The organism is Xanthomonas sp. WHRI 10204, from assembly GCF_040202875.1.
Lineage (GTDB): Bacteria > Pseudomonadota > Gammaproteobacteria > Xanthomonadales > Xanthomonadaceae > Xanthomonas.
In genome coordinates, this window is record NZ_JBEGDW010000001.1 from 1,501,982 (window position 1) to 1,554,067 (window position 52,086).

Annotated in this window: 40 protein-coding genes and 1 tRNA gene (1 of these 41 running past the window's edge); 36 read left to right on the top strand and 5 right to left on the bottom strand. The window is 62.5% G+C overall.

The features are described from left to right. From ABQZ00_RS06640 to ABQZ00_RS06655, 4 genes are all read left to right on the top strand, one after another. A protein-coding gene (locus ABQZ00_RS06640) for a TrbC/VirB2 family protein (protein ID WP_115513305.1) crosses the window boundary here: on the top strand, positions 1-221 show its 3' portion. The gene continues 187 nt to the left of window position 1, outside the view; the window shows 221 of its 408 coding nt (coding positions 188-408); its start codon lies beyond the left edge, outside the window; the stop codon is at positions 219-221. Further along, a complete protein-coding gene (locus tag ABQZ00_RS06645; protein ID WP_115513304.1) occupies positions 214-522 on the top strand; it encodes a VirB3 family type IV secretion system protein in 309 nt (102 codons plus the stop codon). Before ABQZ00_RS06640 ends, ABQZ00_RS06645 begins: the two co-directional genes overlap by 8 nt. Before the next feature lie 99 nt (positions 523-621). Then, positions 622-3,072 carry a VirB4 family type IV secretion/conjugal transfer ATPase gene (locus tag ABQZ00_RS06650; RefSeq protein WP_115514558.1) on the top strand — a complete coding sequence of 817 codons (2,451 nt, stop codon included), beginning with the start codon at positions 622-624 and terminating at the stop codon, positions 3,070-3,072. Between the two features lie 473 nt (positions 3,073-3,545). Continuing rightward, positions 3,546-5,162 (top strand): alpha-glucosidase, encoded by a 1,617-nt coding sequence (locus ABQZ00_RS06655; RefSeq protein ID WP_323537286.1) that lies wholly within the window; start codon positions 3,546-3,548, stop codon positions 5,160-5,162. Between the two features lie 799 nt (positions 5,163-5,961). On the opposite strand, the gene ABQZ00_RS06660 is transcribed toward ABQZ00_RS06655, so the two are convergent. Beyond that, on the bottom strand, positions 5,962-8,736 hold the full coding sequence (locus ABQZ00_RS06660) for a TonB-dependent receptor (RefSeq protein ID WP_323521164.1): 2,775 nt from the start codon (positions 8,734-8,736) through the stop codon (positions 5,962-5,964). Between the two features lie 314 nt (positions 8,737-9,050). Continuing rightward, positions 9,051-11,132, bottom strand: a complete 2,082-nt coding sequence (locus ABQZ00_RS06665; RefSeq protein WP_323537285.1) for a glycoside hydrolase family 97 protein — start codon at positions 11,130-11,132, stop codon at positions 9,051-9,053. A 241-nt stretch (positions 11,133-11,373) separates the two neighbouring features. Here ABQZ00_RS06665 and ABQZ00_RS06670 point away from each other — a divergent pair, with 241 nt between their 5' ends. Genes ABQZ00_RS06670 through ABQZ00_RS06680 form a run of 3 tightly spaced genes read left to right on the top strand, consistent with a single transcriptional unit; the run spans position 11,374 to position 16,708 of the window. Beyond that, positions 11,374-13,560 carry a glucosidase family protein gene (locus ABQZ00_RS06670; protein WP_323537284.1) on the top strand — a complete coding sequence of 729 codons (2,187 nt, stop codon included), beginning with the start codon at positions 11,374-11,376 and terminating at the stop codon, positions 13,558-13,560. Next, entirely contained in the window at positions 13,557-15,035 is a 1,479-nt protein-coding gene (locus ABQZ00_RS06675; protein WP_323537283.1) for an MFS transporter, read from the top strand. Before ABQZ00_RS06670 ends, ABQZ00_RS06675 begins: the two co-directional genes overlap by 4 nt. Continuing rightward, the gene (locus tag ABQZ00_RS06680; protein ID WP_323537282.1) at positions 15,035-16,708 is read left to right on the top strand and encodes an alpha-amylase family glycosyl hydrolase; all 1,674 of its coding nucleotides are present in this window, start codon (positions 15,035-15,037) and stop codon (positions 16,706-16,708) included. Before ABQZ00_RS06675 ends, ABQZ00_RS06680 begins: the two co-directional genes overlap by 1 nt. 171 nt (positions 16,709-16,879) lie before the next feature. Here ABQZ00_RS06680 and ABQZ00_RS06685 read toward each other — a convergent pair whose 3' ends face one another. Next, entirely contained in the window at positions 16,880-18,004 is a 1,125-nt protein-coding gene (locus ABQZ00_RS06685) for a LacI family DNA-binding transcriptional regulator (protein WP_323537281.1), read from the bottom strand. Positions 18,005-18,330: 326 nt separating this feature from the next. On the opposite strand from ABQZ00_RS06685, the gene thrS reads away from it, so the two are divergent. The 29 genes from thrS (at position 18,331) to ABQZ00_RS06830 (ending at position 48,405) form a co-directional block, all read left to right on the top strand. Beyond that, positions 18,331-20,235, top strand: coding sequence for a threonine--tRNA ligase (gene thrS / locus ABQZ00_RS06690; RefSeq protein WP_055851497.1), 1,905 nt, complete (start codon positions 18,331-18,333; stop codon positions 20,233-20,235). Between the two features lie 48 nt (positions 20,236-20,283). After that, entirely contained in the window at positions 20,284-20,826 is a 543-nt protein-coding gene (gene infC / locus ABQZ00_RS06695) for a translation initiation factor IF-3 (protein WP_070690874.1), read from the top strand. Between the two features lie 239 nt (positions 20,827-21,065). Continuing rightward, complete coding sequence (rpmI, locus tag ABQZ00_RS06700) at positions 21,066-21,263, top strand: 50S ribosomal protein L35 (protein WP_006449141.1); 198 nt, start codon at positions 21,066-21,068, stop codon at positions 21,261-21,263. 10 nt (positions 21,264-21,273) lie between these two features. Beyond that, positions 21,274-21,633, top strand: coding sequence for a 50S ribosomal protein L20 (gene rplT, locus ABQZ00_RS06705; protein WP_006449140.1), 360 nt, complete (start codon positions 21,274-21,276; stop codon positions 21,631-21,633). A 289-nt stretch (positions 21,634-21,922) separates the two neighbouring features. Beyond that, complete coding sequence (gene pheS, locus ABQZ00_RS06710; protein ID WP_055851500.1) at positions 21,923-22,918, top strand: phenylalanine--tRNA ligase subunit alpha; 996 nt, start codon at positions 21,923-21,925, stop codon at positions 22,916-22,918. A gap of 129 nt (positions 22,919-23,047) precedes the next feature. Continuing rightward, a complete protein-coding gene (gene pheT / locus ABQZ00_RS06715; RefSeq protein ID WP_323537280.1) occupies positions 23,048-25,426 on the top strand; it encodes a phenylalanine--tRNA ligase subunit beta in 2,379 nt (792 codons plus the stop codon). Positions 25,427-25,447: 21 nt separating this feature from the next. Then, positions 25,448-25,747: an integration host factor subunit alpha gene (locus ABQZ00_RS06720; RefSeq protein ID WP_002811076.1), complete on the top strand. Its 300-nt coding sequence runs from the start codon at positions 25,448-25,450 to the stop codon at positions 25,745-25,747. Next, complete coding sequence (locus tag ABQZ00_RS06725; RefSeq protein WP_005995911.1) at positions 25,728-26,084, top strand: MerR family transcriptional regulator; 357 nt, start codon at positions 25,728-25,730, stop codon at positions 26,082-26,084. The genes ABQZ00_RS06720 and ABQZ00_RS06725 overlap by 20 nt, the downstream gene beginning before the upstream one ends. Positions 26,085-26,145: 61 nt before the next feature. Continuing rightward, a tRNA-Pro gene (locus tag ABQZ00_RS06730) sits at positions 26,146-26,222 on the top strand. Between the two features lie 472 nt (positions 26,223-26,694). Further along, positions 26,695-27,393 carry a polysaccharide biosynthesis/export family protein gene (locus ABQZ00_RS06735; protein ID WP_055851503.1) on the top strand — a complete coding sequence of 233 codons (699 nt, stop codon included), beginning with the start codon at positions 26,695-26,697 and terminating at the stop codon, positions 27,391-27,393. Then, on the top strand, positions 27,375-28,814 hold the full coding sequence (locus ABQZ00_RS06740; protein ID WP_082473561.1) for a GumC family protein: 1,440 nt from the start codon (positions 27,375-27,377) through the stop codon (positions 28,812-28,814). The genes ABQZ00_RS06735 and ABQZ00_RS06740 overlap by 19 nt, the downstream gene beginning before the upstream one ends. A gap of 244 nt (positions 28,815-29,058) precedes the next feature. Then, entirely contained in the window at positions 29,059-30,513 is a 1,455-nt protein-coding gene (locus ABQZ00_RS06745) for an undecaprenyl-phosphate glucose phosphotransferase (protein WP_055851505.1), read from the top strand. A gap of 94 nt (positions 30,514-30,607) precedes the next feature. Continuing rightward, positions 30,608-31,897, top strand: a complete 1,290-nt coding sequence (locus ABQZ00_RS06750) for a polysaccharide biosynthesis protein GumE (RefSeq protein ID WP_161961643.1) — start codon at positions 30,608-30,610, stop codon at positions 31,895-31,897. Next, positions 31,894-32,982, top strand: a complete 1,089-nt coding sequence (locus tag ABQZ00_RS06755; RefSeq protein ID WP_323537279.1) for an acyltransferase family protein — start codon at positions 31,894-31,896, stop codon at positions 32,980-32,982. Before ABQZ00_RS06750 ends, ABQZ00_RS06755 begins: the two co-directional genes overlap by 4 nt. Positions 32,983-33,046: 64 nt before the next feature. Further along, positions 33,047-34,084, top strand: coding sequence for an acyltransferase family protein (locus ABQZ00_RS06760; protein ID WP_323537441.1), 1,038 nt, complete (start codon positions 33,047-33,049; stop codon positions 34,082-34,084). Between the two features lie 67 nt (positions 34,085-34,151). Further along, on the top strand, positions 34,152-35,294 hold the full coding sequence (locus tag ABQZ00_RS06765) for a glycosyltransferase family 4 protein (protein ID WP_323537278.1): 1,143 nt from the start codon (positions 34,152-34,154) through the stop codon (positions 35,292-35,294). Next, positions 35,291-36,340, top strand: a complete 1,050-nt coding sequence (locus ABQZ00_RS06770; RefSeq protein WP_323537277.1) for a glycosyltransferase — start codon at positions 35,291-35,293, stop codon at positions 36,338-36,340. Before ABQZ00_RS06765 ends, ABQZ00_RS06770 begins: the two co-directional genes overlap by 4 nt. After that, positions 36,337-37,842, top strand: a complete 1,506-nt coding sequence (locus ABQZ00_RS06775) for a lipopolysaccharide biosynthesis protein (protein WP_323537276.1) — start codon at positions 36,337-36,339, stop codon at positions 37,840-37,842. The genes ABQZ00_RS06770 and ABQZ00_RS06775 overlap by 4 nt, the downstream gene beginning before the upstream one ends. 64 nt (positions 37,843-37,906) lie before the next feature. Continuing rightward, complete coding sequence (locus ABQZ00_RS06780) at positions 37,907-39,112, top strand: GumK N-terminal domain-containing glycosyltransferase (RefSeq protein ID WP_115528103.1); 1,206 nt, start codon at positions 37,907-37,909, stop codon at positions 39,110-39,112. 41 nt (positions 39,113-39,153) lie between these two features. Next, positions 39,154-39,948 (top strand): polysaccharide pyruvyl transferase family protein, encoded by a 795-nt coding sequence (locus ABQZ00_RS06785; protein ID WP_323537275.1) that lies wholly within the window; start codon positions 39,154-39,156, stop codon positions 39,946-39,948. A 4-nt stretch (positions 39,949-39,952) separates the two neighbouring features. Further along, entirely contained in the window at positions 39,953-40,747 is a 795-nt protein-coding gene (locus tag ABQZ00_RS06790) for a WecB/TagA/CpsF family glycosyltransferase (protein WP_323537274.1), read from the top strand. A 35-nt stretch (positions 40,748-40,782) separates the two neighbouring features. Then, the gene (locus tag ABQZ00_RS06795) at positions 40,783-41,244 is read left to right on the top strand and encodes a cupin domain-containing protein (RefSeq protein ID WP_323537273.1); all 462 of its coding nucleotides are present in this window, start codon (positions 40,783-40,785) and stop codon (positions 41,242-41,244) included. A gap of 91 nt (positions 41,245-41,335) precedes the next feature. Continuing rightward, entirely contained in the window at positions 41,336-42,349 is a 1,014-nt protein-coding gene (locus tag ABQZ00_RS06800) for a TraB/GumN family protein (RefSeq protein WP_323537440.1), read from the top strand. Between the two features lie 210 nt (positions 42,350-42,559). Further along, on the top strand, positions 42,560-43,591 hold the full coding sequence (locus ABQZ00_RS06805) for a 3-oxoacyl-[acyl-carrier-protein] synthase III C-terminal domain-containing protein (protein WP_311240513.1): 1,032 nt from the start codon (positions 42,560-42,562) through the stop codon (positions 43,589-43,591). After that, the gene (locus ABQZ00_RS06810; RefSeq protein WP_323537272.1) at positions 43,591-44,439 is read left to right on the top strand and encodes an MBL fold metallo-hydrolase; all 849 of its coding nucleotides are present in this window, start codon (positions 43,591-43,593) and stop codon (positions 44,437-44,439) included. Before ABQZ00_RS06805 ends, ABQZ00_RS06810 begins: the two co-directional genes overlap by 1 nt. After that, a complete protein-coding gene (locus tag ABQZ00_RS06815; RefSeq protein ID WP_323537271.1) occupies positions 44,436-45,395 on the top strand; it encodes an NAD-dependent epimerase/dehydratase family protein in 960 nt (319 codons plus the stop codon). The genes ABQZ00_RS06810 and ABQZ00_RS06815 overlap by 4 nt, the downstream gene beginning before the upstream one ends. Further along, a complete protein-coding gene (locus ABQZ00_RS06820) occupies positions 45,386-46,540 on the top strand; it encodes a glycosyltransferase (RefSeq protein ID WP_323537270.1) in 1,155 nt (384 codons plus the stop codon). The genes ABQZ00_RS06815 and ABQZ00_RS06820 overlap by 10 nt, the downstream gene beginning before the upstream one ends. Beyond that, positions 46,461-47,129 carry a hypothetical protein gene (locus tag ABQZ00_RS06825; protein WP_323537269.1) on the top strand — a complete coding sequence of 223 codons (669 nt, stop codon included), beginning with the start codon at positions 46,461-46,463 and terminating at the stop codon, positions 47,127-47,129. The genes ABQZ00_RS06820 and ABQZ00_RS06825 overlap by 80 nt, the downstream gene beginning before the upstream one ends. Then, positions 47,119-48,405, top strand: a complete 1,287-nt coding sequence (locus tag ABQZ00_RS06830) for a glycosyltransferase (RefSeq protein ID WP_323537268.1) — start codon at positions 47,119-47,121, stop codon at positions 48,403-48,405. The genes ABQZ00_RS06825 and ABQZ00_RS06830 overlap by 11 nt, the downstream gene beginning before the upstream one ends. A 393-nt stretch (positions 48,406-48,798) precedes the next feature. On the opposite strand, the gene dxs is transcribed toward ABQZ00_RS06830, so the two are convergent. Both dxs and ABQZ00_RS06840 read right to left on the bottom strand, forming a co-directional pair. Beyond that, positions 48,799-50,715, bottom strand: coding sequence for a 1-deoxy-D-xylulose-5-phosphate synthase (gene dxs / locus ABQZ00_RS06835; RefSeq protein ID WP_115528095.1), 1,917 nt, complete (start codon positions 50,713-50,715; stop codon positions 48,799-48,801). A 504-nt stretch (positions 50,716-51,219) separates the two neighbouring features. After that, entirely contained in the window at positions 51,220-51,876 is a 657-nt protein-coding gene (locus ABQZ00_RS06840) for an HNH endonuclease (RefSeq protein WP_115513283.1), read from the bottom strand. Positions 51,877-52,086: the final 210 nt, after the last annotated feature.

A 52,086-nucleotide genomic window follows, 5' to 3' on the forward strand; every position in this document is an offset into this window, starting at 1 on the left:
CGATGGGCTCTGTCGCTGTCGTCACAATTGCGGTCATCGTCGCGGGCTACCAGATCGCATTTGCGCACAAGCGCATTTCTGAAGTTTCGCCGATTCTTATTGGTGGCGTGCTGATCGGCGCTGCCGGACAGATCGCGAACATGGTCATTGGCGACCGTAACCAGAAATGCGATGGCGACACAGCGATGGCGTTGGTTCAGATGCTTCAGCACTATGCATAAAGACGTGCTTTTCCGTGGGTGCACCAGGCCAGCGATGTTTCTGGGTGTGCCTTATATTCCCTTTTTCATCGGTGCCGGTAGTGGGCTATTGATGGGAATGTACTTCGACCTTTGGTACCTGCTCAGCATTCCCGTCATCATTTTCGGCATGCAGCAGATGGCGAAGCGGGACGAGATGATTTTCAGGTTATTGGGCTTGCGCTGGATGTTCAGGATGCGTGCTCGTAATCTTCAGCGCTATGCCGGGATGTGGGTGTTTACGCCAAACGAGTATCGGAAATCTCCTCCGGGTAAGCGTTAATAGTGTGTAGCGATACTCCACGCCTACCCCATGCACCCGTGCATGGGGTAGGTGCTTATTACGATCACCGGGGCACAGCCCTTCTACCTTGGTAAGACCATGTTTAACCCAGATACGCCGATTAGCGAGTTCGTTTCCGTTTCGAGCCATGTGGCTCCGTCGGTTCTCAAGACCACGGGGGGCGATTACCTGTTGATTTGGCATCTGGCTGGGTTGCCGTTTGTTGGCCGGGACGAGTTCGAACTTTCCCAACGCCACAACACCTTCAATCGTCTGCTGCAGACCTTGCGTGCGCCAGACTTTGCCAATGTCGCTTTTTGGGTCCACGACGTCCGGCGTCGTCGCAAGATCCGTACGGACACTCGTTTCAAGCAGGCATTTAATCAAGGTCTGTCTGACGATTACTATGCCGCGCTGTCGGCACAGAAGATCATGCAAAACGAGTTGTACTTCTCCATGCTATATCGCCCGGTTGTCACAGGGCGACGTTTGGTAGAGAAGTCTTCCGACCCAGATAAGATTCGTGCCGAAGAAGAACAGTCGGTCGCAAAGGTGATCGAGCTCGCTACGAATGTCGAAGCTGTGTTGAAAGATTACTCGCCTTACAGGCTGGGGATGTACGAAGCCAAAAATGGCATTATCTTCTCGGAAACGCTTGAATTCTTGGGTTATCTACTCAATCGGATCGATGAGCCGGTGCCGGTTCTGCAGGCGCCGGCACACGCTTACCTTCCGGTTAGCAAACACATGTTTGCCAATAAAACCGGTGACTTTATCATTCGTACACCGGACGGTATTAATCACTTTGGTGCGATCCTTAATATTAAGGAGTACGCGGACGGAACCTATCCGGGCATCCTTAATGGATTGAAGTATCTGGATTTCGAGTATGTTGTTACTCACTCATTCAGTCCGGTCGGTCGTCATGACGCGTTGAAGGTGCTGGAGCGGACCAAGGGCATGATGGTGTCATCAGGCGACAAGTCTTCTAGCCAGATTCGCGATCTGGATGTCGCCATGGACGATGTAGCGTCGGGCAACTTCGTGTTGGGTGAGTATCATTTCACCATGGCTGTCTACGCTGACAGTCAGGAAAAACTAGCTCGACAGATCGCGACGACCCGTGCGGAGCTCTCCAACGCAGGATTCGTTTCTGCCAAGGAGGATCTGGCAATTGCTTCGTCCTTCTATGCACAGCTCCCCGGCAACTGGCGCTTCCGTACCCGTATCGCGAATCTGAGCTCGCTCAATTTTTTGGGCCTGTCTCCGCTGCACAACTTCGCCCAAGGCAAACAGCACAACAATCCCTGGGGCGACTGTGTCACCACGCTGCAGACCACCAACGGGCAGCCGTATTACTTCAATTTCCATGCAACTCACCCGGCCGAGAATTCGCTGGGAGAGAAGGCGATCGCCAATACGATGGTAATCGGTAAGTCTGGTACCGGTAAGACAGCACTGATTAACTTTCTGTTGAGCCAGGTGCAAAAGTTCGATCCGATTCCGACAATCTTCTTTTTCGACAAAGATCGTGGGGCTGAAATCTTTGTGCGCGCTTGCGGCGGCAACTATCTGGCATTAGAAAACGGGGCGCCGACCGGTTTTAACCCCTTCCAGTGCGAGCGCAATGAGGCCAATACGCAGTTTCTGGCTGAATTGATCAAGGTTCTGGGCGGAAAGGCTGAATACAGCTCACGCGAAGAAGAGGATATCTATCGCGCGGTTGAAGGTATGCTGGATACTCCGATACATCTGCGTAGTATGAGCAACTTCCGTAAGAGCTTGCCTAACATGGGCGACGACGGGCTCTATGCTCGTCTGCGCCGCTGGACCGCCGGCAATTCACTGGGGTGGGTGTTCGATAACCCGGTGGACACCATCGATCTGACGCGCGCTTCAATCATCGGTTTCGACTACACCGACGTGATCGATAATGCCGAAGTGCGCGTTCCGGTGATCAATTATTTGTTGCACCGCTTGGAAGCGCTGATCGACGGACGTCCGTTGATCTACGTGATGGATGAGTTCTGGAAGATACTGGACGGAAAAGGGGGGCTGAAGGAATTTGCCAAGAATAAACAGAAGACCATCCGTAAGCAGAATGGTCTGGGTATCTTCGCCACGCAAAGCCCTGAAGATGCTCTGGCCAGCGACATTGCTGCAGCGCTGATCGAGCAGACCGCTACTATGATCCTGCTTCCTAATCCAAGTGCCAGCCGCGACGACTACATGGAAGGACTCAAGCTCACAGACGCTGAGTACCAGGTTGTGGTTTCACTGGATGAGCGTTCGCGCTGCTTCCTAGTCAAGCAGGGCCACGCCTCGGCAGTGTGCCAACTCAACCTGCGTGGCATGGATGACGCGTTGTCGGTGATCTCATCGTCGACCGACAATATTGAAATCATGCATCAGATTTTGTCACGCAAGGCTGGGCAACTGGGAGTTACTGTCGATCAGCTTACCCCGGAGCAATGGTTGGAGGATTTCTATGCCAATCGAAAAGGCTCTGGAAAGCGTAAGTCTGCGAAGTCGGAGATTGAAGATGCATGATTTCGACTCAATCAGTCACTATGGAAATGGATTTCTATCACTCATCTAGTGTTTGCGCTGATATTGGTCTTTGGTTCGCTGAAGACTTATTAGTTGCCTGAGTCATTCCTTTGAGCCCTAGGCAGGATTGAACGAGCGGTTGTTTGGCGGTCTCGGTGTAGGGGGCGCAGTGGTATGGGTACAGGGTTGTTGCGTAAGAGTATCGCTTCCTACACAAGGTTCTATGCGAACTTCGACAGATTTAATTGTTGTTTCCGAGAATTTCCAGTAATGATTCTTTGATTTACCTCCCGATGCTGTTCGTGCCTGATGTGTCGGCCAACTAAGAATCCGTAGAGTTGGTTTAGGAACTTTCAGCTCGATATGAGATGAATACGTATGCACCTGCACGTCCACAAGGTGTTACGCGGCTACGCTAACAGCCTTAGCTGGGTGCTCATTCTGGCGCTCGCATTGGCCCGGGAGGGGCGTACATGTCGCAAACACCATGGTGGCGCGGGGCCGTCATCTATCAGATCTATCCGCGCAGTTTTCTCGATTCCAATGGCGATGGGGTCGGTGATTTGCCTGGCATCATCGCCAAGCTCGACTACATTGCCGGGTTGGGCGTGGATGCGATCTGGATCTCGCCGTTCTTCAAGTCGCCGATGGCCGATTTTGGTTACGACATCGCGGACTATCGCGCGGTGGATCCCTTGTTCGGGACGCTGGACGATTTCGATCGGTTGCTCGACAAGGCGCATGGGCTTGGCTTGAAGGTGATGATCGACCAGGTGCTGAGCCATACATCGATCGCGCACGCGTGGTTCCAGGAGAGCCGTCAGGACAGGACCAATCCGAAGGCCGATTGGTATGTGTGGGCCGATCCGCGCGAGGATGGGACTCCGCCGAATAACTGGTTGTCATTGTTCGGTGGCGTGGCGTGGCAGTGGGAGCCGCGGCGCGAGCAGTACTACTTGCACAACTTCCTGGTGGACCAGCCCGACCTGAATTTCCATAGTGCAGAGGTGCAGCAGGCGACCTTGGACAACGTGCGTTTCTGGCTGGATTGGGGCGTGGATGGCTTCCGGCTGGATGCGATCAACTTCTGTTTCCATGATGCGCAGCTGCGCGACAATCCGGCCAAGCCAGCGGACAAGCGAGTAGGGCGGGGATTCAGTGCGGACAATCCGTACGCGTATCAGTACCACTACTTCAACAATACGCAGCCGGAGAACCTGCCTTTCCTGGAGCGCTTGCGTGCGCTGCTGGATCGCTACCCGAACGCGGTGAGCCTGGGCGAGATATCGTCTGAGGATTCGCTGGCGACCACCGCCGAGTACACCGCCCAGGGTCGCCTGCATATGGGCTACAGCTTCGAGCTGTTGGTGCAGGACTATAGCGCCGCGTATATCCGTGAGACGGTGAGCCGGCTCGAGGCCACCATGTTGGAAGGGTGGCCGTGCTGGGCGATTTCCAACCACGATGTGGTGCGCGCGGTAACGCGTTGGGGCGGCGAACATGCGTCGCCGGCGTTTGCGCGGATGGTGGTGGCGCTGCTGTGTTCGCTGCGTGGGTCGATCTGCCTGTATCAGGGCGAGGAGCTAGGTCTGGGCGAAGCGGACGTGGCATTCGAGGACCTGCAGGACCCGTATGGCATTACGTTCTGGCCGACCTTCAAGGGCCGCGATGGCTGCCGTACGCCGATGCCATGGACCGACGCGCCATCTGCTGGATTCACCAGTGGCAAGCCGTGGTTGCCGCTGGCGGAGCCGCATCGTACCGCTGCGGTGAGTGTGCAGCAGGACAATGCGCATTCTGTGTTGAGCGCAGTACGTGCGTTTCTTGCTTGGCGCAAGGAAATGCCGGCGTTGCGTGAGGGATCCATCGCTTTCTACGACACGGCCGAGCCTGTGCTGATGTTTCGGCGCGAGCATGCGGGTCAGGTCATGCTGTTGGCATTCAATCTGTCCGCCGATCCTGCTGACATGGCATTACCTGCCGGCGAGTGGGAGCAGGTCGATGTTCCTGGTGTTGAACGTGGGGCGATCGAGGGCGGACACATCAGGTTGGCCGGGCATGCGGTTGTTGCTGCGGTAGGTCGTGGCTGAGTACGACTAGCTGCAACTTCCACGCGTGAGCTTGAGATGGCTTTGAAAAGCGGTGCGGCATTCTTTGCGATGTCGCTCCATTTTTTTAGCCGGCTGATCGTCCCGCGTACTGGATCGTTGATAAGCCCTGGCGTTGCAGGCCTTCTGACTAGTGAGTGGCAGGGTGTCATCAGGAGCGCATAAATTTTGATGCGTCTTCCGGTCTGTTAGCTGGCTTGGCCAGCATGCGGCGTTATAGCTAGCGGCGACTCGCCGCAAGGCTTCTTTAAACAGCCTGCTGCATTTGTGAGTGGTTCGCTAAGCGCATATGCGCGGCGTGCAGCCCGAAAGTCGGTCTTATGCCGCGTAACTTAGGACCTGTGGCCTGTGGCCTGTGGCCTGTGGCAGGAAAGGATGTGCTGCAAGTTGTCTTGCGCGATCTCGTTAGGTTGGACTTCGTGGTGAAGATCTCAAAAGAAGACCCGCCGGCTTGATGTCGGCGGGTCTTTTTTATGCAGGGGGCGCAATGGAAATGTCGTTTTGGCGCTATGCGTTTCTTGCTTTTATTGGAGCTTACTTCGTCGGAAGTAATATCGATTTTGTAGCATTGATGCCTGGGCTTTAGGGAAGGAAGGAGCCGTACCCTCACCCCAACCCCTCCCCCTGTGGGAGAGGGGCCTATCTTGCTGCTCTTGATCGCTGCGGCTTCGAGCGTGTCGTTCGCCTTCCGCTGTGGAAGGCGAACCTGGGGTATGACGCTCCCCGACGTTTCGGAAGCGACTCAGGCGTCTTGCATCAAGAACGTGGTAATACCAGCCACTCAGAACTTGTAGTTCACGCCCAGCACAAAGGTGCGGCCCCATTCGATGTATTCGAGCGGGCGGTCCTTGGTTTCTGCGTAGGTGCGGTACGGCGAGTTGCTGAGGTTGCTGGCTTGCAGCAGCAGGGTGAGGCCATCGAGGGTGCTGCCTTCGGCGAAGTTGTAGCTGATCTGCGCGTCGGTAATGTTTTCGCCGACGACGTAGCGCAGGGTGCGGTTGCCGTTGAAATTGCCGATCTCGCCGATGAAATCCGAGCGGCGACGCTGGCTGACGCGTGCTTCGAAGCCCTTGTGCTCGTAATACGCGGTGAGGTTGTAGACGCGCTCGGACAAGCCGGGCAGGCTGATTTCACCATCACCGACGCTGGAGGCGCTTTCCGGGTCGCGGATCTTGACGTCGCTGTCGTTGAAGGTGGCGCTGGCCTGGATGCCGAAGCCCTCCAGCGGGGCGAACAGCAGATCCAGCGGCAGCGATGCAGTGAGCTCGACGCCGCGCAGCGTGCCGCCCTTACCATTGAATGGTGCACTGAAGGTGCCGGTGGTGAGTACCGGTGCCGAGCCCGGTGGAGGCACGTAGCCGGCAACCAGTGCGGAGAAATCGTAGTTGTCGCGGCTCTGGGTGTAGATGTAGCTCTTCAGGTCCTTGTAGAAGAAGGCAGCCGCGACATACGCGCGCTCGGCGAAATATTTTTCGTACGAGAGGTCGATGGCGTTGGCGCGCCATGGGTCGAGCATCGGGTTGCCGCCGCTGGCGCCGGGCCGGCCGGTCGAGGTGTCCACGCCAAACTCCAGCGAGGCACGCAGTTGGTCCACGCGTGGGCGCGCCACCTGCTTGGCCATCGCAAAGCGCAGCGTCTGCTCGTACGGGAACTGGAAAGCCAGGTTCAGGCTGGGCAGCCAGTCACGGTACTTCTTGCCATCGTCGATGGGCCGCACTTCGCTGCCAGGCGGCTGCGAAGCATCCCAGTAATTGGCCTGCGAGGATTGATCGGCGCTCTGCAACTGCACGCCGATATTGCCGCGCACACCGACCTCGCCCCATTCGGTATCGATGTTGGCGCGCAGCCAGGCGGTGGTGATCTTCTCTTCGACCGTCCAGGCCTTTGAGACCAGGAACGAGGCGTCGTCGCTGGGATTGAACAGCATGTAGCGCGAGACCGCGGCCGGCACATTCCACGCGGGCAGGGAGCCGAGACCGGCAAAGCCGAGATTGACCGGTGCGTATTGGAGATCCGCTGCTACCGTGGCCTCGCCCTGCGCGCCTAACGTGATGTTGCCTTCGGGCTGGGTCTTCTGCTTTTCGCGGTTGGCGTAGTTGACGCCGACATCCAGATCCGAGAACCAGCTTAGCGCTTCGGGCATTGGGAAGCTGGCCTGCAGACGTGCGCCCTTGAGCACATCTTCCACACGCGGCACCTTGCCGTAACCGGAGCCGTAAATGGTGTTGGTGAGGAACAGCTCACCCGGATCGGAATAATTCATGCCCGGCGCCAGCTGCGAGAAGCCGTTGCCGACGACCGACACGCCAACGGTGTCCAACTGTGGCATGGGGGCACGCTGGAGATTGTTCTCCAGGTTCAATTCGTCGCGAGTGGCCTTGGAGTAGTTCAGGTCGGCGATGATCTTGACCGCGCCGGCGGTGATTTCGTTGTTCCAGCCGAACGCTTCGATCTTGTCTTCGCGCTTGTTGTACATGCCGCGCACCAGCGGGTAGACGCCGCTGGCGGTGCCGCCGATGAAGCTGTTGTTGTCGTTGACGCGCACGTCGGTGATGTTCAGGCCCGGCGTGTAGCCGCCGTTGTAGTTGCTCAGGTTGAGCTCGAACTGGTTGGCCGTGTCGATCTGCTCGGCTTTGGTGTGGAAGGCGTCGAGCGTGCTGGTCCAGGCGTTGGACGGGCGATATTGCAGCGTGGCCATGACGCCATCGCGCTTCTGATTACCGGTGCGGCGCAGCGCCTTGATACCGTCGGAGAAATACACGCCGTCGGCCACGCCGGGGCGTTGACGCTGTGCGTCGACCTGCTGCCACGGCTCGTACAGGCCCACCTGGTTTTCCTGGATCGGCATGTCGGTGTGGGCGTAGCCGATGGTCAGGCCGATGGTGCGGTCGGCGAACTGGTCGATGTAACTGACGTTGAAGCGGTTGCCGTAAGGGTCGACGTTGGCAGCCTTGCCCAGCGAGTTGCGCTGATAGCGGCCACCGATGGCGATCACCCGCTCGTTGTAGCTCAGCGGGCGCGCGGTCTGCATGTCGACGGTGCCCGACAGGCCCTGGCCAACCAAACCAGCGTCAGGGGTCTTGTAGACGGTGACGCCGCTGACCAGCTCGGACGGATACTGGTCGAATTCCACGCTGCGGTTATCGCCGGTGCTGACCACTTCGCGGCCATTGAGCAGGGTGGTGGAGAAGTCCGGCGACAGGCCGCGTACGCTGATGACTTGCGCGCGACCGGCCACCCGCTGCGCGGCCAGGCCAGGCAGGCGCGCGAGCGATTCGGCGATGCTGACGTCGGGCAGGCGGCCGATGTCTTCGGCCGAAATGGCTTCCACGATCGAGGTGGAGTCGCGTTTGACCGAGATGGCGCCTTCGATCGCGCGCCGCAGGCCGGTGACCTGGACCTTGTCCAACTCGGTGACTGCGCCGTTCTGTTGATTGGATGCGGTTTGTTCGGTGGCGGTGGCTTGTGCAGGCGTTGCCGACTGCGCGGCAGCCAGCGTCGGTGCCATGGCAACGGCCAGGGCGATACTCAGCGCAGAGCGCTTGTGCTTCAACATTTTCCCCTCCCAGGTACATGTTGTTCTTTGATTTTTTGATCCGGCAGACGCCTGGATGTCATGCGTCGCGCGCCCGGACGGACGTCACGACTGCAACGTATGGTAGACACCGCACCCGCATGCAAACGGGTGCTGCATACGTATTCAACCCGCACAACCGCAATGAAATCGATTCCACGCAAGGCATCCAGCGTATGAAGCTGCTGCCACAGATCACGCATGGGCGCGATGCACGACCTGCGGCGATGATGGGGTGCGGCGGCGCGATGCACTCACTGGCGTCGGCGGCACCGCAGCGTGCTGCGATGCATCACTCAACGCTTGCCATCCATTGGGACGAAGCGGATCGCCTGTCCGCCACCAGGGGCCAGGCGCAGTTCGAGGGTGTCGCTGCTGCCGACCTGGCGCTCTTCGCGCACAAAGGCGAACGGGTTGCTCAGGTAATCGGCGCCGTCGCCATCGCGGTAGATCTGCGCGGTGTAACGCACGCCGGGTTCGAGAAAACCCAGCGGCACCTGCAGCAGGCGGCCGTGTTCGTCGGTGATGCTGCCCAGGAACCATTCGCGGCTATGCCGATCCTTGCGCGCGATGGTCACGTAGTCGCCCACTTCGCCATTCAATGCGCGGGTCTGGTCCCAGTCCACCGCCACGTCTTCGATGAAGCGGAACGCGTCGCGATGCTGCAGATAATGCTCAGGCAGATCGGCGGCCATCTGGATCGGGCTATACAGCGTCACATACAGCGCGAGCTGCCGCGCCAGCGTGCTGGGAATGGCCTGGCCGTTGCGGCCCTTCAGGCTAACGATGCCCGGCGTGTAGTCCATCGGCCCGGCGAGCAGGCGCGTAAACACCAGGTTGACCTCGTGTTCCGGCGGATTGGGTGGCTGGCCCCAGGCGTTGTATTCCATACCGCGCGCGCCTTCGCGCGAGATCCAGTTGGGATAGGTGCGGCGCAGGCCGGTGTCCTTGATCGGCTCGTGCGCATTGACTGCGATATGCCGCTCGGCCGCCTCGCGCACCACGCGCAGATGATGGCGCGCCATCCATTGGCCGTCGTGCCACTCGCGCAACGGTGCACCGCCCGCAGGGTTGCGTCGCTCCACCTGGCCGTCGTCGCAGACATAGCCGGTCTTCACCGAGTCCACGCCGAAGCGTGCGTACAAGTCCATCGCCTCGGCGATCTGGTCTTCGTAATGGTCCACTGCGCATCCCGTTTCATGATGGCCGATCAAATGCACGCCTTTGGCTGCGGCGTACGTGCTCAGTGCGGGCAGGTCGAAATCCGGCGTGGATTTTGTGAAATCGAAGCTACCGCCGTTGCCGAACCATTCGCCGTCCCAGCCCGGGTTCCAGCCTTCCACCAGCACGCCGCGAAATCCATGTGCGGCGGCGAAGTCGATATAGCGCTTGGTCGTGGCGGTGGTGGCCGCATGTTTGGGTCCGGTGGCCCAGGTCTGTTGGTTGAGATGCATCGACCACCACACACCGACATATTTGGAGGGTTTGACCCAGTCCACCGCGCCCAGCACATTGGGTTCGTTGAGGTTGAGGATCAGGTTGGATTCCACCAGGCCGGTGGCCTGATCGGCGATCTGCAGCGTGCGCCACGGCGTATCGAACGGCAGGCTGCGGCGCACCTTCCAGCCTTCGGCGGCCGGCGACAACTGCGCGCGCAGGCGCTGGTCGTCGGTGCGACGTAGCCACATGCCGGCGTAGTCCACCAACGCCGCTTCGTGCAGGGCAATGTGCAGCCCGCTGTCGGTGCGCAGCGTCAGTGGCGTATGCGCCAGTGCGACCTGATTCAACGGCGTGCGCCGATACAGATACTCGTAGTGGATCGGCTCGCCTGCGGGAATCCACCATGCTTCGGCCGGCTGTGCGATGGCGAACTCAGTGACTTCCTCGTCGATGATCGCTTCACGCAATCCGGCTTGCTGCGGGAAGTGGTAGCGAAGCCCCACGCCGTCGTCGTAAACGCGAAAGATCACCTCGAAGCTGCGCTGCGCACCATCGCGTTCGGCCAGGCTGACGCGTAGTTCGTTGTAATGATTGCGCACCAGGCGTGTTTCGCCCCAGGGTTGCTCCCAGGTGTCGTCATGGGTCTGGCGTGACTGCGAACGCACCACCAACCCGCGGTCCAGGCGGCCGTCGCGCAAGGTAAAGCCCAGCCGTGAGCGCTGTACGACCGGCTGTCCCAGCCGCTGCACACGGTAGTACGGCGTGCCGCCGTCTAGGTCCAGGCTTACCTGCAAGACCTTGCCGGGCGACGCCACGTCGATGGTGGTGACCTCGGCGTGCGCCATCGCGGCAAGACTGCCGAGGCAGGTCAGAACCAGCAGCCGCGCGATCCAAGCGGCGCCGAATGTCGAGCGTGCTCGACGTAAAGACAGCGGCATATCCCCTCCCAAGGCGACCGTTGCAGAGGCGGCGACTATGCAGCGGCACACCGTGCAAGCGCCGTGCTGTGCGCTCGTTGCCGCCATGAATACGTATGCAGTGATGCGTCAGGGCAGGGTGCGCGTCTACCATGGCGTACGGCACCTGGGAGGGTCCGCGACCGTGGCACGCCTGTGCCGCGCACCACAACGCGTGCAACGAGGGAGGAAGGCCGACGGCACCAGCCGTCTCGCCGCTTCGATGCTGAAGATGATCTGCATGGCTGCAACGCTCGGCGTTGCGGCAAGCTCGCCGGTATTGGCCGACGAGTTGGAATTTCAGGGGCGCCGCGCACATGCGCAGGCGCTGGACGATGGGAGCTTTGTGTTGCGCTGGCCGCAGCGCGAGCGCCGCATTGCCGCACAGCCGATGCGCACGCACACCGCCAGCCCGATGTTCGACGCCTTGTTTGCGTTGGCGCAGCAGGAGATGGCCGACGACCGTGTCGATGCGATCCGCGATCCGGCCTTCAACGCCGGCAAGCCGGTGCCGTGCAACTGCTTCGAGACCGGCGAACGCTGGCCATATGTGTGGACGCGCGATGTCAGTTTTGCCGCCGATCTGGCGTTGGCGCGGCTGGAACCGGAGCGCACACGCAATGCGTTGCGCTTCAAGCTGTCGGCCGCACGCGACGGGAAGACCCCTGGCGTGTTCGTGGCGCAGGACACCGGCTCCGGTGGCAGCTGGCCGATCAGTAGCGACCGCGTGGTGTGGTTTCTGGCCGCACGTGGATTGCTGGACGACACACAGTTTGCTGAAGACGTCTGGCAGGCGCTGCAGGCGACGATCGCGCAGGACCGCGATGCGGTATTCGATGCGCAGATCGGCCTCTACCGTGGCGAAACCTCGTTTCTGGATTGGCGCGAGCAAACCTATCCGGACTGGACGCGGGAGAACGTGGTCTTCATCGCCGAGTCGTTCGCGCTATCGACCAACGTGTTGCATTACCAGGCGCTGCGCTTGGCCGAGCAGCTGGCACGCCAGCATGGCGACGCACGCGCTGCCGACTACGCACAGTGGGCCGATGCATTGCGTCAGACCATCGATGCACGCTTCTGGGATGCAGGCAGCAGCCAGTATGTGAGTTATCTCGGCACGGCGGCGCATCCGGTGCGCTATGCCAAGGTCGATCTGCTGGGCGTCTCGTTGGGCGTGCTGGCTGATGTGTTTCCCGCAGAGCGCGCACGCACCGCGCTGCGCAATTATCCGGTGGTTGCCGGAGGCAGCCCGGTGGTGTGGCCGCAGGAAGCGGCGCAGCCGATTTATCACAATCGCGCCATCTGGCCATTCGTCAGTGCCTATGCCTTGCGCGCGGCGCGTGCGCTGGACGATGCGCCGCGCATTGCCTTGGAGCTGCAATCGCTGATGCGCGGTAGCGCGCTGGCCGGCTCCAACATGGAAAACTACGAGATGCAGAGCCTGGCCGTGCATGTGGAAGATGGCGTGCGCAGTGGCCCGGTGGTGAATTCGCCGCGTCAGCTGTGGTCGGTTGCCGGCTATCTTTCTGCGGTGCTGGACGGCGTGTTCGGCGTGTCTGCCGATGGCAGCGTTGCCCCGAAATTGCCGCGCAGCCTGCTGCCGCTGCTGTTCGGCGACCGCGAGCGGATCCTGCTGGAGCAGGGCACACGTCGGTACGAGTTGCTTCGCCCGACAAACGAAGAAGGCGACTTGCTGGTGGCCGGCGGTGTCACTCAGCGGGGCCAGACTACGCAGGTGCAGTTGGTCGGTCGAAAGGCCGATCTGGCTGCGCCGCCGCAGCCGGTGCAGGTGTTTGCACCGCAAACGCCAGCGATGCCGGTTGCGCAACGGCGGGGCGGCGGTAACCGTATCGCCATTCCCGCAGGCACGACGCTATACATGGATGGCCGTGCGTTGGACGCCAGTGAACATTGTGATCTTGCCGATGACGGCGTGTTGCATGTGCTCAGCCTGACCCGGCGTGTGGAGGGTCTCGAATCGCTGCACAGTCCTTCGTTGACGCTTGGTCCGGCGCAGGAACTGCGCGGCAGCCAAGCTTGGACGTGGCAGCCGTCGCGTAGCGGCCAGCATCGCGTGTCGCTGCGCTATCGCAACGACAATGGCCCGATCAACACCGGCGTCACTGCCGCAGTGAAGCAGCTGGTGCTGGAATGCCCAGGGAAATCTGCGCAATCGCATGTCATCGTGATGCCGCATAGCGTGGGCGAGCAGATCTCCACGCAGGCGAGCTTCGATGTGGTAGCGGGGCAGGCCTGTGCGTTTCGGCTGGACGATGGTTTTAACATGAGCGCGTTGAAGCATTTTGCGCAGTACAACGGCGGCCGTGGCGGTCGCGATGGAGTGGTCAATACGTCGCAGATCAGCGCGTTGATCGTGGGGCCGGCAGCCATCGTGGAGACAGCGCAATGACCGCCAAACCACGCCTGAGCTTCTGGCAGATCTGGAACATGTGCTTCGGCTTTCTCGGCATCCAGTTCGGGTTCGCGCTGCAGAACGCCAATGCCAGCCGCATCTTCCAGACCCTGGGCGCGCAGGTCGACGATGTACCGGGGTTGTGGATCGCTGCACCGCTCACCGGGCTGATCGTGCAGCCCATCATCGGCTATCTGTCCGATCGCACCTGGACGCCCTGGGGCCGTCGGCGCCCGTATTTCATGGTGGGTGCGGTGTTTACCACGCTGGCGCTGTTGGTGATGCCCAACGCGCCAGTGCTGTGGATTGCTGCCGGCACGCTATGGGTGCTGGATGCATCGATCAATATTTCGATGGAGCCATTCCGCGCACTGGTGGGCGACCAGCTGCCACCCGCGCAGCGGCCTACCGGCTATGCGATGCAAAGCTTTTTCATCGGTGTTGGTGCGATCGTGGCGAGCTTTCTGCCGTGGCTGCTCACGCGCTGGGGCGTTGCCAATACCGCACCGCCGGGGCAGCTGCCGGAAAGCGTGCGCTACGCGTTCTACCTGGGTGCGGCGGTGTTGTTCCTGTCGATCGCATGGACGGTGCTACGCACCCGCGAATACAGCCCCGCGCAGCTGGCGAGCTTCGACGACGCGCACCCGCCCGCTGCAACGCAAATGGGCAGCGGTGCGCTGCCGTCGCAGGCATCAAGCGCAGCGTGGTGCGTTGCTGGCGTCGTGCTTGCTGCGGCCATCGCCTGGCAGCACGGTGATCGCATGCTGTATGTGCTGGCCGGCCTGTGCATCGCCTATGGCGCGTTGCTCGCGTTGACGCGTGTACTGCCGGGCACCAGCATGCTGGTCGTCATTGTGCAGGACTTGCGCAGCATGCCGATGACCATGCGACGCCTGGCCTGGGTGCAGTTTTTCTCGTGGTTTGCGCTGTTTGCGATGTGGATCTACACCACCGCAGCGGTGACGCAGGTGCACTTCGGCGCGACCGATACGGTCTCGGCAGCCTATAACGATGGTGCGAACTGGGTGGGTGTGCTGTTTGGCGCCTACAACGGATTTGCAGCGCTGGCAGCGTTGATCATTCCTTTGCTGGTGCGTGCGATTGGCCTGCGCTGGAGCCACCTGTGCAACCTGTGGCTGGGTGCTGCGGGGTTGCTGTCGATGTTAGTGATTCGTGACCCGCAATGGTTGCTGCTGTCCATGCTGGGCGTCGGTTTTGCCTGGGCATCGATTCTCTCACTGCCGTACGCCTTGCTGTCCGACAGCGTGCCCGCCGCCAAGATGGGCGTGTACATGGGCATCTTTAATTTCTTTATCGTGATTCCGCAGTTGGTCGCTGCCAGCGCGCTGGGCTTTGTGCTCCGCGTCTGGTTGGGTGGCCAGCCAATCTATGCATTGGCCATTGGCGGGCTCAGCCTGTTGATTGCAGGCGTATGCGTGGTGCGGGTCCCCGTCGCCTCGGGAGGGCAGTGATGCGTAGTGCGATCTATCTGGCATTGACGATGTATGCGGGCGTGGCGCTCGCCGCGCCTGCTTCCAGGGAGTATTACGGCACCCTGGAGCCGTTCGCCGCCGATGCGGTGTATTTCGTGGTCACCGACCGCTTCGTCAACGGCGATACCGGCAACGATCAGCGCGAGCAGGGCGGTGCGCAGCGTACCTTCGATGTGCCCACCCCGTGCGCCGATGGTAGCGACGACAACATCGGCTACCTGGGCGGTGATTTCAAAGGCATCGTCGAGCAGGCCGACTACATTCGCGACCTTGGTTTCGGTGCGGTGTGGATCACGCCGATCGTCGACAACCCGGACCAGGCATTTACCGGCGGCAAGCCGATCACCTGCGGCAGCACGCTCAGCGACCACGGCAAGACCGGCTATCACGGTTACTGGGGTGTCAACTTCTACACGCTGGACGAGCATCTCCCCAGCCCGGGACTGGACTTTGCCGGCTTCACCCGCGCCATGCACGCCAACAAGCTGAAGGTGGTGCTGGATATCGTGGGTAATCACGGCTCGCCGGCCTACACCATGCCGGTGGCGCAGCCCGGTTTCGGCAAGCTCTACGATGCCAGTGGTCGCTTGGTTGCCGATCACCAGAATCTGCCGCCGGCGCAGCTGGATCCGCAGCACAACCCATTGCACGCCTTCTACAACACCGGTGGCGGTCTGGCGGAATTGTCCGACCTCAACGAGAACAACCCGGCGGTGCTCGATTACCTGGCCGGCGCGTATCTGCAATGGATGGAGCAGGGTGCCGATGCATTCCGTATCGACACCATCGGCTGGATGCCGGACCGCTTCTGGCATGCCTTCGTTGCGCGCATCCGCGAAAAACGGCCGGGATTTTTCATGTTGGGCGAGGCGTTCGATTACAACGCCGACAAGATTGCCGGCCACACCTGGGCACGCAACGCAGGCGTAAGCGTGCTGGATTTCCCGTTGAAGCAGCAGCTTTCGGCAGTCTTCGGCCACGCGCAAGAGGGTTTCGAACAGCTCGCCAAACCGTTGTTTCTGCGTCAGGGGCCGTATGCGAACCCGTACGAGCTGATGAGCTTCTACGACAACCACGACATGGCGCGTCTGGATGCCAGCGACACCGACTTTATCGATGCGCACAACTGGTTGTTCACCGCGCGCGGCATCCCGGTGATCTATTACGGCTCGGAAATCGGCTTCATGCGTGGGCGGGCGGAGCATGCGGGCAATCGCAATTACTTCGGCGTCGAGCGCATTAAAGCAGCACCGCAAAGCCCGATCTTCGGCCCGCTGAAACAGATCGCCCGCGTGCGCCGTGAGACGCCCGCGCTGCAGCGCGGCGTGCAGGTCGACGTAATGTTGCGCGGCAACCAGGCTGCTTTTTTTCGCGTCTATCAGCACGCAGGAACCAGCCAGACCGCCCTGGTGTTGCTCAACAAGGGCGATGCGGCTGCAAACATCAAAGTGACGCGCTTTCTGCAGCCGGGCACGTGGCGTGATGCGATGAGTGGCGAGCAGGTGCCGGTGCAGCGGCACCTGCGGCTTCCGGTGCCGGCGCATGGTCTACGCGTCTTGCTCTCGGATGCGCCGATCACCGACCCTGCACTACGCAAACAACTCGACGCCCAGATGGCCGATCAAGCCGTCCGCGACGCTCGCAACAGGTAGGAGCGCACGCGGGCGCGATGGGAATTGATCGGTAACGCCTCGTCGCGCCCGGGTGCGCTCCTACGAGGCAGCAATGGTCTGCCGCCACTATCGCAGCCCGTCGTGCATGCTCTAACGATTCCCGATTCCCGATTCCCGATTCCCGATTCCCGAATCCCGAATCCCGAATCCTCAACGCGTCCCAGGCACATCAGCGGCTCGCCCACGCCCGCCATCGCCGGTTTCCGCCGCCGCGGCCGGCGACCAGCCCAGCGGTGGCTGCAACCCGCTGCTGCGCGAAGAATCGCGTAATGCCAGCCGCACCGGGATCGTGCGGCTCTGCGCCGCTTCGCCACGGATCAGCGCGACCAGGCTTTCCACCAACAACGCGCCGGCCTGCTTGGTGTCCTGTTGCACGGTAGACAGGGCCGGCGCAACCGATGCGGCCAACGCAATATCGTCGAAGCCGCTGATCGCCACGTCCTGCGGCACGCGTAAACCGCGTTCGCGCAACGCGCGCATCGCACCGATCGCAATCAGGTCGCTGGCCGCACACACCGCATCGAACGCCTTGCCGCTCTCCAGCAGCGCCAGGCATGCCGCATGCCCCGACGATTCGGTGGTGATCGCATCGAACTGCAGCGCGGCATCGGCGACCAGATCCTGCTGCGCCAGCGCCGCCACGTGGCCCCGGTAGCGCTCTTCGAATTCGGGGTAGTGATTGGACGCGTGGCCAAGAAACGCAATGCGTCGGCACCCCTGCGCCAACAGGTGCTCGGTGATGTCCAGCCCGCCCTGATAATTGTCGCTGCCGATGGAAATGCCCGGCTGGCCCGGCAATGCCGCGCCCCAGCGCACGAAGTGCGTGCCTTGCTCCACCAGCAACTGCAGCCGCTGGCGCGATTCCTGATAATCGCCATAGCCCAGCAAAATAATGCCGTCGGCCTTGTTGCTGTCTTCGTAATCGGCCTGCCAGTCCTTGGACAGCTGCTGGAACGACACCAGCAGGTCATAACCCTGCAGCGCGCAGGCGCGCGTGATCGAGCCCAGCATCGAGTGGAAGAACGGGTTGATCAGCGAATCGTCGGCGGTGGGGTCTTCGAAGAACAGCAGCGCCAGCGTGCCGGCGTTGCGCAGCCGCAGCGAGGAGGCGTTCTTGTCGACCTTGTAGTTCAGCTCATGCGCGATACGCAGAATCCGCTTGCGCGTTTCCTCGTTGACCATCGGGCTGCCGCGCAACGCGCGCGAGACGGTCGGCTGCGACACACCGGCCAGGTAGGCGATATCCAGCGAGGTGGCTTTACCCTTGATGATCATGGTCGGCAACGGACAGGACAAGTGGCCGGCATCATGCCACGCGCCCGGCGGCGGCGTGCCGCACTGCGCAGTGGCCGCCTGATTGGTTTACCATTCACGTCCAAGACCCCTTGCGAGAAGGTGGCCCGCGCTCCGCGCCGGCCCAGCGTGCGACATGAGCACTATCACCGCCCACCGTTGATCCGGACCGGCCCCAGCGCAGCCAGCGCCCGCGTGCCGTTGTCCCGCGCAGCACGTCTCGTACGCTCTTTCCGAGCCTGTCCAGCAGTGGGCAGATCTCTCATGGCAGCTCACCGCTGCAGCCAGCCCAGACCTCATTCTTGCCCATGATCAACATCACGCTCCCCGACGGCAGCCGCCGCGAATTCGAATCCCCCGTCTCGGTGATGCAGGTCGCCCAGTCGATCGGCGCCGGGCTGGCCAAGGCCACCATCGCCGGTCAGGTGGACGGCCAGCTGGTCGATGCCAGCGACGTCATCGACCATGACGCCAGCCTGCGCATCATCACCGCCAAGGACGCCGAAGGCGTGGAGATCATCCGCCACTCGTGCGCGCATCTGGTCGGGCATGCGGTCAAACAGCTGTATCCGGACGTCAAGATGGTAATCGGCCCGGTCATCGCCGAAGGCTTCTATTACGACATCTACAGCGAGCGCCCATTCACGCCGGACGACATGGCGGCGATCGAGCAGCGCATGCAGGAGCTGATCGCGCAGGATTACGAGGTGATCAAGAAGGTCACCCCGCGCGCGGAAGTGATCGAGGTGTTCGCCCAGCGCGGCGAGGAGTACAAGCTGCGCCTGATCGAGGACATGTCCGACGACATCACCGCGATGGGTCTGTACTACCACCAGGAATACGTGGACATGTGCCGCGGCCCGCATGTGCCCAATACGCGCTTCCTCAAGGCCTTCAAGCTGACCCGCATTTCTGGCGCCTACTGGCGCGGCGATGCCAAGAACGAGCAGTTGCAGCGCATCTACGGCACCGCCTGGGCCGACAAGAAGCAGCTCGATGCCTACATCCTGCGCATGGAAGAGGCCGATAAGCGCGACCATCGCCGCATCGGCAAGGCGCAGGATCTGTTCCATCTGCAGGAAGAAGCCCCGGGTCTGGTGTTCTGGCACCCCAAGGGCTGGTCGCTGTGGCAGGTGGTCGAGCAATACATGCGCAAGGTCTACCGCGATAGCGGCTACGGCGAAGTGCGCTGCCCGCAGATCCTGGACGTATCGCTGTGGCAGAAGTCCGGCCACTGGGACAACTACCAGGACGCGATGTTTTTCACCGAGTCGGAGAAGCGCACCTACGCGGTCAAGCCGATGAACTGCCCCGGCCACGTGCAGGTATTCAACCAGGGCCTGCACAGCTACCGCGATCTGCCGATCCGTTACGGCGAATTCGGCGCCTGCCACCGCAACGAGCCCTCCGGCGCGCTGCACGGCATCCTGCGCGTGCGCGGGTTCACCCAGGACGACGGCCACGTGTTCTGCCTGGAATCGCAGATCGAAGCCGAAGTCACTGCCTTCCATCAGCAGGCATTGGCGGTCTACACCGCGTTCGGCTTCGACGACATCGAGATCAAGATCGCGCTGCGCCCGGAAAAACGTCTGGGCGACGACATCACCTGGGACAAGGCCGAAGCCGCGCTACGCAGCGCGCTGGGCGTGTGCGGTGTGGAGTGGCAGGAGCTGCCGGGTGAGGGCGCCTTCTATGGCCCCAAGATCGAATACCACCTCAAGGACGCCATCGGCCGCACCTGGCAGCTGGGCACGATGCAGGTCGATTTCATGATGCCGGGCCGCCTCGGCGCCGAGTATGTGGACGAGCACAGCCAGAAGAAGCACCCGGTGATGCTGCACCGGGCCATCGTCGGTTCGATGGAGCGTTTTATCGGCATTTTGATCGAACATCACGCCGGCGCGTTCCCGTCCTGGCTGGCTCCGGTCCAGGTCGTTGTCGCCAATATCACCGACGCTCAGGCCGAATATGTGGACTCGGTTCGGAAAACCCTTGCAAATCAAGGCTTCCGTGTCAACGCCGATTTGCGTAATGAGAAGATCGGTTATAAGATTCGCGAGCATACGCTGCAACGCGTGCCGTACCTGCTCGTCGTCGGTGACCGCGAGAAGGAAAATGGCGCAGTCGCCGTGCGGACGCGTTCGGGGGAGGACCTCGGGACCATGACGGTCTCTGCCTTCATCGAACGCCTGCAGGCAGAGCAGGCAGCGTGAGCCAACCCCGGCCGGTCTGGATGATCCGGATGCGCCGGTTCGATTCCCCTGGGAGATTGCAATATCAGTACCCCTGACAACAAACAGAACCGCAAGAACCAAGAAATCCGTGTGCCGCGCGTCCGCGTGATCGGCAGTGACGGTGAGATGGTCGGCGTGTTGTCGCGCGACGAAGCGCTCGCCAAGGCCGAGGAAGAAGGCCTGGATCTGGTCGAAATCCAGCCGCAGGCCGATCCGCCGGTCTGCAAGATCATGGATTTCGGCAAGTTCAAGTTCGAGCAGCAGAAAAAGGCCAACGAGGCCAAGAAGAAGACCAAGCAGGTCGAGATCAAGGAACTCAAGTTCCGTCCGGTCACGGACGAGGGCGACTACCAGATCAAGCTGCGCAACATGCGTCGCTTCCTGGAAGAGGGTGACAAGGTCAAGGTCAACATCCGTTTCCGTGGCCGCGAAATGAGCCACCAGGAACTGGGTCGCGAGATGGCGGCACGCATCGAGGCCGACTTGGGCGAAGACATCGTCATCGAGTCCCGTCCGCGCCTGGAAGGGCGTCAGATGGTCATGATGATCGCGCCTAAGAAGAAGATCTGATTCCGCGCCGCGACGGGCCCCGACGGGGTTCGTCAAGGCGGCGAATCTGTCTATTTGCAAGAATTCCCGGCAACGGGTAGACTGCGCGGCCCGGTTTTGCCGGGAGCCGCGCAAGCGGCACAGGACCTGTCCGGATCGTGTTCGATCAAGGACTTACAAGCAGGCAAGGGCAAGGATGGAAAGCGTGGTCGCAAGACTGCCGCCCGTGTCAGTGACAAAACACCATCAAGGACATTGCAATGCCCAAGATCAAGACCAACCGGGCGGCGGCCAAGCGTTTCCGCAAGACCGCCTCCGGCAAGTACAAGTGCGGCCACGCAAACCGTAGCCACATCCTCACGAAGAAAGCGACCAAGCGGAAGCGCAACTTGCGGCAGACGAACCACGTCCGTCCCGAGGACGCAGGCCGTCTCGATCGTATGCTTCCCTATCTCTGAGGACTGAACCATGGCACGAGTAAAGCGTGGTGTGCAGGCGCGCCGCCGCCACAAGAAAATTCTGAATCTGGCGAAGGGCTACTACAACGCCCGTCGTAAGGTTTTCCGCGTTGCAAAGCAGGCGGTCATCAAGGCACAGCAGTACGCCTACATTGGCCGTAAGCAGAAGAAGCGCGTGTTCCGTGCGCTTTGGATCACCCGCATCAATGCGGCTGCCCGCATCAATGGTCTGAGCTACAGCCGTTTCATGAATGGCATGCTCAAGGCTGGCATCACCCTGGACCGCAAGGTGCTGGCTGATATCGCTGTGCACGACGCCGCCGGCTTTGCCGCGCTGGCCGAGAAGGCAAAGGGCGCGCTGGCGGCATAAGTGCGAGTCCCTCGTAAGAGCTCGCACAGAGTAGGTGCGAGTCCCTCGCAAGAGCCCGCACATCCATGTGCGGACTTTTGAAGGGGTAGTCATCGCGACATCGGCACATGCGTGTGCAGATGTCGGCGAGGGAACGCAGATATGCAGGGGGAAGGGCGCGAGTCCTTCCCCTTTTGCGTTTTGGGCTGCCGGCTTCGATTGATGCAAGGGGCTGGCAGCATAGTGAGTGGTCATGCATTCCGGTGCATCCGGAAACACCGTTCGGCTGAGTAGTTGAGGCGCGAGTGCAATGAGTGAGATTCAATCCCTGACCGAGCGCGCGCTGGCCGATGTCGCCGCCGCGCAGACACCGGACCAACTGGAAGCCTTGCGGGTCGCCTTGCTGGGCAAGAGTGGCAGCATCACCGCCCAGCTCAAGCAGCTCGGCACGCTGCCGGCCGAGCAACGCAAGGCCGCGGGCGAGGCGATCAACCAGACCCGAGATACGCTGAGCGCAGCGTTGTCGGAGCGCAAAACGACCCTGGAAACCGCTGCACTGGACGCACGTCTTGCCGGCGAGCGCATCGATGTCACTTTGCCGGGCCGCCGTGGCGAGCGCGGCGGCCTGCATCCGGTGACGCGCACGCTCGAGCGCATTGTCGAGATTTTTGCGCGGCTGGGTTACGAGTTGTCCGATGGTCCGGAAATCGAGGACGACTGGCACAACTTCGAAGCACTGAATTTTCCGCCGCATCATCCGGCGCGCGCGATGCACGACACGTTTTATTTCGGCGACGGTCGCCTGCTGCGCACGCATACATCCGGTGTGCAGGTGCGCTACATGGATGCGCACAAACCACCGCTGCGCATGATTGCGGCCGGCAAGGTGTATCGCTCCGATTCTGATCAGACCCACTCGCCGATGTTCCATCAGGTCGAAGGCCTGCTGGTGGACGAGCACTCGAATTTCGCCGATCTCAAGGGCACCTTGTCCGAGTTCGTGCGTGCGTTCTTCGAGCGCGATTTTGAAATGCGTTTTCGCCCCAGCTATTTCCCGTTCGTGGAGCCGGGTGCCGAGGTGGACATCGCCTGGCAGCAGCCCGACGGCAGCACGCGTTGGCTGGAAGTACTGGGCTGCGGCATGGTGCACCCGAATGTGTTGCGCAGCGTCGGCATCGACCCGGAGCGCTACACCGGCTTTGCGTTCGGTCTGGGCGTGGAGCGTTTTGCGATGCTGCGCTACGGCGTCAACGACCTGCGCGCGTTCTTCGAAAACGACGTGCGGTTTCTCAGGCAGTTTGCTTGAAGGCGGGGAATCGGGAATCGGGAGTGGAGCATCGGAGCAGCCAAGCGCGCTCCTAGCCCACCTTCCAAATCTCCGAAGACCTCCCGCTGTTGCGATTCCCGATTCCCTATTCTCCATTCCCGGCTCCTCATGAAATTCTCTGAAAATTGGCTGCGTAGCCACGTTCCGATCCAGGCCTCGCGCGAGCAACTTGCCGCCACGCTGACGGCGATCGGTCTGGAAGTCGAAGACGTCACGCCGTTGGGTGAGGCGCTTGGTCAGGTAGTGGTGGCGCGTATCGTCGAGGCCGTGCGGCATCCGGAAGCCGATCGCCTGCAGGTGTGCAGTGTCGATGCGGGGCAGGGCGAATTGCTGCAGATCGTGTGTGGTGCGCCCAATGCGCGTGCCGGCCTGGTGGCGCCGTTGGCGCTGGTCGGCGCGCAGATCGGCGAGCTGACCATCAAGGCCGCCAAGCTGCGCGGCGTGCCATCCAACGGCATGTTGTGCTCGGCCAAGGAGCTGGGCCTGGATAGCGATGCGTCCGGCCTGTTCGAGTTGCCGGACGATGCGCCGGTGGGTCAAGCCCTTGCGGAGTATCTGGGTTTGCCGGATGCCAGCATCGAAATCAAGCTCACCCCCAATCGCGCCGACTGTTTCAGCGTGCGTGGCATTGCGTTCGACGTGGCTGCAGCATGCGCCAGCGAAGTGGTGGCCTTCGACGCCGGTGCGGTGCCGCCGGTGTCCACGCGGACTCTGGCGGTTGAGCTGGAGGCCGGCAAGGAAGCGCCGCGCTACTGCGGGCGGGTGATTGAAGGCATCGACCCGCTGGCGAAGACCCCGGTGTGGCTGGCCGAGCGTCTGCGTCGCAGCGGCGTGCGTCCGGTCTCGCTGCTGGTGGATATCACCCAGTACGTGATGCTGGAGCTCGGTCAGCCGATGCATGCCTTCGATCTGGACACCTTGCAGGGGCCGATCGGGGTGCGTCGCTCGCGCAGTGGCGAGCAGCTGGCGCTGCTGGATGGGCGTGAGGTCACGCTGGACGACAGTTTCCTGACCATCACCGATGCCGGCCGCCCGGTGGCGCTGGCTGGGTTGATGGGCGGGCTGGACACGCGCGTCACCGACAAAACGCACAACGTATTCCTTGAGTCGGCGTATTTCGATCCGGCCGCGATCATGGGCCGTGGCCGCAAGTTCGGCCTGCATACCGATGCGGGCCATCGCTTCGAGCGCGGCGTGGATCCGGCGTTGCCGCCGCAGGCGATCGAGGTAGCCACGCGTCTGGTGCTGGAACTGGCTGGCGGTACGCCGGGCCCGGTGGTACACGCGCAACTGCCGGAGCATCTGCCGCAGCCCGCGCGCATTCTGCTGCGTCGCGCACGCATCGCGCGCGTGCTCGGCATCCACATCGACGACGCGGATGTCGTGCGCATTCTGAGTGCGCTCGGCATGCAGCTCGATGCGGTTTCCGAAGGCTGGCAGGTCGTTGCGCCGAGCCGTCGGTTCGATATCGCCATCGAAGAAGACCTCATCGAAGAGCTGGCGCGCATCCACGGCTACGATCGCGTACCGACCACGCTGCCGGGCGGTGCCAGCCGGATCGCGATGCCCAGCGAAACCCAGCTCGACGAGCTGACGGTGCGCCGCCAGCTGGTGGCGCGCGAGCTGCAGGAGACCATCAATTACGCGTTCGTCGATGCGGCGTTGCTGCAGCGTTGGCAGTTGACCGACGGCCTGGTGCCGCTGGCCAATCCGCTCAGTGCAGAGCTGGCCATCATGCGTCCGCGCTTGCTGCCGGGCCTGGTCGCGACACTGGGCCGCAACGCTGCCCGTCAGGCCGGGCGGGTACGGCTGTTCGAGCTGGGCAAGGTGTTTGCGGCTTCCGCGCAGGCGGGCGCTGCCCCGCAGGAATCCCAGCATGTCGCCGCCGCGGTGTGTGGCGATGCGCTTGCGTTGCAATGGGGCGAGCCCGCGCGCAAGGTGGATTTTCATGATGTGAAGGGCGACCTGATCGCTTTGGCAGCGGCCAGCGGCGCGGTGCTGGAGTTTCATCCCTCCGCCCAGCCGTTCGGGCATCCGGGTCGGTCGGCCGATATCTATCGCGATGGCGTGTGCATCGGCTGGATCGGCCAGGTGCATCCCCGCCTGACCAAGGCGTTGGAAATCGACGTCGATGTGATCGCGTTCGAACTGCAGCTTGCGCCGCTGGTGCAGCGCGCCTTGCCGCGCGCCGGCGAGCTGTCGCGGTTCCCGTCGGTGCGCCGCGATCTGGCCTTCCTGGTGCCGGACGAGGTGAGTTGGGCGGCGTTGTCGGCCAGCGTGCAGACCACGGTCGGCCCGTTGCTGCGCGAGGTGCAGCTGTTCGATCGGTACGTCGGGCAGGGGGTCGAGCCAGGTTTCAAGAGTCTGGCTATGGGCTTGATTTTGCAGGATAACTCGCGCACTCTCACCGACCGGGACGTGGATGCGGTCGTTACCGATGTGGTGGCCGTGATCGAGCGCGAGCACCGCGCCCGGATCCGGAGTTGAGGCGGTAACCAGGGGATTGGCATGGCATTGACGAAAGCGGAGATGGCCGAACGTCTGTTCGACGAGGTTGGTCTGAACAAGCGCGAGGCGAAGGAATTTGTCGACGCGTTTTTCGACGTGCTACGCGATGCGCTGGAGCAGGGTCGTCAGGTGAAGCTGTCGGGGTTCGGCAACTTCGATTTGCGGCGCAAGAATCAACGGCCCGGTCGCAATCCAAAGACCGGTGAGGAAATTCCGATCTCGGCCCGGACGGTGGTGACCTTCCGCCCTGGCCAAAAGCTCAAGGAACGGGTGGAGGCTTATGCTGGATCCGGGCAGTAATCGCGAACTACCGCCGATTCCGGCCAAGCGCTATTTCACCATCGGTGAGGTCAGCGAGCTGTGCGACGTCAAGCCGCATGTGTTGCGGTACTGGGAAACGGAATTTCCGAGCCTGGAGCCGGTCAAGCGACGCGGCAACCGCCGCTACTACCAGCGCCACGATGTGCTGATGGTCCGGCAGATCCGTGGCCTGCTCTACGAGCAGGGCTACACCATCGGCGGCGCGCGTCTGCGGCTGGAAGGCGATGGCGCCAAAAGCGAGTCGGCGCTGAGCAACCAGATCATCAAGCAGGTACGCATGGAACTGGAAGAAGTCCTGCAGCTGCTTCGCCGCTAGGAAAACGGTTCGCAAAGCCGCTATAATCGCAGGCCGTCCTCGCGACGGGATGCAGCATCTTCGGGGTATAGCGCAGCCTGGTAGCGCACTAGTCTGGGGGACTAGTGGTCGTCGGTTCAAATCCGGCTACCCCGACCAAACATCGAGCCCATGTCCTTCCGACATGGGCTTTTTTGTTGCGTCGCAACATTGCATTTTTGTGTCCCTGCAGCGGTCGCTCACTATGTAGATCGGCATATCGCAGTGCAGCATGAACCTTGCACAAGTGCCCGTTTATTTCGGTCCAGTTCGCTATGGACTTGGGTCACGGAACGATGCTAAGTGTCCGGAAACGTTCCAAATCATTAGCTTGAGATTAGAACGTGGATCACGGTTTTTTAACGCGACAACGACGAACTTGAATCAATAGGCCAACGCCGTCAAAAAAATGGCGTGTCATGCCTTGCGATGCGATCGTTCTGTGCCATAGTGCAGTGCAACACGCTGTACCTTTTCGTGATCCCGATGTTTCTGGGATGAATTTCTCTGTCGTACGTTCGTACTGGCGCGTTGGCCGGTTGAATGCTGCGCGAGCTCCTGTCCCACCCAACCGAGGCAGCCAGCCATACGCATGAAGAAACTGATCGGACGATTCTGCCAAGGCCTCAGCCTGGCGTTGATCTGCTCGATGGCCCTGGGTGCTTGCAGCACCGGGAAGAATATGGCGTCGTCATTGCCGCTTCCCGATCCGTTGGCAATGTCCGCGGTGCAGCCCGAGTATCGACTCTCCCCAGGCGACCTGTTGCTGGTCAAGGTGTTCCAGGTCGACGACCTGGAACGGCAGGTCCGCATCGATCAGAACGGCCACATCTCGCTGCCGCTGATCGGCGACGTCAACGCCGCCGGCATGGGTGTCGGCGAGCTGGAAAAGCTGGTCGCCGATCGCTACCGCGGCGGCTATCTGCAGAATCCGCAGGTGTCGGTGTTCGTGCAGGAATCCAATGGCCGTCGCGTGACCGTGACCGGCGCCGTCACCGAGCCCGGCATCTACCCGGTGATCGGTGCCAATCTGACGTTGCAACAGGCCGTGGCACAGGCCAAGGGCGTCAGCACTGTGGCAAGCCGCGGCAATGTCATCGTGTTCCGCATGGTCAACGGGCAGAAAATGATCGCGCGCTTCGACCTGACCGAGATCGAGAAGGGCGCCAATCCGGACCCTGAAATCTACGGTGGCGACATCGTCGTGGTGTATCGCTCGGATGCGCGCGTCTGGTTGCGCACCATGCTGGAACTGACCCCCTTAGTGATGGTGTGGCGCGCTTACCGATGAGTATGAATTCCGACAATCGTTCCTCGCCGTCGCAGCGTCATGGGCATCTCGAACTGGCTGACGTCAGCTTGCTCGACTACTGGCGTGCCCTGGTGTCGCAGCGCTGGCTGATCATCCTGATCACGATCGCCGCTGTGCTGCTGGCGCTGGTGATCACCTTCCTGATGCCGGAAAAGTATCGCGCCACCAGCACGCTGCAGATCGAGCGCGATTCGCTCAACGTGGTGAACGTCGACAACCTGATGCCGGTCGAGTCGCCGCAGGATCGCGACTTCTACCAGACCCAGTACCAGCTGCTGCAGAGCCGTTCGCTCGCACGTGCGGTGATTCGCGAAGCCAAGCTCGATCAGGAGCCGGCGTTCAAGCAGCAAGTCGAAGATGCGCTGGAAAAGGCAGCCGCCAAGAATCCGGAAGCGGGCAAGTCGGTGGACTCGCGTCAGGCGATCATCGAGCGCAGCCTCACCGACACCTTGCTGGCAGGTCTGGTGGTCGAGCCGATCCTCAATTCGCGCCTGGTCTACGTCAATTACGATTCGCCGGACCCGGTGCTTGCGGCGAAGATTGCCAACACCTATCCGAAGGTGTTCATCGTGAGCACGCAGGAGCGCCGCATGAAGGCGTCTTCGTTTGCGACCAAGTTTCTTGCCGAGCGTCTGGAGCAGTTGCGCGACAAGGTGGAAGACTCGGAAAAAACGTTGGTTGCGTACTCGACCGATGAGCAGATCGTCTCCGTAGGCGACGACAAGCCGTCGTTGCCGGCGCAGAACCTGACCGACCTCAATGCGTTGCTGGCGTCGGCGCAGGATGCGCGCATCAAGGCCGAGGCCGCCTGGCGTCAGGCCGCCACCGGCGATGCGATGTCGTTGCCGCAGGTGTTGAGCAGCCCGCTGATCCAGACCTTGCGCGGCGAGCAGGTGCGCTTGACCAGTGAGTATCAGCAGAAGCTGTCGACCTTCAAGCCGGATTACCCGGAAATGCAGCGCCTCAAAGCGCAGATCGAAGAGTCGCGCCGTCAGATCAATGGTGAGGTCATCAACGTTCGCCAGTCGCTCAAGGCGACCTATGACGCGTCCGTGCATCAGGAGCAATTGCTCAACGAACGCATTGCCGGTCTGCGCACCAACGAACTCGACCTGCAGAGCCGCAGCATCCGCTACAACATGCTCAAGCGCGACGTCGATACCAACCGTCAGCTCTACGATGCGCTCCTGCAGCGCTACAAGGAAATCGGTGTGGCGAGCAATGTCGGCGCCAACAACGTGACCATCGTCGACACTGCAGATGTGCCTACGTCGAAGACTTCGCCGAAACTCAAATTGAACCTCGCGTTAGGCTTCATCTTTGGCGTATTCCTTGGGTTGGCTGTGGCGCTTGTGCGTTACTTCCTGCGGGGCACCGGGCCGGAAACACGATTGAACTGACATCGTGATGTTGCAAAACAGTGGTTAATTAAAGTGACAACCGATTCAGCGTAGAAAAAGTCGGATCCCGTATGTTTCGGGCTCCCTCGTTTTGAAAGTTTGTCTCTGTTGAAACAAAGGGCTGTCGAGTGATCTGGGGTCGGTACGTATTACCGCGGTGATCGCTCGACGGAGATGATTGAAAGCTCGCGTGCGATTCGTATGTTCCCCCGCATGCGCCGTATCGAGTTTGGAGGACATCCCCATGCTTTTGGCAGACTTGAGTAGCGCGACGTACACGACATCCTCGCCGCGATTGTTGTCCAAGTACTCGGCGGCAGCCGACTTGGTGCTGCGCGTGTTCGACCTGACCATGGTGGTCGTGTCGGGCCTGATCGCATACCGCATCGTGTTCGGCTCCTGGGTCCCGGCAGCGCCGTATCGGGTCGCAATCGCCACCACGCTGTTGTATTCGGTGATCTGCTTTGCGCTGTTTCCGCTGTATCGCAGCTGGCGCGGTCGCGGATTGTTGAGCGAGCTGATGGTGCTGGGCGGTGCCTTCGGCGGCGTGTTTGCGCTGTTTGCGGTGCATGCGCTGATCGTGCAGGTTGGAGAGCAGGTCTCGCGCGGCTGGATCGGCCTCTGGTTCGTTGGCGGCCTGGCGTCGCTGGTGGCGGCACGTACCTTGTTGCGCGGCTTCCTGAACCACCTGCGTGCGCAGGGCGTGGACGTCCAGCGCGTGGTGGTGGTTGGTCTGCGCCATCCGGTGATGAAGATCAATCATTACCTGAGCCGCAATCCGTGGGTCGGTATGAACCTGGTCGGCTACTTCCGTACCCCGTACGACATCGCCGTGACCGAACAGCGCCAGTCGCTGCCGTGCCTGGGCGAACCGGATGCACTGATCGATTACCTGAAGGAAAATCAGGTCGAGCAGGTGTGGATTTCGCTGCCGCTGGGCGAGCGCGACCACATCAAGCAGCTGCTGCAGCGTCTGGACCGTTATCCGATCAACGTGAAGCTGGTGCCCGATCTGTTCGACTTCGGTCTGTTGAACCAGTCCGGTGAGCAGATCGGCAATACGCCGGTGATCAACCTGCGTCAGGGCGGTGTCGATCGCGACAATTACTTCGTGGTTGCCAAGGCGCTGCAGGACAAGATCCTGGCTGTGATCGCGCTGATGGGCCTGTGGCCGCTGATGGCTGCGATTGCGGTCGGCGTCAAGATGAGCTCGCCGGGTCCGGTGTTCTTCCGCCAGCGTCGTCACGGCCTGGGCGGTCGCGAGTTCTACATGTTCAAGTTCCGCTCGATGCGCGTGCATGACGATCATGGCACCACCATCCAGCAGGCGACCAAGAACGACACCCGTATTACCCGTTTCGGTGCGTTCCTGCGGCGCAGCAGCCTGGATGAGTTGCCGCAGATCTTCAATGTGCTGGGTGGCAGCATGTCGATCGTGGGCCCGCGCCCGCACGCCGCGCAGCACAACACGCACTACGAAAAGCTGATCAACCATTACATGCAGCGCCATTACGTCAAGCCGGGCATCACCGGTTGGGCGCAGGTCAATGGCTTCCGTGGCGAAACCCCGGAGCTGCGGACGATGAAGAAGCGTATCCAGTACGACCTGGACTACATCCGTCGTTGGTCGCTGTGGCTGGATATCCGCATCATCGTGCTGACTGCAGTGCGCGTGTTCGGACAGAAGACCGCGTACTGATGATGGCGGGGAGCGTGCGACCTGGCGCGTCAGGCGTCGCGGGCGGCTGCAGTGCAGCCGCCCCTCTCAGGCAGGCGTGTGCATGCTGATCCGAATGAGCGAGGAAACCCGCGTTCGCTGGCATAACCTGCTGATCGAACTGACGCTGCTGGTCGGCGTGGGCTACAACCTGGTGCTGGCGCTGATCAATGCGAACGTGTTCACCGTGCGCCCGGTGATCACCTACGCCGTCGAGTTCATGATTTACGCGGCCTGCTTCCTGCTGGGCCTGGGCTCGCTGAGCCGTAAACGCATTGCGCTGATCATCAGCGGGCTTGGATTGATCGTCCTGCTGATGTTCGTGCGGTTCCTGGTGAACTGGCAGATCGATCCGAAATTTTTTCGCGATGCCCTGGTGGTATTCGCGTTTGTGGTGCTGGGCTCTGCCTATACCGGCTCGGTGCCCAAGTTGTTCATCCGCATGACCATCATCGTCTCGCTGGTTGCCGCGTTCGAACTGGCAATGCCGAGGGCCTACGGCGACCTGGTCAACCCGAAGAGCTTCTTCGTCAACGCGCGTGGCATGAGCGCCGAAGGGTTCTGGAACGAAGACAGCAACCTGTTCGTCAGCGCCACGCGGCCGGGCGAACGCAACTTCCTGCCAGGTTCCAATCTCCCGCGCGCCTCCTCGATGTTCATCGAGCCGGTGACGATGGGCAATTACATCTGCTTCTTTACCGCCATCGTGCTGGTGTTCTGGCGCTGGATGCGGCCGGCGGCGCTGATCCTGTCGGTGGGGTTGATCGGTTTCATGATCGTCGCCTCGGATGGACGATTGGCGGCGGGCACCTGCGTGCTGATGGTGTTGCTGACGCCGCTATTGAAACGCCTGGATCAGCGATTGGCGTTTCTGGTGTTCTTGCTGGTGATCATGAGTGCGTGGCTGCTGGTGTGGATCACCGGGATCACGGCCTACCAGGACACCACCATGGGCCGGATATTTTTCACCGTTTACTCGATGAACAACCTGTCGTTCGAGTCCTGGCTGGGGCTGGATTTTGCACAGGCCTACCGTTACTTCGACAGCGGCATTTCGTACTTCATCGCGTCGCAGTCGATCGTCGGGGTGCTGGCGTTCCTGTTGTCGTATTCATTCCTGCTGCTGATGCCGAGCAAGGAAGGCCAGCTGTTCAAGAACCTGGCCATCTTCGCGTTTGCGCTGAGTCTGCTGGTGTCCAACGGCTACTTTTCGATCAAGACCTCGGCGCTGTGGTGGTTCGTGTGCGGCTGCCTGTGGCATATGCGTCCGACCTGGTCTGCGTCCGCGGTCTCCGCTGCTTCGATCAAGGACGATCCAACGGTTGATGGCGCGCAGTTGCCATTGCCTGCGGGAGCGGGGCGATGAGCTCGGCGGCGGCAGCGTCGTCGTCGGTCGCGTCTGATTCCGGCGTGCGGATTGCGGCCGGCGGGAAGGCGCGCGATCCGCGGATCGATGCGGCCAAGGCAATCGCGATCTTGTTGGTGGTGTTTTGCCATGCCAAGGGCGTGCCGCATGACATGACCTTGTTTGCCTACAGCTTCCACGTGCCGCTGTTCTTTTTGGTGTCTGGCTGGTTGGCCGCTGGTTATGCGTCGCGTACCACCAGCATGGCGCAGACGATCACCAAGCAGGCGCGCAGTCTGCTGCTGCCGTATGCCACGTTCTATCTGTTGGGCTACACGTACTGGCTGCTGACCCGCAATATCGGCGAGAAGGCCGCGCGCTGGGGAAGTTACCCGTGGTGGGAGCCGATCGTGTCGCTGTTTACCGGGATCGGTCCGGACCTGTATGTGCAGCCGCCGCTGTGGTTTTTGCCGGTGATGCTGGTGACCGTGGTGAGCTATGTGTTGCTGCGCCGCTTGCTGCCGCCGCTGGTGATTGCGGCGGCGGGATTGGTGCTGGCGTGGATCTGGATGAACTGGTTCCCGGCGCAGGGAGTGCGGCTTTTTTTCGGGCTCGATGTGCTACCGGTGTCGTTGTGCTTCTACGCGCTGGGCGCGCTGTTGATTTACGTGTCGCCGCGTCTGCCGACCTCGTTGCCGGTCAGTGCGCTGGTGACCGTTGCATTGGCGCTTGTGGTGGCGTGGCTGGCGCAACGTAACGGGCGTATCGACGTCAACATGCTCGGCTTCGGCCGCGACCATGCCGTGTTCCTGCTCAGTGCGGTGCTGGGGTCGTTGATGGTGATCTGTGCGGCGCGGCTGGTGCAGAGCTGGCGCTGGGTACAGTGGATCGGCCGCAATACCTTGCTGATCCTGTGCACGCATATGCTGGTGTTCTTCGTGCTGTCCGGTGTTGCCGCGGTGGCGGGCGGATTCGGTGCAGGGCGGCCGGGTCTGGGTTGGGCGGTCTTCGTGACGGTGTTCGCGCTGGTCGCGTGCGTGCCAATGCGCTGGGTGTTGATGCGTTTTGCCCCCTGGGCCTTGGGTGCACGCACGGTGGCGGCATGACCGGCGCCGCGGCATGACGACTGCTCCATATCCCCCGCAAGCCGGACACGACAAAACCGTGCCAATGCCCGGTCGCGCGCCGGCGCTGGCCCGCGATTGGCAGATCGATGCAGCAAAGGCGCTGGCCATCGTGCTGGTAGTGCTGGGGCACGCGAGCGGCATGCCGCCCGCCTACAAACTGTTCGCCTACAGCTTCCATGTGCCGTTGTTTTTCGTGCTCTCCGGCTGGGTCGGCGAGCGCTTCGGGCGTCGTGGGTTGAATGTGTGGACGGTGAAAAAGCTGGCGCGGACGTTGTTGATCCCGTACCTGGCGTTCTTCCTGGTGGCATACGGCCTGTGGTTGCTGACGGGCGTGCTTAATCATGCGTTTCAGCAGCCGGGCGCGCGGGCGTGGTGGGACCCTTTCCTTGGCGTGTTCTGGGCCAACGGCACGCGCCTCTACGTGCTGCCGGCGTTGTGGTTTTTGCCGGCGTTGTTTGTCACAACGCTGACCTACATTGCATTGCGTGCACGTTTGAGCACGACAGTGGTAGCGGCGCTCAGCTTGCCGATCGCCCTGGCATGGGCAGGATGGTTTCCCTCGTTGCAGCTGCGCTTGCCACTCGCGTTGGACGTGTTGCCGATCGCCTTGTTCTTCATCGCGGTGGGTGGCTGGCTGTCGCGTTTTGCCGATGCGCTGCGCGCGCTTCCGGCATGGGTGTGGGCGTTGGCGCTGCCGGTCGTCGCAACGGCATGGTGGCTGCTGGCCGGAGCGAACGGGCAGGTGGACGTGAACAATCTGCTGTTCGGGCAATCGGCTGCGCTGTTCCTGCTGGTGAGTCTGTTGGGGACTGCGATGACGCTATGCGTCGCGTATTTCGTCCGGCACTTGCAGTGGGTGCAGTGGATCGGCACCAACACCTTGTTGATTCTGTGCACGCATACGCTGGTGTTCCTGGTGGTCACCAGTGTGGTTGCGCGCACCGGGATCATCGATCGCGGCCTCATTGGTACGCCGACGTGGGCGATGGGGCTCAGCGCATTTGCGATCGCGTGCGCGGTGCCGATGCGCGCGGTGCTGGTGCGTGCTGCGCCATGGATGTTGGGGTTGAAGAGTCAATGACGAATTTCAAGAATCATCAGTTGTCGCGGCACATGCGTGCGCGTCACTGGCACAGGAGATTGGCGTAATGAAAGTGGTGCATGTCGTCCGCCAATTCCACCCCTCGATCGGGGGCATGGAAGAAGTCGTTCTCAATGTTGCCCGCCAGCATCAGGCCAACAGCGCCGACACGGTGGAAGTAGTGACACTGGATCGCGTGTTCACCGACCCGGGTGCGCAGCTTGCGCCACAGGAAACCTATCAAGGTTTGCCGATCCGCCGGATCGGCTATCGCGGTTCGTCGCGCTATCCGTTGGCGCCATCGGTACTTGGTGCGATTGGATCCGCTGATGTGGTGCATCTGCACGGAATCGATTTTTTCTACGACTATCTGGCAGTGACCAAACTGCTGCACGGCAAGCCGATGGTGGTGTCCACACACGGTGGGTTCTTCCATACCGCGTATGCGTCGCGCATGAAGCAGCTGTGGTTCCAGACACTCACGCGCACCTCGGCGTTGGCGTATTCGCGGGTGATCGCAACCAGCGAAAACGATGGCGATCTGTTTGCCAAGGTGGTATCGCCGGCACGCTTGCGGGTGATCGAAAACGGCGTGGACGTGGAGAAATATGCGGGGCAGGGTGCGGCCACTCCGGGCCGGACGATGCTGTATTTCGGGCGCTGGTCGGTCAACAAGGGCCTGATCGAAACGCTGGAGCTGCTGAAGGCGATGCTCGCGCGCGATCAGCACTGGCAACTGATCATCGCCGGCCGCGAATACGATCTGAATGAAGCCGACTTGCGCAAGGCGATTGCCGAGCGCGGCTTGCAGGATAAGGTGCAGTTGAGCATGTCGCCGTCGCAGGAACAGCTGCGCGCATTGATGCAGCAGGCGCAGTTCTTCGTCTGCCTGTCGCGCCACGAAGGGTTTGGCATTGCCGCGGTCGAGGCGATGAGCGCGGGCTTGATTCCCATCCTCAGCGATATTCCGCCGTTTGTGCGGCTGGCCAGCGAGTCGGGGCAGGGCGTGATTGTCAACCGCGACAGGATCGAAGCGGCGGCCGACCAGGTGCAGGCGCTCGCACTGACGGCCGATGGCGACTTCGCAACGCGTCGTGCGGCATCGATGGCCTATGTGAGCCGCTACGACTGGAAGCATGTGGTGGGGCGCTACATCGACGAGTACCACAGTGCGCTGGGCTCGCCGCGCCCGCAGGAGACGCCGCGATGAGCGCGCTTGCATCTGCATCAATGACACGTGCGGCGGCCAAGCCGCAGGTCACGGTGTTGTTCTCCACCGAAAAACCCAACGCCAGCACCAACCCGTATCTGACCCAGCTCTACGACGCGTTGCCCGATGCGGTGCAGCCGCGCTTTTTTTCGATGCGCGATGCCTTGCTGTCGCACTACGACGTGCTGCATCTGCACTGGCCCGAATATCTGCTGCGCCATCCCAGCGCCGTGGGCACGTTGGCCAAGCAGCTTTGCGCGGCATTGTTGCTGCTGAAGTTGCAGGTCACCGGTACGCCGGTGGTGCGCACCTTGCACAACCTGGCCCCGCACGAAGATCGCGGTTGGCGCGAACGTAGCCTGTTGCGCTGGACCGATCGTCTGACGCGCCGCTGGATCCGCATCAATGCCACCACGCCGGTGCGCCCGCCGTTTACCGACACCATCCTGCATGGTCACTACCGCGACTGGTTCGCGACGATGCCGCAAGGCACCACCGTGCCAGGGCGGCTGCTGCACTTCGGTCTGATTCGTCCGTACAAGGGCGTGGAAACGCTGTTGGACGTCATGCGCGAGGTCAGCGACCCACGCGTGAATCTACGCATCGTCGGTAACCCGGCCACGCCGCAGATGCGCACGCTGGTGGAAGAGGCCAGTGCGCAGGATCCGCGCATCAGCGCATTGCTCGCCTATGTCGAAGAGCCGGTGCTGGCACACGAGGTCAGCGAGGCCGAGCTGGTGGTGTTGCCGTACCGACAGATGCATAACTCCGGCACGTTGCTGCTGGCGTTGTCGTTGGCGCGCCCGGTGCTGGCGCCGTGGAGCGAATCCAATGCGGCGATTGCCGAAGAAGTGGGGCCGGGCTGGGTGTTTCTGTACGAAGGCGAATTCGATGCGGCGCTGTTGACCGGCATGTTGGATACGGTGCGCGCTGCACCGCGCGGGCCGGCACCGGACCTATCGCAACGCGATTGGCCGCGCATCGGGCAGCTGCATTACCGCACCTATCTCGAAGCGCTGGGCAAGGATGGAGACGCCGCGCTGTGACCGCAGAAACCCCCACGACGTCTTCTCCCACACCACCGCCGCAACGCAGCCTGGGCTCGCGCGCTGCCGGCGGAGCAGCGGTGACCATGCTGGGCCAGTCGGCCAAGATGGTCGTGCAGTTCGGCGGCATCATCCTGCTGGCGCGGTTGTTGACACCGTACGACTATGGGTTGATGGCGATGGTCACCGCGATTGTCGGTGCAGCCGAGATCCTGCGCGATTTCGGCTTGTCTGCGGCCGCAGTGCAGGCCAAACACGTCAGCCGCGAACAACGCGACAACCTGTTCTGGATCAATAGCGGTATCGGTCTGGTGCTGTCGGTGGTGGTGTTCGCCTCGGCGCATGTGATCGCCAATTTCTACAAAGAGCCGGCGCTGGTCACGATCTCGCAAGCGCTTGCGGTGACGTTCCTGATCAACGGCATGACCACGCAATACCGCGCGCATCTGAGCCGTGGGTTGCGCTTCGGGCAGGTGGCGCTGAGCGATGTGGGCTCGCAAGTGCTGGGGTTGGGCGCCGCCGTTGCCGCTGCGCTGCTGAGCTGGGGCTATTGGGCATTGGTGGTACAGCAGGTGGTGCAGGCGGTGGTCAACCTGGTGATCGCGGGCAGCTGCGCACGTTGGCTGCCCGGTGGCTATCGGCGCGACGCGCCGATGCGCGATTTCATGAATTTCGGCTGGAACCTGATGGCCGCGCAGTTGCTGGGCTACGCCAGCCGCAATGTGGGGCAGGTGATCATCGGCTGGCGCACCGGGCCCGATGCGTTGGGTCTGTACAACCGCGCGTTTCAGCTGCTGATGATGCCGTTGAACCAGATCAATGCACCGGCGACCAGCGTGGCGTTGCCGGTGCTGTCGCAGCTGCAGGACGACCGCGAGCGTTTCAGCGCGTTTCTGCTGCGCGGGCAGACGGTGATGGTGCATCTGATCGTGGCGCTGTTCTCGTTCGCCTGTGCGGTGGCAATGCCGTTGATTGTGCTGGTGCTTGGCGAACAATGGCGCGAGGCAGTGCCGTTGTTCCAGGTGCTCGCACTGGGCGGTATTTTCCAGACCGCGTCCTACGCCACGTATTGGGTGTTTCTGGCGCGCGGTTTGATGCGCGAGCAGTTGCTGTTCTCGCTGGTCAGTCGCGTTGTGCTGATCGCCTGCATCTTCGTCGGTTCGCGTTGGGGCGCAATGGGGGTCGCGGTCGGCTACTCGTTCGGGCTGCTGGTGACCTGGCCGCTGTCGCTGATCTGGGTCGGCAAGATTTCCGATACGCCGGTGGGCGTGCTGTTCACCAACGCGGTACGCGCGATGGTGGCGTATGGCGTTGCCGGCGGCTGCGCGTATTACGCCTCGATCACCGTTGGCGGCCCGCTATGGCAGCAATTGGCCGCAGGCGCAGCGGCGATGGCCGCAGTGTGCCTGCTGATGCTGGGCATCTGGCCGTCGTTCCGTCGCGACGTGATCTCTATCGTCAACATCCGCAAGTTGCTGAGTCAGGCCAAGGCGCGTCGATGAGATCGACATCGTCTTCGCCTGCATTCGGGCATGCTTTCTCCCACTCATTCATAGGACACGGCCCATGAGCGACACACCCGCCGCCGCCGCTTCCGGCATTCGCCGGCCTTGCTATCTGGTCTTGTCCGCACACGATTACCGCACACCGCGCCGCGCCAACATCCACTTCATCACCGATCAGCTCGCGCTGCGCGGGACAACGCGATTTTTTTCGCTGCGTTACAGCCGCCTGTCGCGGATGAAGGGCGATATGCGGCTGCCGCTGGATGACACCGCCAATACCGTGGTGTCGCACAAGGGTGTGGAGTGCTATCTCTGGCGCACCACGGTGCATCCGTTCAATACGCGAAGGGCATGGCTGCAGTCTGTGGAAGATGCGATGTTCCGCTGGTATGCCGCGCATCCGCCGAAGCAGTTGCTGGACTGGATGCGCGAGGCAGATGTCATCGTGTTCGAAAGCGGCATTGCCGTGGCCTTTATCGAGCTCGCCAAGCGCATCAATCCGACCGCCAAGCTGGTGTATCGCGCCTCCGATGGATTGAGCACGATCAACGTGGCGTCCTATATCGAACGCGAGTTCGACCGGGTTGCGCCCACCCTGGACGTCATCGCGCTGGTGTCGCCCGCCATGGCCGAAGAGATCGCAAGCCGCGATAACGTCTATCACGTCGGGCATGGCGTGGATCACAACCTGGATCAGCTGGGTGACCCGTCGCCGTATGGCGAAGGTATCCACGCGGTGGCGGTAGGATCGATGTTGTTCGACCCGGAATTCTTCGTCGTTGCCAGCAAGGCGTTTCCGCAAGTCACGTTTCATGTGATCGGGTCGGGCATGGGCCGCCACCCGGGCTATGGCGATAACGTCGTCGTTTATGGTGAAATGAAGCACGTCGAGACGATCGGTTACATCAAGCACGCGCGGTTTGGCATCGCGCCGTACGCCTCGGAACAGGTGCCGGTGTATCTGGCCGATAGTTCGATGAAGCTGTTGCAGTACGACTTTTTCGGCTTGCCTGCGGTGTGTCCGAATGCAGTTGTCGGGCCGTATCAGCAGTCGCGCTTTGGTTACACGCCCGGCAATGCCGATTCGATCGTCGCTGCAATCGGGCAGGCGCTGGACGCGCCGCATGTGCGTTACCGCCAATGTTTGAACTGGTCCGACACCACCGACCGTGTGCTGGATCCAGCCGCGTATCCGGAAACCCGTTTGTATCCGCAGCACACCGGCGCCGCCGCGCGTGCTTCCTCGGAGGCCGCGCTCTCGCATTGATGCAGCGCACCTCACCCGTTTGAGACAGGAGACCTCTCTTTATGGCCAACGCTTTGCTGCAGAAGTGGATAGAACATGCAGAACGTCGCGCATTGTTCTGGTGGCAGCCGAAAAACGCTGGCGTCAACATGGGGGATCACCTGTCCAAGGTGATCGTGTCCTGCGCGCTCTCCTTGCAGGACAAGACCCTGATCGAGAAGCGCGATCTCAGCAAGAAGCTTATCGCGATCGGGTCGGTGCTGCATTTTGCCAAAGACGGCGACACCGTCTGGGGCAGCGGCATCAACGGCAAGATTCCGGCCGAGCGCAATACCTTCAGCACGCTCGACGTGCGTGCGGTGCGCGGGCCCAAGACCCGCCAATTCTTGCTGGACCGTGGCATCGCGGTGCCGGAAGTCTATGGCGACCCGGGTTTGCTGACGCCGATGTTCTTCCCGGCCGAGGCATTGGGCGCGGTGGAAAAGCGTCCGTTCGCGATCGTTCCGCATTTCAACGAGCCGGTCGAAAAGTACAGCGCGTACGCAGACCACCTGGTGTTCCCCAACGTCAAGCCGGCAACGTTCATGAGCCAGCTGCTGGGTGCCGAACTGGTGGTCAGCAGTTCGCTGCACGGCCTGATTCTTGCTGAAGCCTATGGCATTCCGGCGGTGTATCTGGACTGGGGCAATGGCGAAGACCGCTTCAAGTACGACGATTACTACTACGGCACCGGACGCACGCAGTGGCACTCGGGCAACAACGTCGAAGAGTGTCTGAAACTGGGCGGCAACGGCGCGTTCGATCTGGAAAAACTGCAGGTCGGTTTGCTGGCTGCATTCCCCTACGACCTTTGGTGATTCGATGATGCAGGGCCAGCGTGTGGACAGTGACACAACGACCGTTGCCGCCGTCGCCACGCCGCCAGGCGTGGTGATTCCATTGGGCGGGTTTCCGGTGTTGTCCACCACGCAGGAGGCATTCGCGCTGGATCTGTTCCTTGCATTGGCCGCGCAACAGCCACGCCGTGTGTTCTTCGCCAACACCAATTTTGTGGTGCAGTGCCAGGCGCTACGGATGCGCATGCGTGAGCCCAGCGTGCGGATCGTCAACGACGGCATCGGGATGGATCTGGCGGCGCGGCTGATTCATGGCCGCCGCTTTGCCGGCAACCTCAATGGCACCGATCTGATTCCGTATCTGTGTCGCGAGGCTGCGCAACCGCTCAAGTTTTTCCTGTTGGGTGGACGCCCGGGCGTGGGCAAGACTGCGGCGGCGACCTTGACCGATAGGTTGGGCCAGCAGGTGGTCGGCATGTGCGATGGCTACGGCGAATTTGCTGCGGCGGGCGAGGGTCTGGCCGAACGCATCAACCGTTCCGGCGCCGATGTGCTGCTGGTGGCGTTCGGAAATCCGCTGCAGGAGCGCTGGATTCTCGATCACAGCCAGGCGCTGCATGTGCCGCTGGTGTTCGGCGTCGGTGCGCTGCTCGACTTTTTGTCCGGCACCGCCAAGCGCGCGCCCCATTGGGTGCAGCGTCTGCATCTGGAATGGATGTACCGGTTGCTCCAAGAGCCGCGCCGTCTGCTCAAACGCTATAGCTGGGACCTGCTGGTGTTCTTCCGCACCTGTCTGCGCGCGGGCAAGCACCTGCCCTGATGCATGGCGGCTGCGTCTGGGCTTAGCATGCACGCATGCATCCGACTGCCGCCGCCCTGATCCGCTCGCTCGACCTGTCGCCGCATCCGGAAGGCGGGCACTATCGCCGCGTGTATGCCTCCGAGCGTCAGGTCAGCGACAACGGCCGGTCCCGCCCTGCGCTGACCGCGATCCGTTTTTTGCTCGCTGCCGGCGAATGCAGTGCCTGGCACCGTGTCGATGCCGAGGAAAGCTGGCATTGGCAACAAGGCGATGCGCTGGAATTGCTGATTTACGACGAGGCCAGCGGGCAGCTGCAGCGCTTGATTCTGGACGCCGCCGACCGTGGCGAACCGATGCAGGTGGTTCCCGCAGGGCAGTGGCAGGCGGCACGTTCGCTGGGCGACTTCACCCTGGTGGGTTGCACGGTGTCGCCGGGATTCGTATGGGAGGGATTTGCGCTGCTCGACGCCACCTCGCCATTGGCCACCCACCTGGCCACACTCACCCCACGCTGATCGATCACGGTGCCGCGTGCGGCCGAACGCTTCCCTAACGCGGCGCGTGCGGGCTTGGCGTACTGTCCGCCTCAAACAGGGGCGACATGTGATGCGATACAAGGCAACGTTATGGGGCGCCGGCGTGATGCTGGCATCGATGCTGGCGACGGCCAGCGAGACCGCGGCGCAAACAGCGGCCGCTCCACCGCCGGTGGTCGACCTGGAGGCGATGGTGGTGCGTGGCGAGCAGCCCGGCCCTGGCTTGTGGAAGGTCAGCAAAGGCGATCACGTGTTGTGGATCCTCGGCACCTTGTCGCCATTGCCGAAACGGCTGCAATGGCAGTCGGCCGAGGTGGAAACCATCATCGGCCAGTCCCAGCAGGTACTGATGGCGCCAACCGTGCAGGTCGACGCGGACATGGGCTTCTTCGGCAAGCTGACCTTGCTGCCATCGGCGATGAAGGCGATGAAGAACGAAGACGACCGCGAACTGCGCGATGTGTTGCCTGCCGATCTATATGCGCGGTGGGCTGTGGCCAAGGCGCGCTACATCGGCAGCGATCGTGGGGTGGAGCGCAAACGCCCGATGCTGGCGGCCGGCGAGTTGTATCAGGCGGCGATCAAGCGCTCCGGCCTGGCCCGTTCGCCGGTGATCTGGTCGGTAGTGGAACGTGCGGCCAAGCGCGCAGGCATCAAGCCCACGCCAACCGCGCTGGATTACAAGATCAAGGACCCGCGTCAGGCGCTCAAGGAGTTCCGTGCCGGCGGCATGGACGACACCGCCTGCTTTCGCAGCATTCTGGTGACGGTGGAGCGCGATCTACCGACCATGGTCGAGCGCGCCAACGCCTGGTCGGTGGGCGATATCGAGGCCTTGCGTCAATTGCCGCGCGAAGATCCGCAAGCGGCCTGCATGAGCGCCATGGCCAGTTCCGGCGCCGCCAGAAAACGCGGCATCGACGATCTGGAGCGGCGCATGCGCGAACATTGGCTCGGCATCGCCACCACCGCGCTGCAACGCAATCGCAGCACCTTCGCGGTACTGCCGATCAGCCGCATGACCACGCCGGACGGCTATCTGGCGCGATTGCAGGCGCTGGGGTACGAGGTAGAAGCGCCTTGAGCGACCGCCATCGCGCATGAGCTCGTCGTAGAGCTGCCTGGGTGAGGGGTCAATCAGTGATTGCGACGTGCGGCGCTGGTCGCAGTGCACCGGCTCGTCAGCTGCCGCCGGGCGGCAGTCGAGCGACCGCTGTTTCGGTCATCGTTCGTTCGTGCGCACTGCCACGTTGTCGCTGTCACCTCGGGTTAGGCCAGCCCACGCAGCCACGGTATGCTGCGCGCCTTGTTCACTGAGAGCTCCGCGTTGAACGCACTGCCGCTGCGCATCCTCGGTACCGGGCGCCACCTCCCGGCCAGGGAAGTCACTTCGCACGCGCTGGACGCGCGCTGGCAGTTGCCGGCCGGCACCACCTTTGCGCGCCTGGGAGTTGCCACGCGCCATTACGTCGGCGAGGGCGAGACCGCATCGTCGATGGGGGCCGCCGCCGCGCAGCAGGCATTGGCCAACGCGGGCATCGACAGCAGCCAGATCGATTGCCTGATCTCTGCCTGCAGCGTGATGGAGCAGCCCATCCCCTGCCAGGCGGTGTTGATCCAGCGCGCATTGGGGCTGGGCGATTCCGGCATCCCTGCCTTCGACGTCAATGCAACCTGCCTGAGCTTTGTGGTTGCGCTGGACATGGCCGCCAATGCGCTGGCGCTGGGCCGTTACCAACGCGTGCTGATCGTCTCCAGTGAAGTGGCATCGGCCGGTCTGGACGAGGCAGTACCGGCCACCGCCGGTCTGTTCGGCGATGGCGCTGCGGCCGTGGTGGTCGGGCGTAGCAGCGCTGACGATAGCTCTGCCTTGCTGTCCAGTCGCCTGTCCAGTTACGGCAGCGGCGCAGATGTGTGCCGCATTCGCGGGGGCGGTACCCGCGCACCGCATGACCAAGACAGCGCGCCCGATGCGTCGCGCGCATTCTGGATGGATGGGCGCAGCGCCTACCGCTTTGCGGCGCGCCATCTGCCGGCATTCTGGGAACAGTTGTTGCACGATGCCGGCATCACCGCGGCGCAACTGCGTTACCTGGTGCCGCATCAGGCCTCCGGTGGCGGCCTGGATCACGTGGTGCGCGCGCTGGGGCTACGCAGCGATCAGGTCGTGCGCATCCTGCACGCCACCGGCAACCAGGTGGCCGCTTCGCTCCCGCATGCCTTGCATCACGCCTGCGTCGATGGGCAACTGCAGCGCGGCGACGTGTTTGCGCTACTCGGTACCGGCGCCGGTCTGGCGATCGGCGGCATGGTGTTGCGCTACTGATGCGCATGCGCGTTTCTCTCGAACTCTTGCGCGTCGGCCACTGCCGGCATTGCGAGCGCATGGTGCGTGCAGACGGCCATTGGCATGCGGTGGAATTTCCCGCGTTGAGTGTATTGATACGGCACCCGCAGCGCGGGGCGATGCTCTACGACACCGGCTACGCCACGCATTTTTTCCAGGCCACCGATCCCTGGCCGGAGCGCCTGTATCGCTGGACCACCCCGGTGACCCTGCCCACGCACGAGACCCTGCGCGCGCAGCTGGCACGGCGCGACGTGCAGCTGGACGACATTGCCTGGTGCCTGATTTCGCATTTTCATGCCGACCACGTAGGCGGCCTACGCGACCTGCCGAACGCGCGCTTCCTCTGTCTGCGTGCGGACTACCAGCAACTGCGCAGTTGCTCGCGCCTGGGAGGATTGCGCCGTGCCTTGCTGCCGCAGCTACTGCCGTCGGATTTCGATCAACGCTTGCAGTTTGCCGAGCAGGCGCCGCAGCGCGAGCTGAGCGGCGCCTGGAAGGGCCTGGGCACCGCATACGATCTGTTCGAAGACGGCAGCGTGCTTGCCGTGCCGCTGCCCGGCCACGTACCCGGACAAATGGGCCTGTGGCTACGCGACCAGCATGATCGCGAGGTATTGCTCTGCGCAGACGCGGTGTGGTCGTCGGCCACCTGGGCAACGTTGCAGTGGCCGGCATGGCCCACGCGTTTGCTGATGCACGACTGGAGCGCGTTCCGGCGCACCGTGCAGCACTTGCATGTGTTGTCGCAGGCGCATCCGGAGCTGGCGATCCTGCCCTCGCACTGCCAACCCAGTCTTGACCGTTACCAACCGGAGTGGCGATGAGCCTGCGTATTCTCGTGACCGGCGCATCCGGTTTTGTCGGCGGCTCCTTCATGCGCCGTTTCCAGGGGCAACCCGGTGTGGAGATTCACGGCATCGGGCGTCGTGCCAGCGCATTACCCAACTATCACCGCATCGATCTGAGCCAACCGTTCTCGCTGGACTGGCAGCCGGACGTGGTGATCCACGCCGCGGCACTGGCATCCCCGTGGGGGAGTCGCGCGCAGTTCCAACTGCACAACGTGCAGGCCACCGCCAATGTCATCGATTTCTGCATGCGCAACGGCTGTCCACGCTTGCTGTACGTGTCCTCCAGCTCGGTGTTTTACCGCGAGGCGCATCAATACGATCTGGATGAAGACAGCCCCATCGGCCCGCACTTCGTCAACACCTACGCCCACACCAAATACCTCGGCGAAACCTTGCTGGAGCGCTATCCGGGGCAGGCATCGGTGTTGCGCCCGCGCGCGGTGTTCGGACCGGGCGACACGGTGTTGTTCCCGCGTGTGATCGCGGCTGCGCGCAAAGGTGCGTTGCCGCGCTTTGTCGGCCAGACCCAGCCGGTGATCGGTGATCTGATCTATATCGACACGCTCTGCGACTACCTCTACCGCGCGGCCACGGCACCGCAGCTGCAGCGCGCCTACAACCTCACCAACGCGCAGCCGGTGGATCTGCAGCAAACGGTGCTGGATGTGCTGGCGCGCCTGCAACTGCCGTTGCCGCAACGCGAAGTGCGCATCGGCACCGCGCTGCGCATGGCCAGCGTGGTGGAAGGTCTTTATCGCGTGCTGCGGTTGCGTGGCGAGCCGCCGATCACGCGGTTCGGCGTCGGTGCGTTTGCCTACTCCAAGACCTTCAATCCGCAACGCACGCTTGCCGATCTTGGGGCGCCCAGCGTGGGCGTGGAAGAGGGCATCGAGGCCTTCGTGCGCTGGCAGGCGGCGCAGTGGGTGTAGCCGTGCTCGCATTGGCCGCGGTGTATCTGAGCCTGCTGGTGGTGAAGGCGGGCGCGGCGCTGTGGGTCATGCGTGACGCGCATGCACGGCCAGCACGCGGTCTTGCTGGTACCCAGGCAGAGGTGGCGATCCTGCAGCCGATTCTGGGCGGTGACGCGCATTTGCAGAGTGTGCTGGCGACCAATCTGCAGGCGCTGCCGCATGCGCAGTTCTATTGGTTGCTGGACGCAGACGATACGGCCGGAAACACGGTCGCAGATGCGCTGATCATGCAGTATCCGCAGGTGCGCATCACCCGGATGCTGGTGCCCGCGGCGCCAGCCAGCATCAATCCCAAGGCGTGGAAGCTCGAGTACGTGCTTGCCCAGGTGCAGGCGCCGATCTGCCTGATCCTGGACGACGATGCGCAGCTGAGCGAAGCCGCGCTGTCGCAGCTATTGCAGGATCTAAGCGACGCCGACGTGGTAACTGCGTTGCCGTATTACTGCGACAGCGACACCTTGGCAGGCCGCCTGCTGTCGCAGTTCGTCAACAACAATGCCGTGCTTACCTATCTGGGCTGGCTGCCATTCGCGGCGCCGTTGACCATCAACGGCATGTGCTACGCCGCGCGCACGGCGCAACTGCGTGCCTGGGGCGGTTTTGCCACGTTGCTGGAGCAACTGACCGACGATTTGGCGGTTGCCACGCTGGTCCGCGCACGCGGTGGGCGCCTGTGGCAATCCACTGCACCGGTGGCGATGCGCACCGCGATGCCGGATCTGCACAGCTACGCGCGGCAGATGCATCGCTGGATGTTGTTCGCCTTGATCCTGCTTCGGCAGCAACGTCTGCGCACGCGTAGCGCCATCGGCATCTTGCAGGGCTTGCCGCCGTTGTTGCTGGTTGCCATGTCGATCGGCGCCTGCGTGTGGCCTTCGTGGCCGGTGGGGGCAGGCGTGGTCGTCACGTTATTGCTGCGCGCAGTGCTGCTCTGCGCTGTGCAATGGCGTGCGACCGGTGCGGTGCGCCATCGCCCGCTGTTATCGCTCTGCGCCGAGTGTCTGCAACCGCTGCATCTACTGCATGCCGCGTTGGTGCGCACCATCCGCTGGCGCACCCGCCGATACCGTGTGTTGTCGAACGGGTGCTTTCGTGCGCAGTGACGCCGCGCTGCTGCAGATCGCCTTCCTGACCGGGCAAAGCGACCCGGCACGTTGCGCCTTGAGTGCAGAACAACACGAATTTCTGCACGCGCTGCAGGGCGCGCGCCGACGACTGATCGCGTGCAATTACCCGTACTGGCCGGACAGTGCTCCACACCGGCGCACGCCGCTATGGCGCGCGAGTCTGTCCAATGCGCGCCACTATCTGAAGGCGCGTGCCGGTCGCGTTGCAGAGGCTGATCGCGCGCGGGTCAGTGCACTGCTGCAGCAGACGCCGAGGACCGTCCTGCTGGCCGGCAGTTGCGGGCTGCAGTTGCTGACCGCACTGCAGTTGCCGCACGCGCTACGCGCGCGGCTGGCCGTGTTTGCGTACGGCCCGGTCTGTCGGACGCCTGCTGCATTCGGTCACTTACGCGTAGTGCAAGGGCAGGGCGATCGGATCTCGCGCGCGCTGTTCGATGGTGCGGTTGAGCTGACGCCGGCCTGCGGTCATATGGAGTATTTGCGCGATGCAGCGGTGCTTGCCAGCTGCCAGGCCTTTGTTGCCGAGGTCGAGCAGCATGTGCAGAGCGGCGCAGATGCGGATTGATCTGATCGCGCCGCCGTATAGCGGCCATCTGCATCCGATTCTGGCCATCGCGCGTCAGCTCGCGGCCCGGCATGACGTCCACGTCATCAGCACGCCGGCGGCGCAGGCACGTATCGCTGCCTGCGGGGTCTACGCGGCAAGCGTGCTGGACGCGCAGGCCGATCGCGTCTTGATGCAGATCGCCAACCCGCCACACGCCGTGGGCCATCACCCGTTGCGTCTACGCCGACAGCTGCACGATGCGCTCGGCCTGATGGCAGGTGTGGGCACTGCATTGCAGCAGCGCTGGAGCGAGCGACGGCCGGATCTGGTCATCGTCGATTTCACCCTGCCCAGCGCCGGGCTGACAGCGCAGGCCATGGGGATTGCGTGGTGGACCAGCATGCCGTCGCCCTGCGTGATCGAAACCCATGATGGCCCGCCCGCCTATTTCGGTGGGTTGCTGCCTGCAACCAGCATGCGTCAGCGTGTCTGGCATGGATTGGCGCGGCGGCTTACGCGCGGATTCAAGCGCAGCTTGCATGCCTGCTATCGGCACCAGATGCGTGCCTGCGGCTTGCCGGCGCTCTACCGCAGCGATCGCAGTGAGGCGGTGTATTCGCCGCAGTGCATTCTGGCGTTGGGGCTGCCGTCGTTCGAATTCGCGCAGCGCTGGCCGGCGGCGCTGCGCTTTGTCGGGCCGCAGTTGTGCACGCCGCCATCGACCGTGGTGGCTCCCGAATTTGTCCCTGGTCATCGCCATGTGCTGATCACGTTGGGCACGCATCTGCAATGGGTCAAGCAGCGCATGGATGGCATGTTGCGCGCGCTGGCGCCGCAGTTTCCCGAGGTGATCTTTCACTTCAGCGATGGCGATACGACCGCGCCGTACCAGCATGGGCAGGGCAATTATCGGCGCCTGCCGTATGTGGATTACGCGCAGCATCTGCATCGCTACGATCTGGTCGTGCACCACGGCGGTGCCGGCATTCTGTATGCCTGCTTGGCCGCGGGATTGCCGTCGATCGTGTATCCGCTGGACTACGACCAGTTCGATCACGCTGCGCGTCTGCAGGTGGCAGGTGCCGCAACGTGGCTGCGCGAGCTGAGTGCATTGCCGCAGGTGCTGGGCGCGGCGCTGGCGGCTGCCGGTCCGCTCGCGGGCGTGCTGCGTTTGCAGACGGAGTTGCAGCAGATCGCGGCGCAGGCGCGCATCGTGCGGCTGGTGGAGGCCTTCGCGCAGACGGGAACTGTGCCGAGCGACGACGGCATCGACGGCATTGCAGCCCAGATGTAATGCATCGCGTGCGTTGATCTTGCAGGTGCACTGCGCATTGGTGCAGCTGCTTAGGAAAGCGATGCTTCTTTATAATGCGTTAGCTTCGGCGCTGTCGCTGCGAATGCCGGTGACCGAGTCGCGCAGGGTCTGCAAGCGGCCTTGCGCCTGCATAGCGAACCGGGGGCGATACATCCGTCGCCGCGCAGGCGTCTCATCGAGATCATCCATCGCACGCAAGAAACATCGCCCGCAGAACGCATCGCGCGCCTTGGTGTGGCTAACACACTGATGCGAGCAATCGTCGTTCGACCAAAATCAGCGAGCAGGTCGCGCACAAACGGGTCACCTGAAATCGCAACTATCAACGTATCCACACGACCGGCGAACCCAGTCGTGTGGATGGCGCAGTGCTTAACCCGCCGCGGCGTTTCGCGGTGGTGTGCTGCTGGCCATCAGCTGCGGCCAACGCTTGAGCACCGCGGCGCGGATGCCGGTCTGGTCGATGCAGGCTTCGGCCAGCAGGTCTTCGCGGCTTGCGTGGTGCTGGAAGCTGTCCGGCAGGCCCAGGTGCAGCATGGGCATGGTGATGGCTTCGGCATTGAGCAGCTCTGCCACGCCCGAGCCGGCGCCACCGGCGACGACGTTGTCTTCGATGGTGACGAAGCCGTCGTGGGTCTTGGCCAGCTCCAGCAGCATCGCCTTGTCGAGCGGTTTGACGAAGCGCATGTTGACCACGGTCAGCCCCAGTTCGCGGCCGACTGCTTCTGCTGCTTCCACGGTCACGCCGAAGCCCAGCAGCGCAATGCGTGTGCCGCTGTGTCGCAACTGCGCCTTGCCGATCGGCAGCGTAGCCAGCGATGCGTCCAATGCCACGCCCGGGCCGGTGCCGCGCGGGTAGCGCACCGCCGCCGGGCCTTCGTAACGCACACCGGTACTCAACATCTGGCGGCACTCGGCTTCGTCGGCCGGTGCCATCACCACCATGTACGGCACGCAGCGCAGGAAACTCAGATCCAGGTTTCCGGCATGGGTGGCGCCATCGGGGCCGACCACGCCGCCGCGATCGATCGCGAACAGCACATCCAGCTGCTGGACCGCCACGTCGTGCACCAATTGGTCGTAACCGCGCTGCAGGAAGGTGGAGTAGATCGCCACCACGGGCTTGGCGCCCTGAGTCGCCATGCCGGCGGCCAGCGTCACCGCGTGCTGCTCGGCAATCGCGACATCGAAGTAGCGCTGCGGATATTCCTTGCTGAAACGCACCAGGCCCGAGCCTTCGCGCATCGCTGGGGTGATCACCAGCAGCTTCGGCTCGGCCGCGGCCATGTCGCAGACCCAGTCGCTGAAGACATCGGTGTAGGTGGGCTTCTTGGCGCCGGTCTTGGCCACCAGCCCCTTGCTCGGATCGAACGGGCCGACCGCGTGATAGCCGATCTGGTCGCCTTCGGCCAGCTCGTAGCCCTTGCCCTTGGTGGTGATGACATGCAGCAGCTGCGGGCCCTTGAGCGTCTTCAGGGTCTTCAGTGCGCCGACCAGGCTGGGCAGGTCGTGGCCATCGATCGGGCCGGTGTAGTGGAAGCCCATTTCTTCGAACAGCGTGGATGGCACGAACATGCCTTTCCAGTGTTCTTCCCAGCGCCGCACGAAGCGCGCAGTCGGGTTGTTCTTCTTGTCGCCGAGGATCTTCTTGCCGCCTTCGCGGATGGCGTTGAGCGTGCGGCTACCGCTGGCGCGGCCCAGCATCTTGGTCAACCCGCCCACCGCTTCGGAGATCGACATGCGGTTGTCGTTGAGGATCACCAGCAGGTTCGGTTCCGGGTTCATGCCACCGGCGTGGTTGAGCGCCTCGTAGACCATGCCGGCGGTCATCGCGCCATCGCCGATCACCGCCACGACTTTGCGGTCGTCGCCATTGCGCTGCGCCGCGATCGCCATGCCGAGCGCGGCCGAGATCGAGGTGGACGAATGGCCCACACCGAAGGTGTCGTAGATGCTTTCTTCGCGCTTGGGAAACGGCGCCACGCCGTCCTTCTGCTTGACCGTATGGATCTGGTCGCGACGGCCGGTGAGGATCTTGTGCGGGTAGGTCTGATGCCCCACGTCCCACACCAGCTGATCGACCGGGGTCTGATACAGGTAGTGCAGGGCGACGGTGAGTTCGATCACGCCCAGGCCGGCCGCGAAGTGCCCGCCGCTCTTGCCCACCGACTCGATGAGGTAGGAACGCAGTTCTTCCGCGATCGCCGTGAGCTCGGTCTCGTCGAAGCTACGCAGATCGTCGGGGGTCTGGATGCGCGACAGGCGCGGATAGCGGGTTGAATCGATCATCGTCGTGTCAATGTTCTGAAGCCATATTGTCCTCCCCATGCGAAGGCCCGGCAAGCAAACCGGTTCAGCTGTCAGCGGGCGGTGATGGTCCGGCGCGCCGTCGCGACTGGTGTGTGCGGTCCTTGCTGGCGCCTGCGGCAATCTGCCGCACCCGGGAGGCGGGGCGTCGTGGTGTTTATCGCACCTCGCACCTCGCACCAATCACTAAGCAGGCGCGCATCGCGGCCTTTGTGGGTGCCGCTGTTGGTGTGTCGCGCGCTGTTTGGGTGGGCAGTTGCGGACGCGTGCTGTCGGTCGGAGTTGCGGCTCCAGCCGTGTGCCGTAATCCGCGAAGGCAATGCAGCGTGGACTGAAAAGCAAGCCGGGTCAGGCGAGTCTTTGCTGGATGACCACCGTCGTTACCGGCACGCAAGCCGCTTTCCCGATCACGCTGCCATCAGCTGCAGTGGCTGGCACTGCGGGCGGCGTTCAGCGCGTCGTCGCGGGTGCTCGCACCCAGCAGCCTTACAGCGACAGCTTCGAACGCTTGGGCAGTTGCGCGCGCAGGAAGGCCATCTGATCGGACAGGATGTTGCGGTTGGACAGGATCAGATGCTCGATCCAACTCGGCCGATACGGCACCGCCAGCAGCGGCATGTGCGCCTGCTGTGGCGTGCGGTTGGCCTTGCGCGAGTTGCACTGGAAGCAGGCGGTGACCACGTTCTCCCAGCTGTCGCGCCCGCCCTTGGAGACCGGCATGACGTGATCGCGGGTCAGATGCGGGCGGCTGAAATGCTGGCCGCAGTACATGCACAGCTGCGAATCGCGTGCGAACAGCGCGGTGTTGCTCAAGGTCGGGGTGGGGTCCAGCGCACGCGAGCGGGCGTGGCCGCGCGCAGCGATGATCGGGTGCAGCTCCAGCGTGCTGCGCTCGCCGGTCAGCCGCGAAATACCGCCGTGGATCTGCATGCAGGGCTCGCCCAGTGTCCAGGACACCGCACCGCGGGCGTACAGGCAGGCGGCGTCTTGCCAGTTGATCCAGTCCAGCACGCGGCCGTGCGCATCGAGGGAAAGCAGGCGCAAGGTGGGAAGTTGCTGGATCGCAGCGACAGCGCTGCCCGCGACCGGGGCAAGGATGCCTCCGGGGACGATCACATCACGAACGTGCGTGTCTGTCTCCATCGGGAAAACAGCTTATACCCGATCGTTGACAGTTTGTGTATCGCAGCGAACGGCCTTGGCGCGTGTCTTGCAACGAATGGCTCAGGGTGTGCCGGCGTGTCTGCAACGCTCTCTCGCGGCGGAGCCGACCTGAAATCAATCGGTACTACCTCATCGCGGCCAGGTCCGCTCCTACGACAGCAGCGGAATCCCGCGATGTTTGCCCGTAGG

What these genes read in the sequence shown, in the direction of transcription:
- ABQZ00_RS06830 (WP_323537268.1), top strand. Translation starts at nt 47,119, where the DNA reads ATGCGGATTGATCTGATCGCGCCGCCGTATAGCGGCCATCTGCATCCG.
- ABQZ00_RS06755 (WP_323537279.1), top strand. Translation starts at nt 31,894, where the DNA reads ATGAGCTCGGCGGCGGCAGCGTCGTCGTCGGTCGCGTCTGATTCCGGC.
- thrS (WP_055851497.1), top strand. Translation starts at nt 18,331, where the DNA reads ATGATCAACATCACGCTCCCCGACGGCAGCCGCCGCGAATTCGAATCC.
- ABQZ00_RS06650 (WP_115514558.1), top strand. Translation starts at nt 622, where the DNA reads ATGTTTAACCCAGATACGCCGATTAGCGAGTTCGTTTCCGTTTCGAGC.
- ABQZ00_RS06660 (WP_323521164.1), bottom strand. Translation starts at nt 8,736, where the DNA reads ATGTTGAAGCACAAGCGCTCTGCGCTGAGTATCGCCCTGGCCGTTGCC.
- ABQZ00_RS06785 (WP_323537275.1), top strand. Translation starts at nt 39,154, where the DNA reads ATGGCCAACGCTTTGCTGCAGAAGTGGATAGAACATGCAGAACGTCGC.
- ABQZ00_RS06685 (WP_323537281.1), bottom strand. Translation starts at nt 18,004, where the DNA reads ATGATCATCAAGGGTAAAGCCACCTCGCTGGATATCGCCTACCTGGCC.
- ABQZ00_RS06735 (WP_055851503.1), top strand. Translation starts at nt 26,695, where the DNA reads ATGAAGAAACTGATCGGACGATTCTGCCAAGGCCTCAGCCTGGCGTTG.
- ABQZ00_RS06780 (WP_115528103.1), top strand. Translation starts at nt 37,907, where the DNA reads ATGAGCGACACACCCGCCGCCGCCGCTTCCGGCATTCGCCGGCCTTGC.
- ABQZ00_RS06665 (WP_323537285.1), bottom strand. Translation starts at nt 11,132, where the DNA reads ATGCCGCTGTCTTTACGTCGAGCACGCTCGACATTCGGCGCCGCTTGG.
- ABQZ00_RS06680 (WP_323537282.1), top strand. Translation starts at nt 15,035, where the DNA reads ATGCGTAGTGCGATCTATCTGGCATTGACGATGTATGCGGGCGTGGCG.
- ABQZ00_RS06720 (WP_002811076.1), top strand. Translation starts at nt 25,448, where the DNA reads ATGGCATTGACGAAAGCGGAGATGGCCGAACGTCTGTTCGACGAGGTT.
- ABQZ00_RS06825 (WP_323537269.1), top strand. Translation starts at nt 46,461, where the DNA reads ATGCCGCGTTGGTGCGCACCATCCGCTGGCGCACCCGCCGATACCGTG.
- dxs (WP_115528095.1), bottom strand. Translation starts at nt 50,715, where the DNA reads ATGATCGATTCAACCCGCTATCCGCGCCTGTCGCGCATCCAGACCCCC.
- ABQZ00_RS06815 (WP_323537271.1), top strand. Translation starts at nt 44,436, where the DNA reads ATGAGCCTGCGTATTCTCGTGACCGGCGCATCCGGTTTTGTCGGCGGC.
- rplT (WP_006449140.1), top strand. Translation starts at nt 21,274, where the DNA reads ATGGCACGAGTAAAGCGTGGTGTGCAGGCGCGCCGCCGCCACAAGAAA.
- rpmI (WP_006449141.1), top strand. Translation starts at nt 21,066, where the DNA reads ATGCCCAAGATCAAGACCAACCGGGCGGCGGCCAAGCGTTTCCGCAAG.
- ABQZ00_RS06800 (WP_323537440.1), top strand. Translation starts at nt 41,336, where the DNA reads ATGCGATACAAGGCAACGTTATGGGGCGCCGGCGTGATGCTGGCATCG.
- ABQZ00_RS06655 (WP_323537286.1), top strand. Translation starts at nt 3,546, where the DNA reads ATGTCGCAAACACCATGGTGGCGCGGGGCCGTCATCTATCAGATCTAT.
- ABQZ00_RS06770 (WP_323537277.1), top strand. Translation starts at nt 35,291, where the DNA reads ATGAGCGCGCTTGCATCTGCATCAATGACACGTGCGGCGGCCAAGCCG.
- ABQZ00_RS06840 (WP_115513283.1), bottom strand. Translation starts at nt 51,876, where the DNA reads ATGGAGACAGACACGCACGTTCGTGATGTGATCGTCCCCGGAGGCATC.
- ABQZ00_RS06745 (WP_055851505.1), top strand. Translation starts at nt 29,059, where the DNA reads ATGCTTTTGGCAGACTTGAGTAGCGCGACGTACACGACATCCTCGCCG.
- ABQZ00_RS06805 (WP_311240513.1), top strand. Translation starts at nt 42,560, where the DNA reads ATGCTGCGCGCCTTGTTCACTGAGAGCTCCGCGTTGAACGCACTGCCG.
- ABQZ00_RS06765 (WP_323537278.1), top strand. Translation starts at nt 34,152, where the DNA reads ATGAAAGTGGTGCATGTCGTCCGCCAATTCCACCCCTCGATCGGGGGC.
- ABQZ00_RS06810 (WP_323537272.1), top strand. Translation starts at nt 43,591, where the DNA reads ATGCGCATGCGCGTTTCTCTCGAACTCTTGCGCGTCGGCCACTGCCGG.
- ABQZ00_RS06675 (WP_323537283.1), top strand. Translation starts at nt 13,557, where the DNA reads ATGACCGCCAAACCACGCCTGAGCTTCTGGCAGATCTGGAACATGTGC.
- ABQZ00_RS06790 (WP_323537274.1), top strand. Translation starts at nt 39,953, where the DNA reads ATGATGCAGGGCCAGCGTGTGGACAGTGACACAACGACCGTTGCCGCC.
- ABQZ00_RS06760 (WP_323537441.1), top strand. Translation starts at nt 33,047, where the DNA reads ATGCCCGGTCGCGCGCCGGCGCTGGCCCGCGATTGGCAGATCGATGCA.
- ABQZ00_RS06725 (WP_005995911.1), top strand. Translation starts at nt 25,728, where the DNA reads ATGCTGGATCCGGGCAGTAATCGCGAACTACCGCCGATTCCGGCCAAG.
- ABQZ00_RS06670 (WP_323537284.1), top strand. Translation starts at nt 11,374, where the DNA reads ATGCTGAAGATGATCTGCATGGCTGCAACGCTCGGCGTTGCGGCAAGC.
- pheT (WP_323537280.1), top strand. Translation starts at nt 23,048, where the DNA reads ATGAAATTCTCTGAAAATTGGCTGCGTAGCCACGTTCCGATCCAGGCC.
- pheS (WP_055851500.1), top strand. Translation starts at nt 21,923, where the DNA reads ATGAGTGAGATTCAATCCCTGACCGAGCGCGCGCTGGCCGATGTCGCC.
- ABQZ00_RS06645 (WP_115513304.1), top strand. Translation starts at nt 214, where the DNA reads ATGCATAAAGACGTGCTTTTCCGTGGGTGCACCAGGCCAGCGATGTTT.
- ABQZ00_RS06795 (WP_323537273.1), top strand. Translation starts at nt 40,783, where the DNA reads ATGCATCCGACTGCCGCCGCCCTGATCCGCTCGCTCGACCTGTCGCCG.
- ABQZ00_RS06750 (WP_161961643.1), top strand. Translation starts at nt 30,608, where the DNA reads ATGAGCGAGGAAACCCGCGTTCGCTGGCATAACCTGCTGATCGAACTG.